Source organism: Streptomyces sp. NPDC048473, from assembly GCF_043200155.1.
Classification (GTDB): domain Bacteria; phylum Actinomycetota; class Actinomycetes; order Streptomycetales; family Streptomycetaceae; genus Streptomyces.
Window position 1 is genome coordinate 1 of the sequence record NZ_JBICXE010000043.1, and the last position, 52,598, is coordinate 52,598.

A 52,598-nucleotide genomic window follows, 5' to 3' on the forward strand; every position below is an offset into this window, starting at 1 on the left:
TCAGCCCCAACGAATACGAACGCCGACACCACGCCGCTAAGCTCACGCTCGCCGCGTGATCAACGAAGCGTGTCCACCATCACGGGGGAAGGCCCGCCGTCGTTGATCGTGAGCAGGTGCTTGCGCACGAACTCGCCGCTGCTGGCAGTGGTGACCTGCTCGCGGCCGGCACGGCTGGCCATGCCGAGGTCGTGCCATGCCCGGCGGCGCTCGCGCCATGGGCCTAGGTCGGTACGCAGAACAGAGAACGGATGGATGCCGGGCAGCGGGCCGAGCGTCGGCGGTGCGGGGGCGTCGTCGTCGAAGAGGGCTGGGCAGTGGATCGGCATGCGATCGCCTCCCGGGGGACATGACGAAGCCCCGCGACGACGGGGGATGCGTGGCGGGGCTCGTCTGTGAGGTTAGCGGGGTGCTTCCGTGCACGCCGGAAGCACCTCCGACTTCAGGTCACGGAAAGATAACTGTGCAAGGGGTGTTCTGCACGCCCTCAACCTTCTCCCGGATCTGGCTCGCTCTGGTGCGCCGTACACCGAGGGCTGCGCCCAGGTTGTTCTGGGTCGGCCGATTGCCGGTCTCCCGTTCCACCTGTTGGTGGACGTCGAGCCATTCCTGAGGCACCAGGGCCTCCGGCGCGGGGAGCCCTCCCGCAAGGGCCGTTCGTCTGCTCCGCTCAGATCCTCACGGCCTGGCGTCCGGACGTGCCCATCGACCGCCCCCCGGCGCACTTCACCCCGTTCCGCAAGGACAGCACAGCGGGTCGCACTTCCGCGTCCTTGAGGTGACTCCCCGAGTGGGGATACGGGGATTCATGCTGCGAGTGAGAGTCTCGCTGTCTTGTAGTACTGCTGTTCGAACTTTATCGGGGAGAGGTAGGACAGCGCGCTGTGCCGGCGGCCGGGGTTGTAGTAGGTGAGCCACTCGAATATCTCCAGCCGCGCCTGACGCATCGTCGCGAACAGCTCGACACGGCACTGCACCAACAGGGCCTCCCGCTGCCGGTCCTCAACCAGCTCGACCGGGCAGACCTCCGTCGACAGCCACTCCGTCAGCCGTTTCTCGTCCGCCACGGTCGACGACCGGAACCCCAATACCTCGCGGATCTGTTTCCGGTGCCGCTTCGCGCCAGCCAGGTCGTACTTCGCGAGTTCGGTCGTCGGCACCTTGACCAGACCAGCGACGTCCTCGACAGCGGGCTGCGGGAACTCCTCGATGAACTCCGGGAACCGGCCCATCCGAGGCTAGGAACCCGCTGACGTTATGGCCGCCGCCGTTCCCAGCTGGGAACGGGGTGTTTTCGCTCCGACCCTCTTGGGCTCGACGGTCCGCGGATCGACGGCTTCGCCCGGTGCCCCCTGACGGTAGACACCCTGGGGGACGGTGTCGCGGTCGTGGGGCAGAAGGAAGAACACCCTGCGGCGATAAAGACCACTGTCCGGGTCGGCGTCAGCTGTCTCGTCGAGTTCGGTGTAACCGATCATCCGGCCGTCACGAGCGTAGCGGGGTCTGTTACGGCGTCGTGGAGTCTTGTCGAGGGCCTGGCGGACGTAGTCGAGGTTGTCCGGGTCTTCCAGCCACACAATGCGGGCTTCGTCGGAGAGGTCGCTCTCGGTCAGTAGCGAGCTCATGGCCTCATTCCCTCCTGTGTGTGGCTGCGCCGGTGGTCTGTCCGGTGCCTGGGTTGTTTGCCTGCCTTCGGAGCGGCGGAACTGTCCGCGCTCGTCCGGACACCTTCATCGTAGAACGGTCCGAGACCTGGGCGCAGGGGCGCGTGAAGACGATGACTTGGCATCTACTCGGCTACCAGGGCAAGAACGGGATAGAACTTCCGGCCGTTTGATTTGATCATGTCGGATGGTGAAGCGAGGCCGAGTTCCTGACGGACCCGGGTGGCGAACGTACGAGCGGTGGCCGGGCGGATACCTTCTCCGGCTGTGCACCAGGAGCTGTAAGCGTTGTAGAGCAGGCCCTGCTCCACACGGAGGTCCGGGTGGGCCTCCGTGTCCCGAGTGCAGCATTCGGCAAGGAAACGGCCGATGTGATCCTCGGTGTTCGCGTAGGCGCTGGTGGCGATGCGCACCCGGTCGGGGCCTGTCAGGGGATCACGGGTGGCGAGGTAGCGCCGGGCGCCCTCGGTGAGCCAGTGCAGGATACCGGGGCCTTCGTCACGGACGAGTTCAACGGCCAGGTTATCGATCTTGTGCTCGTCGGGGACGATGCGTTCGAAGGGCAACAGACGGATACGGCGCCAGAAGGCGAAGCCACCGGTGGAGACCTCGGGACGGTGATTGCCGAGGAGCCACAGGTGGTGGGTGGGCGTGAAGGAGAAGTAGTCCTGCCTCATACGCCGGGCCTTGATCTTGTCTCCGCCCGTCAAGAGACGGACGCGTGCCTCGTCGAACTTGTCATTCGGCTTCAGCTCACTGCAGACGATGAGCCGGCGGCCGTGGAGCTCGGTGAGCTCGGTGGAGTGTTCGGAGAAGGCGCCACGGTCCATGAGGAAGCCGGGCGGTGCAGCGTCCGCGTAGTCACCGAGAATCTGGATCATCACATCCAGAAGGACGGATTTGCCGTTCTTGCCCTGGCCATGGAGAAAGGGCAGGACCTGGGCTCCGACGTCGCCGGTGACGGAGTAACCCAGGAGCAGGTGCAGGAAGTCGATCATCTCCCTGCCTTCGGCATCGCTGCCGAAGGTGTCGGTGAGGAAGCGGTCCCACCGAGGGGTTGGCATGGTCTGAGGGGCGACGCTGGTGGCACGGGAGTGGAAGTCCCTTGTCGCATCAGGCTTTCGAAGCCGTCCGGTGTTCAGGTCTACAACGCCTTCGGGGGTGCAAAGAGCGTAAGGATCCCCATCGAGGGTGTCCGGGTCCAGAGAAAGATCCGGAGAGGCTTTTGCCTGGACGAGGAGGGCCTTCATACCCGTGGTGGACAGGGTCCGCCGCTTGTGAAGGTGAAGCTCCCGGTCACTGAAGTACCCACGAGGATCGGTGTCCGGCATCTCCTCGGCGAGTTCTCCCGCCGCCCAGAGAGCGGCTTTTTCCCCACCGGTGCGCTTCCACCGGTAGCCGTCCCAGGAGAACCAGCCCAGGCCCTCCACGTGCCGGAACTGGTCACGGTAGACGCGGACAAACAGCTTGGCATTGCCCCGGTCGGTGAGAGTGGCGGGAAGCTGCCCGACGTAGTCTCCGCCGCCCTGCGGAACGGCGGAGACTGCCTGCCCGGACGTCTGCGAAGGAAGAATCGGTGCTTCTTCCTGGAGTTCGAGCATCTGCTGAGCGGCGGCAGCTGCGTCAAAGCGCTTGCTCTCGGCGCTGCTCATGAACGTCCTTCGAGGTAGAACGGCCGGACGGCCCCGGCGGCGAGACCGTCAAGGATGATCTTTTCATTGCGGGCCGACTGCCAGGGGCGAGCCGCTTCGGCTGCCCTGACCAGAAGGGCCTTGGCCTCGGATTCGTCCAGGTACCCGGCGCCGAGCAGGCCACCGGCCGTGAACGCAGCCCGGTTCAGCTTCTCCGTGAACCCTGCGCCCTCTGCCGTGGCGGCGCATTCGGAGACAGCGTCTACGAGCGGGGCCAGGACCCGCTGGGCCTTCGTCCCGCTGCGCGGAAGCCGTGCCGCCCGCGCAGCGGGTACGGCAGAGAGTTTCGGACGGTTGGGAGTGATGACGTGTCCGGTGCGGGTGAGCTCCCCCGCAAGCCATTCCGGCAGCGGGGCGGGCGCGCGGGTGGCACCGACGGCTTCGTAGGTGCCCTGCGAGGTTCGTGTGGTCGGCGCAATAATGTACCCGCCGTGCGCACGGACATCAACTTGCCAAGCAAGGGCCACTTTCGCACTGGAACCGGTCGACGAACGGTATCGGACGGCAGGCTTCGGGTTTTCGTACCAGACGTGAAGTCCTCCCGACGGAGTACGAACCCGCAGGGTCTCCGAGTCCTCCGCAGGAGACTGCTGCCCCCTCAGCGCAGCCAAGAGGGCCAGGGTGTCGAAGCCCGAGGCCAGTCCGTCGAGATTGACCGACTCGTGAATCGGAATACCTGGAAGAAGGAGGGCTCGGTCCGGAACAACGACGGAGTGGGCGTCGATGTCGATGACGACCAATGCCGCCGGACCACAGGCAACACCGACACCTGCACGGGAGCTGCCACCCCACCAACGCTCTATGCGCACCGGGTCCGTGGTACCGGCGTGGAAGCCGTGGCAGGGCCTGCCAGCGGGCAGGCAGGGGCATGTCGCGGCATCGTGGTGCCGGTCCCTGCAAGCCGGGCAGTTGGCAATCGGGGTCTTCCGGCCCACGGCAAGAGGATGGACCGGCCAGCCCTTGGCGGCGCACCATCGAGCGAGGGCAAGCCGAGCCACGGCCCTGGCAGGGGGAGCAGTTGAGCTCGTATCACCGTGGCGCTGCACTCAATCGTCCTCGTCGGGTCGGTCCTCGGCTTTCAGTCCCTGCCGGGAGTGCGCTGCTCACAGCGTTCTCCCCATGAGAACAGGGACCCAAGGGACTCACTTCCAGAAGAGAGTCTAAGGCGTGCACTCCCCGGGGTGCAGGATTCCCCCCGCGTGCCGTTGCATCAGATTCTCGGTCCCTTGAGTCCCTTGGAACCCTGCGGGGGGACAGGGGTCTGCACGGCTGAGCGTTCATAGCTGTCGCGACAGGGACTGACGGGTCTTCCAGCTGGAGCCTGCGGAGGCACTGTGCCCTGCAGGGGCGGGACATGAGAGGCCGGCAGAGAAGCCCCGGACAGGGTCTGGAGCGGTGAAGACAGGGCTGGAACTTTTGGGTCCCTGGCTCGGCCCCTCAGTAAAACACCAGGTCAGAGCTATTGATGCCCGCCGTCGAGGGACTGAAGGGACTGTAATCGCTAATTATGAGCCAGTCTTGACATGCAAGTCATACGCGCCCGCACATACGCGCTCACACGTTAGTGAAGTTATAACTCCGAAGTTGAGTCCCTTCAGTCCCTTTCCACTGTAGGAAAACGCCTCTGACCTGCAGCTTTATTCAGGGACTCAAGTCAGGGACCGACAGCGGCCCAGCTCTGGGGTGACACCTTCTCTCGGAAGCCGAGGCGCTCCTCCTCCTCCTCCTCCTCCTCCTCCTCCGCCGGTCGGGCTCTGCCGGCCGTTCTTTCGTCTTCGGTAGTGTCAGCGGCCGGCTGACGCGCCTGCCGTCGCTGTCGACGGCCACTGCGACATGAACGTGCTTGTGCGGGTCGATTCCCACTGTCACCCCTGGACCAGCCGCATAGCCCGTGTCCAGGATTCCGGGTCAAGTCCGGTCAAACCCCCTTCTCTTCTCTCCCCGCCTACGAATCACTCGTGACGGGGCTCACAGGGGTCGTAGGGCTTCGGGGTGAACCCTTGGCTAGCGGTGTCCGTTGATGTCAAAGAATTAGCAAGAACGAGCGGACCGAGACAGCCGGAGGCGATCGCACTGTTCAGCCTGGATCTACACCCCATCTTCCGTAACAACAAGGACATCGAGCTGGCTCTGAGAGAGTTCATCTTCAAGGCAGCAGCGACCGGGGTTCCGGTCGCTGAAGTCATCCCTGGCAAGGGATCAGGCCAGCTCAAGAAGCGCGTGCTTGCTTTCTTGGCACAGAAACACATCAAGAAGCTCTACACACGTCTGGAGGCCGATCCGACCAATGCAGGCCGGATCTTGGTCTACTTCAGGTAGTGCCTGAGCCGTCTTGGTCCGGCGAGCGGCGGGTTGCTACATCGCCCTCACGATCATCACCGGTGTGTCACCGGACGCCAAGGTCGCACAGGAGGAGATCTTCGGGCCCGTGCTGACGGTCCTGACCTACCGGGACGAGGAAGAGGCCATCCGCATCGCCAACCACACCGAGTTCGGCCTGTCCGGTGCCGTCTACAGCACCGACACCGAGCGCGCCCTGCGCGTGGCCCAGCAGATCCACGCCGGCACCGTAAACCTGAACAACGGCATCACCGTCGACATCGGCGTGCCGTTCGGCGCTGACCCTGGTCCTTCAAGGCGCCCTCACCGAAGCTGCAACAGCTCCCGGCGAGGCACGCATCGTCGCCGTGTCTGGCTCGGCGTCACCCGCCACGACCACTCGATAAACCAATCGTCCCATGCCCACGACAACGTCGCTGTCCACAGACCCCGGTTTTGCGTCCTGGGAAGTGGTGTACGGGTTGGACCGGATCCAGGGGTTTGCTCCGGCTTTGGGATGACGCCCGCATAGTTGAACGGCCACCGGCTGATCCAGGCTGGCCGACCTCACCCCCGACGAGTGCCACATCCTGCGGTCGGTGTCCCTGCTGAACGCCTTCGGTCTCCAGCTGGCCACCGCAGCAGCCGGCGCGGCAGCCGCGTACCTGGCCAACCCCTGACCGCGCACGCGCCGCCGCCGGCTCCGTGCCTGAAGTGGCCTGCCGATCCGGGGCCACGTGTGTCAGGCGGTGCCGCTCCCCCACATCCGAGTGATCCGCCGGGGCCTCCCTTCACCTTCATGTCTGCGGAGCGTTGGCGGTGTATGCGAAAGATCATCTGCCTGGCCGCCGGAGCAGCTGTCCTGCTCGTATCCGCTCCCCCGTCGGCACTCGCGGCCCCACACACTGCTGCCGCTCGGACAGTCGATACCCACCGCTGCACACCGCGGGGCAACTACTGCATCGTCCCGCAGTACACACCTCGTCTCGGCGGGTGCCGCTGATCACCGCCACAAGGTCTCCGGCAAAGAGGGCCATGCCTACTGGACGAGGTGGACTTACAAGAAACCGGGCCACGGAACGAAGACCAGCGGATGAAGCGGTCCTCGTGGACGGGCGATAACGGACGGGCGCCCGGCGTTGCGGTGGAAACCCTGTGGGGACACCGTTTCTCCAGCCCGTGCTGTGAATCCCCGTTGCTGGCTACCGCAGCTGGCGCCAGCGTTCCGGCTGTGGTTCGGGTGCGAGGCAGGGGGCCCGGAACGGGGCGGGTTGCAGGCCGCGGGGAGTCGGCGAGGCCGGCGGCCTGGTCGAGCATCCGCATCGGGATGCGGCCGCTGGTCCAGGTGTCGTTGAAGGAGGGCACCGAGTCGACGTCGCCGAACTTGCGACGGATGGCGTCCATCAGGACGTCCAGGCCGCGCGACTCCAGGCCATGGTCGGCTCCGGCTTCGGCGCGGATGGCGCTGTACAGGCAGGGGGCGCCTTGTTCGTCGATCTGGGCCGATGAGGCCCGGATCGGCCAACGGCCACGGTCGGCGGGATCGGTCACAACCCCGTCGGTCACCGGTCACCGCGATCGTTACGGGCCATCGGTCATCGGTCATGGACGCAGGTCCCGGACATGACGGTGGCCGATGACCAAACACGGTCACCGGCCACTCGTCCAACGCCGTGGGTCAGCTGCTGACCGACCAAAGGTGTGCGCGGCCCCGCTGCCGACGTTGCTCTTCGAGGTACTCGGCAGCGGCGTTCACACGCCGCTGCCCCGTCTTCGGGGACAGCCCGAGCCGACGAGCGACTTCCGCTCCGGAGAGCTTCTGCCCGACTTCCTCAGCCTCGGCCAACCATCCAGCGACGGTCGCGATCTGTCGCTGAACGGGGTCCACGTCCGGCTCGTCGGTCTGCTGCTCGGGCAGCCGCGCGGTGGCCGCTCCGGTGTACATGACCGACGCCTCCCACGTGTCTGGCTCGCTGACGGGAGTCTCTGGTGTCCTTGCCGACGGGACATTGAGCGCGGTCTGCTGCGGTACTCCCCTGCCGGTACCGAGGTCGCCCGCTACTGAGGCGGCAGGCACCGGAACCGGGTCGATCGCGTCCAGCTGCGAAGCAGCAGGCGGCTCGGTCAGGGCGGTCGAGGAGAAGGAGTGGCGGTCCGCCGAAGCGCCAGCACCTTCGGCTCGGGCCTCGGTTCCGTCGTCCTTGACGGGAGTCAGCGCGAGTTCCCCGGTCGGCTTCTCCTGATCATCTGCCGATACGGGCGGCTGCAGAATCTGCATCTTGAAGTCCTGCAGGATGGGCCGGAGCTGTCCTTCCGTAAGGACGCCGCCGGTGGCAGGGGCGACGACACCGTAGTGGGCGAGGAACAGGCCGAGCCGGCGAGCGTTCGGCATCTCTCCGAACTGAGTCACGTACCCCTGGACGGCCTCGTGGCAGGCGACGTCAGGCAGGACAAGCTCGTCCATCACGGAAGACTCGGCAGAATCGGCCGACGGCATCGGCTCGGCGTGGGGCGCTGCAGCTGGCCTTGGCTCCCCAGCTTCCAGAGCACGCTGGTGCTCACCCACCAGCTCGGACTGTGCCAGCCCCGCTTCCACAGCCGCTGGGCCAGGGCGGGGGGCAGCAGGGCCGGTTCGATGCCTGCGGCGGCGAGGCCGGCCGGACCGGTCTCGGCCAGCGGGACGCCGTACTTCGCCAGGCGCAGCGGCATCAGGGACTCGACGGGTGCCTTGCGGCGCCAGTTGCGGCCGAAGCGGGCCTGGAGGCGGGCCTGGTAGATGAGCCGGTCCTGTTCGAGCTTGATGACCTGCTCGTAGGACCGGAGCTCCCAGAGCTTCATCCGCCGCCACAGCCGGAACGTCGGTATGGGGGAGAGCAGCCAGGCCGTCTGGCGCAGCAGCGGGAACGGGATGCGCAGCCAGGTCAGCAGCAGGTCCAGGGCGAGCAGGACACAGATGCCCGCGTCGATGCCGATCGGGAAGACGTAGGCAAAGTCACCGAAGCCCTTGTCGATGGCGAGTTCGCGAACGGCTGCTTACGAACCGGCGAAGCCGATGGCCGCGATGATGACCGCGCCCGCGACCACGATCGAGATCAAGATGCGGTGCGCCCGGGTGAGATTTACTGGCGTCGTCCCTGTTCCCGCGGTCACGTGCTGGCGCCCCTCCTGCATCAGTACTCCAAAATCCGGAACGGGTTAACACTTTCACGATGCGCTGCGTGTTGGGTCTGTTCAGGCCGTGGGGAGCGCATCCGTCAACCAAAAGTGACCGCGAGGCATCCGCGGACAAGGGTTCAGCGGAACTGGTAGAGGCCGGCAGACGGACTTGGCGCGCGTCCTGTGCGCGCGATCGTGCAAGGCAACGGCCCCGCCCCCGCCGATAGGCTGGGTTGCGGGGCCGTGACGCAGATCCCTACTTCTTCCCGGCTGCTGAGGCTTGCTCAGCTCGCATCTTCTTTGTCTCTTCGATCTTGTAGTCCACCAGCAGCTCGGTGAGCTTCCGCCTTGTCGGGACATCGAGTTCAGCAATGATCAGCTCCGACAGAGCCTCCGGATCACGGGATGGCAGCCGGCCCACAGTGCCAGCTTCTTCTCGCGGCTTCGGTAGCTCGCTCCCGGTTGTCTCCTCAGACGCAGACTCATTTATTACGGCGTAATAATCGGGGGAAGGCGCGGGGTTCGCCGCTAGCCCGGACGGCTCGCTCGGGGGGTCCTCGGCGGGCGGAGACTGGGTCTGCTGCTTGCGACTGCTTGCGGCACGCTGTTCTGCCCGGGCCTTCTTGTCGGCGGCTTCCTGCGCTTCCTTCTCTTTGAGTAGCCGCAGGTGTTCCTCCTGCTCCTCGGCCTTCTTCTTCCCGACTCGCCGCAGCAAGGCTGCCGATTCCTCACCGGACTGGAGCCTCTGCTTCAGCTGCGGTGTCAGGGTGAGTAGCGCGAGCCTCTGGGAGACCCAGCCCTGTGAGCGGTGGAGACGGGCCGCGAGCGCCTCTTGTGTGCCGTGGACCTTCAGTAGTTGGTCGAGGGCTTTGGCTTCGTCGAGGTGATCGAGGTCCTGGCGGTGGATGTTGGCGACGAGGGCTGATTCCAGTATTTCGTCGGGGTTGCTGCCGAGGTCGTCGTCGAGCATCACCTTGATCTCGGTGAGGCCGGCCTCCCGGGATGCGGCGAGGCGGGAGTTGCCGTCGATAACGACGTACTTGGTGTCCTGTTCGAGGTCGTGCTCTCGCCCGGGGTTGCCTTCGAGGTAGGCGAACCGGCCCATGATGCTGATCGCGGTCTTCTGGCCGTGGTCGCGAAGGCTGGCGCTGAGGTCTGTCAGGTCACCGAGCTCGGACCGCGGGTTGTCCGGGTTCAGGCTGATCAGGTCAACGGGCAGTTTGACGGGGGGCGGTGCTCCGTCTGTCGGGGCGCTGGTGTTGGCGTTGATCGCGGCGCGGCGTGCGCTGATGGTCTGTGTCTGTCCGAACGACGCACCAGCGCCGAGCCTGTCTGCCTTGCTCATGAGATCTCCCGGGCCAGAGCCCGCATTCCGACGGACTGGTCACAGCGGGGCGAGTACGCCAGCAGGGGCTGCCTTACGCGCACGGCCTCCTTCTGTTCCTTCAGGTCTCCGATGACTCCGACTACTCGGGGATCCTTTATGTCCATCCATGACTCGAGGGATGAGGTGGCGATGTATCCGCGTCGGGCGTCGTAGTGGTTCACGACGATGCCGAGGTAGTCGAGTTCGAGGTGCATGTCGTTGCGCAGGTCCTCGATCTGTGAGGTGAGGAGTCCGTAAGCGTCGGCGGAACTGTCCTCGGCTTGGACAACGACGAGTACACCGGAGTTGCCGGGTGCCTCTTCGGGGCGGCGGCGCCCGTAGTACGCGGCGGCGTCCATGCTCAGGCCGAGGCTGGGTGGGCAGTCGATGATGACGGCGTCGTACTCGTCCTCGACAGCGGACAGTGCCCTTTCCAGTGCGGCCTCTCGGGCGCGGACACCGGAGAGCTTGACGTCCAGGAGGAACGCGTCGGTGCACGCGGGCAGGAGGTGCAGGCGTTCACCGAACCGGGCGTCTTCTATCGGCACGATGAGGTCACGCAGTTGGCCCTTGGACTCGCCTGCCATGTGCTTGGTGAGGCTGTCGCCCTCGAGTGGCAGAGGCTCCTGGCCAAGCTGCTTGGTGAGGTGGCACTGGGGGTCGAAGTCGACCAGGAGAACCCTCATGCCGAGGCCCGGCAGGTCCTCGTAGTCGAGGGGGGAGTCACTGTCGTCGTCGGACAGGGCGGCCGCGAAGTGCTTGGAGATCCGTACGGGGTGGAGCTGGTTGGCGTCTTCAGCCAGGGCCTCACCTGTGCCGGCGGTGATGGCGGTCTTGCCGACGCCGCCCTTCTGGTTGCAGACGATGACCCGCTTGGGGTGCTCGGGGCGCACCACGGTGGGAGCTGGGTTGGTCTCGAGCCACATCTGCACCGATTGCGCGAGGCCTTGGATGATGGAGACTCCGCGGGAGGCGCAGTCGCCACGGAAGCTGTCCCACTGGCCTGGGGGGAGAAAGGTGGCGAAGGACTTGGCGCCGGAAGTGTCGATGGGGGCGAGGTTGGACCCGAGCCCGCGCCAGGCCTCGATGCCGGCTTCGACGGCGTGCTGAATGTCGATGCCGTGCTGGGCGGCCCGGATCTTCAGGTCCAGCTGTAGTGCGACAGGGATCTTGGAGACGACCTTCTCGCGGTCGGCGCCTGGGGATGACAAACTCATGGTAGGTAGCTTACTAACGCACATGATCAGATGCAGCATCAACACGCTAGCTTCGCCAAGTATTACGCCGTAATACCGACCCGTTCCTTGGGCGTGCCCTCGTCGCGCAATGACGTGTGTCCCGTCCCCCGCGAAGTCTGAGCAATTCCGGCATTGCCCAGGCATCCATGAAGGGGCCCCGGTCATGTCTGGCAAGTGGTGCAGTACTCCGGTCTTCTCGGGGTGCGGCGGTGCAACACCCCTCCCCGGACACCTGACGAGACGGCCCTACCGGCCGCTGCACGGCTCCGGCCGATGCCAGAGGTCTGAGCGAGGATCTCGGCCATGACCGCAGCTGCTGCTGACTACGTGTGGTTCAAAGAACGATTCCCGGAACTCGCGAGGGCGTATTGCATCACCCTGGTCCACGACCTGCCCCCAGCCGAGTTGCTGCGCCGGCTTGTCGGCCGGGTCGAGCCTGCACTCACCGGAATACCGGCACTCGTCGACGCCGCCCACGAACTCCATGACAGGCACCGGGGCCTCCGGACACTGGTCGCTCTGACCACGAGCGGCTCATGGAATTTCATGATCGAACCCAACGGTTTCCTCGGCGTCACCGAGGAGGTGGCTCTGCCAACATCGAAAGGCACCCGCTGGGTTTCGCACTACGACAGCCATGACGGCAACACCGGCGGCACGTTCCTCTGGGCCCAGGACACGAACCAGCGCCTGCACTTCGAACTCGACGACCCCGGATGCCGAACCGGCTCCACCCCGGACGAACTCCTGGACCTCATCCGCCAGACCGGCTTCGAGTTTCCGGAAGAACCTGCCCCCTCGACGACTACCCGGCCGCATCGGCCGCCCTCGCCCTCGCAGAACACCTCACGCAAGTCCGACTCACACCCGAGCTGCTCCAGAACACCACCTTCTCCTGTGGCAGTTCCGAGATCTGGTGAATGAACCACGGCCCCGTCTCCGCAGAGGTTCACACGCATACGCCCCAAGAGCAGATGCCCAGGCCTACCCGTGACGGATTCTGCAACCACGTCCCAGACAACTCCAGCCATCGCAGGTGTCCTTCGACAGTGAAGTTAGTCGTGTGCAGCGTGCTGACCTGGAACGACTGGGTTGGATGTCAACGCCGCTGGGTGGAGCCGGGAGTTACGCCCATCGGTGATTGTCTTCGCAGGTCCTGGCACGGGCCGTCAGCGGTCGGGAGAGTCACGGGTATGAGCGATCACCGTGAGGACTACAGCGACGCCGGTGTGCCGACGCTGAAGGCCGAGATCGTGTTGCCGCATGGCCAGATGGGAAGCGTCCCCACCTCCGGTCCCTGCCGAATCGGTGGCATGAGCCGGTCAGGCGGGGTGGGTTCGGTCATACTGTGCGCGTGGAGCACATAGGCGGATACACCATTGAAGCCAAGCTCGGCGAGGGCGGGATGGGAACCGTCTACCTGGCATATTCGCGCGGCGGCCGTGCGGTCGCCGTGAAGGTGGTCAAGCCCGAGCTCGCGGCCGATCCGGCCTTCCGTGCCCGTTTCCGCGTCGAGGTGGAGGCGGCCCGCGCTGTGGGCGGTGTCCACACCGCACCGGTTGACGATGCGGACCCTGACGGCGAACCGCCGTGGCTGGCTACTGCTTACGTGCGCGGGCCCACTCTCTGAACTGCTGGCCGCCGATGGCCCGATGGACGAACCTCACCTTCGGCAACTGGGCGCCGCCCTGGCGGAGGCGCTGGCGGCTATCCATGCCTGCGGCCTGGTACACCGGGACCTCAAGCCTGGCAATATCATCATGGCTGAGGGCGGCCTCCGGGTCATCGACTTCGGCATCGCCCGGGCCATCGGGTCCACGCACCTGACGGCGACCGGAGCGGTATTCGGCACACCCGGCTATCTCGCGCCCGAACAGGCTCTGAACCGTGAAGTCACCGGCGCCGCTGATGTGTTCGCACTCGGCGTGGTTCTGGTTGCGGCGGCGGGCGGCGCTGCCTGGGGTGAGGGTCCAGCGATGTCCCTGATGCTCCAGGCGGCCCATGAGCCACCGAACCTTACGGCGCTCCCACCGGGGTTGCGCGAGGTGGCGGCGTCCTGCTTGGCGAAGGATCCGATGGCACGCCCGGCCCCCTCCTTACTCCTAGACCTCCTGGCGGGGCCGTTGCCGAAGGAGCCCGGTCATAAGCCAGACCCACCGGCCCCTCCGCCAGCGCCGCCAGACACCCGTCACGACCCCAGGCCGACGCCCCCGGCGCCCACCGTCCCTTCGGGGCCTGCCTACACGCTGCTCCGCACGTTGAAAGCGAAACGTGGTGGGGGGCGTGTGACCGCGATGGGGTTCAGCCCGAACGGCCACATCCTCGCGGCGAGCTACAGCAGATCGGGCGTCCGCATCTGGGACCCACGCACAGGCGCGCAGCTCCGCCTCCTGCCCGACCGTACCGACGGCCCCGACCGCATCCACTCCGTTGCGTTCAACCCCGACGGCTGCACCCTCGCCACAGGTGGCGACGGCAAAGTGATCTGCCTGTGGGATCCGCACGCGGGCACGCTACGCCGTCAGTTCACCGGACACACCGGGACCATTGACTCCGTGGTGTTCAACCCTGACGGCGGCACCCTCGCCATCGGTACCTACGCTGAGGCTCGCCTCTCGGATGCCCGCACGGGCGAGGGATTGACCGGCCTGCCCGGCGCCACGGGCCCGGTGGCGTTCAGCCCGGACGGGAACACTCTCGCCACAGGCGACGCCGAAGGGCGCGTCCTCATCTGGGACCCACCCACCGGCCGACGACCCCGTCATCGGCTAAAAACCGGGAAGCCTTCGCATATCAGCGCGCTGGCGATCACCCCCGACGGCCGCACCATTGCCGCAGCCGGCAATACCTTCGCCGAAGATGGCAAGGTGTTGGTCCACGTCTGGGACATGCACACCGGCAAGCGGCACCATCGGCTCACCGGGCACACCGACAACATCAGCGCGCTGGCGTTCAGCCCCGACGGCCGCGTGCTCGCGTCCGGCGACAACAGCGGCACGGTCATCGTCTGGGACACCCACGCTGGTGAACAGCTGCTGATCCTGACCAAGCAATCCGAGAAAGTCCAAGCGGTGGCATTCAGCCCGGACGGCGGCATCCTCGCCGTAGACGGCTACAGCCTCGCCGTAGGCTGCCTTGACGGGAGCGTCCGCATCTGGGCGATCCGTACGAGGTAGCGCCGAGGCAAGCCTGAAAGCCGCCGGAAGTTGATCTTCAGTGTCTGTGGCGGGCGGCCGGGATGCGAGGGGCGTCATGCTGTGCGGCCGCGCTGACCCCGGGCCGAGCGTACGGCTCCAGGGATCGTGCGGAGGCTGGCGGAAGTGGGCCAGCAGCATCGGCATCCACGCACGACACCTCGACATACGGCACGGCCCCGTCCGCCCCAGTAGGCACAGCCATGCAACACCCCCAGCGCGCTCACCCCGTGCGACTAGGTTCGCTGTCATAGAAGCCGAGACGGCTGGGTTCGCTGGCAAACGCCTCAATTGGATGACAGCGGAGAGCAGGCCAGACCTTGCCCTGCCCACGCTGATCTGGGATAGGACATCAAGTATTACGCCGTAATACCCGCCCACCCGTGAGCCCGCTTGGCCGCGCAATGACACGCGCTGGGGATCAGCAGGCCTACGTCACAAGGCCGTACGCAACGGGGGACGTACCCGCATGAGCCCTCCGGCGGCCTGGACTGGGCTCCACCTGCACGCTTCAGGGATAGCTAAGTGGCTTTACGTCACTCACCCTGCGCCGACGATGCGTTGACCGAACCCTTGGGGGAACTGGGATGTGCCTTGAGCTCCCCAATTGGGGAGTCCGCCCTCGATACCGCTTCGTGGGCGGATTCCGGTGTGCCAGGATGCGAATGCCGCGCCTGTCCGGACGCGGATCCGGGATACGCAAGGAGGCCGGTGCCGGTGCTCAACGATCCCTTGGAACTGATCGACCCACCAGCAAACAGCGTCGTTATCGGCACGGGCAAGGGCGGCGTCGGCAAGAGCACGATCGCCGCACATCTGGCCGGCGCCTCAGCAGCAGAGGGCCGGCGAACGCTGCTGATCTGCCTGACAAGCCAGGACGATGACGACCTCGGTATCAAGCGATACGGCAGAGGTATCCACCCTGCTGGTCCGCCCGTCATAAACGGGCAGGGCCTGTATCGCTCCGTCTACGACCGCACACCACTTCTGCCCGTCCGTGAAGTGCGCCCCAACCTGGATGTCGTGCCGGGCGGCGAAACAGTGGGCGAGCTGATCCAGCTGCTGATGCACCGGATGATGACCGAAGGCACCGGTGTCGCACTCTCCCTGGCTCGCTCACTGGCACCCATCGCCGGCTGGTACGACCAGATCGTCATCGACAGCGCTCCCGAGAACGACTCGCTCGAGCAACTGGCCGTCGCAGCGGCACGCGTCCTGGTGGTGCCCACCCGGTCCGACGACTCCTCCATCCAGGGCATAGAGCGCATCTCTCGGAACTTCAAGATGGTGCGCCGCCAGGTGAACCCGCACCTGCGCGTCGGAGGCGCCTTCCTCTATGCGTCCAACCCGACCGCGACGTCGATGCACGCAGAAGTGAAGGAGGACATCCGCACAGTCCTCGGAAGCGCAACCCCGATCCTCTCAACCGTGGTCGGCTATCGGGAAAAGCCGGCCCGCAACTCACGCAAGAAGGGCCTGCTGTTCTCCGAGTACGCCGAGCTCCTGCCAATGAGCGCACGAGGATACGACGTGGCCGCCGGCCGCGCGAAGGTCGCCGACGTTGTACCCGATGCCATCGTGGGCCTGGCAGACGACATGCGAGCCCTGACCACCGAAATCTTCGAGCACTGCAGGAAGGCAACAGGCTGATGGGCAGCGACCTGTTCAGCGAAGACGAGCCGGGAACGCCCCAGACCATGGGCACCGGCCTGATGGGGCGCGGCTACCCGGGCATCGTCCAAGACGCAAGCGTGGTCATCAAGGCACCGGTCGGCACGACGCTCGAGTCGATTCCACTCCCCCGCCACCCAGCAGGCGATGGGGAGCTCAGCTCCGATGAGGAGGAGACCTTCGAGGCGTGCAAGGCAGGGGTCGACAACCTCCACAAGGCATTCTGGATCGCCGGCAAGGCTCTGGAAACGATGAAAACCGGCAACCTGCACCGGAACTCCGGTGTGCCGAACTTCGCGGACTTCATCTGGATCAACTGGGAAATCTCCGAGTCGCACTCCCAACGGCTGATGGCCGAGTGGCGGATAGGAGAAGCGCTCGCCGGTCTCGGCTGGCGGCCCCGGGAATCTCAGGTGCGTGAACTGACGCCCGTCGCCAAGAGCCACGGCGAGGACGCAGCGGTGGCCGTCTACGACACCCTGGCACGCGACGGAGGGCGCGTGACAAGCAGCGCGCTGAAGGATGTGGTGAGGCAACTGCCGGCCATTCCCTCCGACGCTGCGCCCGCAGATGTCGTACGGGCGGTCCGCGGGATCCTCGAGGCTTCGGTGCCTGCCACAGCAAGCGGGACCGACAGTCTTAGTGAGGTCCCGGCCGGGGAGGCAGCTGCGGCCGTCTCCCCGGCGAATGAGTCCGCAGGTGAGGGAGGCAGCCAGAGGCCTGACCCGGCCGACTCCGAGGATGTACGCAGGCTCATGCGGGCCCTCGCCTCTGTGACGGATGCTGCGAAGGCGATCAGCCGCCCGGCAGTTCGGCGTGCCGTCGATGAGCATCCCGAGGCGGCGATGCTGGTTGTCGAGAAGATCGAGACACAGCTCGGCAGGATTGGGCGGGTGATCGCCGTGCGGAAGCCAGCGCGCTGACGGCTCCTGTCCAAGAACGGGGCGGCTCTGTTTTCATGGAGCCGCCCCATTCTCTCTATGCCTGCCCGGACGTTCTCCTGCGTGGGCCGGTATCGGACAACGGCGGAAGGAAGGCATCCAGAGCGCTGTTGAGGAAATCGGACCGGTTCGGGAACGCGTACGCCGAGGCGAGGGCGTCGATGACCGCCAGCTCGCGGCTGGAGGGACGGAAGCTCTGCTGACGGCTGTCCTTGACCGATCCCCGGGCCGTACGCCGGGCCGGCACCTCGCCGAACAGGCCATCCGGGTCGCTGTCCTCCTCCTGCACAGGCTGTCTCCGGTGGCGCAGAGCCTCCCGCAGGGAATCGAACAAGTCGTGCTTCTTGGCGTGGAGCACAGCGCGACGCACCACCACAGCGTTCGTCGGTTCATGACCGGTCGTCATCTTCTGCGTGAGCTGATAGTGCGCGAACCGCCTCCGCACGTCGGAACTCACCATAATCGTGCACTGGCCGGCCTCTTGCCCCCTCTCCCCCAGCCGCGGTACCTGCACCTCGACGACGACCGCCGGTTCCGTGGAGCGTGAACCTGGGTTGGCAACGGCGGTCAGGACGTGCTTGGGCTCAACAGCGTTTGCACTGGCCGGTGCCGGAGCGGGGGCTGCCTCAGGAGAGTGTGCATCCGGGGTGGGGGCCTGTCGCCGGATGGGAGGGGCTTGGAAGGCGCTGCTGGCCGCCGACGCGAAGGCCTTCAGGCCGTCGTCGTCGGGAAGCCCACCCCGCTTCCTGGGCGTTCTGGTGGAATCGGTCATGCCGCCTCATTCTCCGTTCCGGCACTGCGGTCAAGCGCGATCTTCGCCTGCATGATCTCGATGGCCAGCGACTGGTAGTCCCCCGCGAGCGCCTTTACCGAACGCCGAAGACTGGGTTCAATCGACTTGCTGACCCTCATCTCGTGGGCGACACGGCCGGCCATCCGGCACGCCACTGCCGCCGCCTCGACGTGGCGGATGGTCTGGCCAAAGACAGGGGCAGCCCCGTTGAGATCCTCCTCCAGTTGCTCCTTGATCTTGGCCTGGACATTGGTAGCGCTCGCGTTGGTGGCGAAAATGACGACACCGAGCAGGCGCAGCATCGGGTTGAGGACGCGAGCTTGACCGAAGCGTCTGGCCACGGTGCGCAGTCCCTTGCGCGAGGAAGGGTCGGACTTGGAGGGGACGAGGACCAAGTCGCCAGCTGCGAGTGCTTGGAGCTGCAGGGGTTCCGACCCGGGGGCTACGTCCAGGATGATCACGTCGTAGTCGTCGCGGACGGCGTCGATCGCTGCGGCGTACATGCCCATCCAGGCGTTCTGGTCCTCAGGACTGTCGCAGCGCGAGGCAAGGCGGCGCTGGCAGTACAGCTCTTCGATGACGTCCTCAAGAACAGCTCCGCCCGGCACGACAAACAGACCTGGTCGTGCCTCGCCGGTCGGAGTCAGTGGCTTACCGTCGAGGATTGCGGCGGCCTGAGCCTGGCCGTCGTCAGCGAGCACGGTTCCGGTAGTCCCGAGGTCCTCGCCGTTGTTGCCCTGCTCATCCATCTCCATGAGCAGGACCCGCAGCCCGATGCCGGACCAGGCCGCACCCAGGGCTGCAGACAGGGAACTCTTGCCGACGCCGCCCTTGCCATTGACAACCACGAATACCTTGGCCCGGTGCACACCCTCCGACATGAGCTGAAGGCGCCGCCGCACTGCACGTTTCACCTCGATCAGATCAATGGCCGGGAGCGAGTGGACAGCGAAGGGCACAGGGATCACCTCCAGTCATAAAATGGACATCATGTGATCATCGACGGTACGGGTGTCGCGAGTGCTCTCACGCAGGACACACGCGTCGTGAAGTGCTGCGGTGTCGGTGTCCACCCGGTTGGACGCAGAGGCTGACACCGCATCCGGCGCCATTGCGTGCACGACGCTGAAAGCCGCATATGAGGCAATACATAGTGGTACGGCTAGCACGCCATATAGGGCATGTATCGCCCCTCAATGGGGGAGTGACACTTGCGGTCGGGTTACCGGGTCCTGGCAATCCGGCCACAAGGGGAATCGCTTCACCCATATGCCGTGTTCAGCACCTTACTCAGGGGGCTAAACCGGCTGTGCGCCGCCCTGGCGGCCTGGGAGCGGCTTCGGTATCGCGTCATACCGGCTGCGCCGAGATAGGCCGCGTACGGCACCATTCTGCGAGTCGCTTTTCCGACGGGAAGTGAGGTTTTCCCGGTTCCGCACACCGGCTGTTGTCTGCCTCAACGAAGTTGGACCGATCTCAGCGAACCTTGACCAATTGATCACCGGACCGGCCGGGATGCGGACCCCGCTCGCGTTGGATCAGGCTTCCAGTCAGCACGACCACCGTCCAGCCCACCCCAGCGCTTCGCACACAGCACCGGATATGGGGCGGGGGAGTAGCGACCTTCAGGGACCACAGCTCAGCTCCGCTCACGCGGAGCGGACACCAGCCCCGTCCACGCCAGAAGTGCGGCCCCGGCCCACCTCCGCTCGCGCGGAGAGGACTCCTCGTCCGCAGTTTTCTTGGGCAGCTTCGGTCCACAGGACTGGCCACGGTGTCCCCACGCACGCATAGGATGCGTCCCATGATTCGCGCAGTGGTGTTCGATGTCGGTGAGTGCCTGGTGGACGAGACCCGCGAGTACGGTACCTGGGCCGACTGGCTCGGCGTACCGCGGCACACGTTCGCCGCTATGTTCGGCGCCGTCATTGCCCAGGGGCGGGACTACCGGGAGACGTTCCAGGAGTTCCAGCCCGGGTTCGATCTGTACGCCGAGCGGGAGAAGCGCGCGCAGGCCGGGCAGGCCGAGCACTTCGACGAGACCGACCTGTACGCGGACGTTCGGCCCGCTCTGGCGCAGCTTCGAGCCGCTGGGCTGTGGCTCGGCATCGCGGGCAATCAGACTGTCCGCGCCGGCCGGATCCTGCGGGACCTCTTCACCGACGATGTCGACCTGATCGGCACCTCGGACGACTGGGGCGCGTCGAAGCCGGATCCAGAGTTCTTCGTACGGGTCGCCGAGGTCGTCCCGCACGAGCCCGACGAGATTCTGTACGTCGGCGACCGCATCGACAACGACCTGCGCCCCGCAGTGGCCGCAGGGATGCACACTGCGCTCATCAACCGTGGGCCGTGGGGCACCATCCAGTGGAACACCGCCGAGGCTCGCGACCTGCCGACGTTCCGCGTCGAGTCGCTCCTCGAGCTACCGGAGCAGATCACGAAGTTCAACGAGCGAGGGCGCTGACCGTCGTCGACCACCCGTACAGCCGCTCGTCCAGGTCCCGCACACACTGCTTGTGCTGGTGGGGGGCCAGGACGCGCCGCACCTCCCGTACCCGGTCCATGCCCATCGCGTACCAGGTGACCTCCAGCTGATCCAGCGCCCGGCGACCGTACTCGCAGGCTGCTTCCGGGTTCCCGGCCGCCGCCTCGACTGCGGCGAGGTCGCCGTAGACGACGGTCCGCTGCTTGTCCTCAGTGGTCGGCAGGTCGTCGAGGACCCCGAGGAGTGTTGTCCGCGCCTGGGGCAGATGGCCCGCCTTCAGCTGGGTGTTCCCCTTGAACGCGGCCAGACGGACTGCGCTGAACCAGTCCATCCAGGCCGGACTTGGATGCTCGGTGCCTGAGGCCAGGATGTCCTCGGCGTGCCCGATCAGGTGCAGGGCCGTCCTCGTGTTCCCGCACCTCGTCTCGCACTCAGCCTCCACCGCATCCAGCCACGCCCACAGTTCGGCCGAGGCAGGACCGCGGCGGGCGTAGGTACGGGCGGCCACCATCCGCTCCACCGCCGCATCCCGCTCGCCAGCCCACGCCGGGATGAAGGCCGAGTGGGCAAGAATCGCGCTACCGAGCAGCGGATCATCTGCCTGGCCAGCAGCCTGAAGGGCAAGCAGGAGGGTCTTGCCTGCCTGGTCTCCGTCGCGCAGGTCGAAGAACTTAATGCGCGCGGCCAGCAGGTACGACTCGGCCAGCGCCGAGGCCACGGTGCGACGGGTCCGCCCGCTCGTCTCGGTCAGCAGCGCACACCCAAGAGCGGCGTGGGCGACAGCCGCAGGGTGCAGGGTGGCCGGAGCGACGGACCAGTACAGGCGCCGGTGCGACCGTGTCACGGCCTCGAAGTCCGCTGCAACGGAAGCGGGCTGCATGGCGGCTGCGGACTGCATCGGCACAGCCGCGAGGCCGACAGCAGCAACGGTCGCACCCACCAGAGTCCGCCGTACCGGGTCCGGTCGGTCGCGGCCAGCCGGAGGGGTAAACCCCAGCGCTTCCATGTCCTGCCCGAGCAACTCGGTGAGAGCCTGCTGCAAGTCCGGGTGCGGCCACGGCGGATTCTCGGACTCCCAGCGCCGGATCTGCCGGACCCCGACACCGAGCGCGGAGGCCAACTCCTGCTGGGAGCGGTAGCCCGCAGCGTGACGGGCTGACCTCAAACGTACGTTGCTTGCGGGCTGCGACATGCGGAACCTCCGTGACTGGATCTCAAGTCAGTGTCACAGCAAGCCCTTTCGCTGGCTAGTCATCACCCGTACGACGGTATGAAAGCCCTCTTTGGTGTCGCGAAAAGACCTCTGAAAGTCCTCGATGTGCACCCTGGCAAGGGTCAGTCTTGGCGCACCGCCCAACACGGTGCCCGAGGAGCCGCAGCAATGAGCCCACCCAGCATCCGCACCATAGGAAACTGCCGCCTCGAAGAGGCCGGCCACGCGTGGGATGCGATCCGAGTGCCGCGCAGCGTCGGCCTCGACGCCCTCGCCATTCTCGGGGCCCGATCCGGGGCCGTCCTCGAAGACCCGCTCTCGGCCGCGCTGTACTGGTTCATCCCCCCGGGCGACGCCACCGGGTGGGACGTGGCCGGCACCCGCGTTCTCGATGAAGAGGCCCATCTGGTCATCCCTCCGAACAGGCGCACTCAGGGCCCCGGTCCGCACTGGCGCGTCTGCCCGGCTGCCGAGGTGTGGACGACGGAAGCCGCGGCGTTACAGGCCGCGCTCGAAGACGCGGCCAGCCCGCGCTCGGAGGCAGGGCAATGAGCTGTTACGCACCGACGCGAACACCAGCGGTCGCCGACGATGCCGCGTACAAGGCGCTCCTCGGCCACACCACGACCTGCACCACCTGCCGCACTGGGGCTCCCTGTCCTACGAAGATGCAGCTCGACCGTGCCTGGCGAAAGGACCCGATGAAGACGGACTCGACGGATAAGGTCCCCTGCTACTGCTGGGACATGGAGCCGAAGACTCTGGCGCGCTGCACTCGGAAGCCTGGGCATGCGGGCGACCACTACACCCCGTACACCCGCCCGTCGTGGGACCATCCCCGCGGGTGCGCGGAGCAGACCAAGCGACCTGCGGCCTTAGCGTGGGGGCACGTAGTTTTCCCACACTTTCACCGAGTCCGGCAAAACTGGCATAACGCCCCGTACATCTCCAGAGCGACGGTTCCAGCAAGCGTGAGGACGACCGATGCAGCGGCGACCGGCCACGGCGTCATCCCAGTCCGAAAGGCCAAGCGCAGGTAGATTCCGCGCCCATCACGGGCCGGAAGCGGAAGGTGGGCCTACCCGTGAGCCAGGAACGCGCCAGTGGGCGGGCCAGGAATGCCCTGCTCCGTCATGCGGGCGAGGCAGGCCATCCACGGCACGAGCCAGCCACCGGTGTCCGCCGCGAGGATCTTGGGCACGTCGTCCAGTTCTCGGGCCCGGTCGATCAGCTGCCTGACGAAGGCGGGGAGTGCTACGTCCACAAGGTGTGTCCTTCAGGTAGTCGGATCAAGGGGAGACCCGGCGCCGAGCAACGGGGAGGGGAAGCTGCGCGGCCGGGACATTGGAGCCCGGCCTGCCCGCCGAACCCCTTGGGCGCCGGGGGAGGGCCGGAAATTGATCAGCCAGAACGGCGAGGCACCCGCTCGGCGGCGGTGATGATGAAGGCGATGGCAGCTAGGAAGACTGCCACCTGGTACACGCGACGGGACATGGCCCTTCCAGGACGTTCAAGCAATCGAGTCGAGCGTCGTGAGGTCGTCCAGGTCGACGACCGTGAAGTCCGTCAATGTGCGGACAAGTTGCGAGGCGAGGAACCACTTCAGGGTCGGGTCTCGATACGGCACGGGCACGTCGTCACCCGCCAGCGCTTTGATCCCCTGGGCGGTCCACTCGTACGCCGTCCCAATGACTCCGTAGAGGGGGGCGCTGCGCACCATCAGGGCGTTGTAGCCCCTCTGAAGATGCGGGCACTGCCTGAGCCGCACCTGTCGGTCCTCTGCCGTCGGGCCCGGGTCGGCGTGGACCCTCGCGTTGTCAACGAGGATTCCCACGACGGTTGTTGCGCCCTCGACATTCCCCGCCCACTTGAACATCGTCAGCAGCGTCCGCGTGTGCAGACGGGCCAACTGAGATGCTGAGGGTAAGAGATCAAACGTCCTCGACCACTCCACGGCGACCGGCAAATTCCCCGTGAGGGAAGAGACCGGCGTCGCCGGCTCAGCGTGTCTCGGATGCATGACTCTCACTCCTGCCACCTCGGGATGTGTTCGGATCAGCGCACTCAGCAGTGGTGGTGGGTGATCAGAGTCCTCCCGGCCGGGGTGGCTTCACCATGGCCTGCGGGTGGCTTCTCGGGACACTTCTGGGCGACAGACGTGGCCTCGGGGTAGCTTCTAAGTGCCTTTTGCCCACGACCTGTTGTCTTGTCGACGGCGCGCGGTATCCCCTTCTCATGAGGGTTCCGCCGACGACTGGTTGAGGACAACGCTCAGAGACCTGGGGGCCGAAGTGATCAAGCCGAGGACGCTACTCAAAGTCCTGATTGATCAGCGAAAGTGGACGTGGACGATCTTCGAGATCGAGTTCGCGAAGGCCGCGGACAAGGTTATCGGCCGAGGGCCGCATAACCCCACGGTCGGCAAGACGCAATACCGCCGGTGGACGAGTGGCCAGCTCAAGGGGCTCCCCAGCTCCGATGCCTGCCGGGTGCTGCAAAAGATGTTCCATGAGAATCTCTCATTTCGCAGATCCTGCAAACGCCCCCAGCCAGGTGGCACCGACCCCTGCGCTCACAGGGGGAGAGAGGCGCCTCCTGATCGGCGGATGGTCAGGGAGCGCGCCAGGACCTCAGACGATCGGAGATGCCGTATGAGTCCAGGCGCAGGGCTCGGATGTCGTTGATCAGGTCACGCCACGGCTCGTACGTGGTGTCGACGGGTTCGCCGGAGGCCTGCAGGTAGGCGATGGCGACGCCGTACCCGTAAGCCTCGTTGCGGGCGGGGAGGGGGCGCAGCAGTACGCACTCCTCCAGGAACACGGCGGCCCGCCAGAAGGCATCCGGGTGGTTTTGGTCAAGCCGCGGCGGGTCTACTCGGTGGCGAGCCGCCATGCCGACGAGGATGGACAGGTCGTTGACGGTGAGGTCGGTGCGGAGGATGTCTTCCTGGCGGGCCAGAAGCCATCGGTAGTCGACGAGCAATTCCACAGGTTCAGGCCGCCCGCGGGATCTCGTGCGCGGCCGCTTGCGGGAGCCCGCCGAAGTCGGCGTCGAAACGGTCCAGGACGCCGGGCTCGCCGATGGCGCGGCGGAACGCGGCCGTCGCGGTGTCGAGCAGCTTCTCGTGCTCCTTCTCCGCGGCCACCTTGGCGAGGTAGTCCTTCATGGACATACCCGCCCCGTCGGCCAGGGCTTTGAGCCTGTCCCTGGTGATGTCGTCGATCTTGACGCTGGTGTCTGCCATGGTTCGAGTATGCCGCTGGGCATACTGTTCTGGCTACCCGCTTCGAAGAATGGCTCTGACCTGGGCCTTTATGGTGAAGCGGGGTCCTCCTTGAACTTGCCGAAGAGCGGCACAGCGTCCAGTGGATCGGTCTCGGAGGCATCCACGGTGTCGTCCGGCCGGTTGTAGCGGGAGTCAGCCAGCGGAGACTTCTCGCCCCAGTCGCCCGCCTCGCGCCGGTCGGCGAGGGGCACCTTGGCGCGCTTCACGTCGGTGTTGGGCCGGCACGCAGGAAGTGGCTCGTCCCCTTCAGGCCATTGATGTACGTCACCCAGGCGGCGGCCGCGCGCTTCTTCACGATCTCGTCGATCTTGTCGAGTACCTGGACCAGGTAGAAGAGGGTGAGGCCCGCGGCCTGGTCCCGCTCTCCGCCGGCCGCGATGTACTCCTCCAGGCGCTAGTCCTCGATCATCTGCCGGACGAGTGAGCCGTCGGACCGCTCGCCCGCGGGGTACCAGGTCACGGTGCGGGAGAGGTAGGCGAGCAGCCTGTCCGGGCTGTACTGGCTTCCGTCCTTCTTGCTGCTCTCCATCAGGTGGTCGAAGCAGGCGACGACGTTCGCCGCCGTGGTGGTGGCCGGCCGGGCGATCCGCCCCTCTTGCACGCACCACTCCTCGAAGCGGTCTCGCGTGGTGTCACGGTTGACGCGGGTGTTCCGCGCGCTGCGCTCCTTGGCCCGGCGCTTGGCGGAGGCCGGCACGGTGAAGTCCCACTCGGTGAAGGCGGGTTGCACGTCAACGCGGCGGCAGCTCCCCTTCGATGAGCAGTGTGTGCCGGGTGATGCGGTACGCGGGAACGGCCTTGGCGACGGCGGCGGGCAGCAGGCGCACAGGCGCGTCGTCGTCGACCAGTTCGGCGTCGACCACCTCCCCGATTTCGGCCCCTTCAGGCCCTTCGGCCGCCTCGGTGGCCGCCGCAGTCATTCGACTCCCCTTCCTCTTCCTGCGCCATCAGAACCTGGCGATCCGGGAGGCGAGGCATTCTGTGCACATGCCGAGATCCCCGTCTCCTGGGGTGTACGGGGCCTCGCAGTCGCTGCACGCACGCAGTTCGTCGAACTCCATGCCGCAGTAGAAGCAGCGCTCCTGCGGTGCGGCGGCTACCCGAAGTCGAGGACCTTGGCCGCGCGTGCTTCGACAGCGCGGGAGTTGTCGGTGAGGCCGTAGTGCTGCAGGGCGTTGCGGGACTTGGCCAGGTCATCGAGGACCTTCACCGTCTTGTCGTCGACGGTTACGCCGGCGATGTCCTTCAGGCGGGCTATGGTGCCGCCGGTGGTGCAGCTCTCGGTAGCCAAACGCGACGACCGGGCCGAACTCGCCCTGGACGACAGCCGAGTGCTGACTGCTCAGACGATCATGGTTGCCACCGCAATGGCTTGTCCGAGCCATCTGAAGCTGCCTGGGTAACCGCCCCCAACGATGTCGCCGCGCCGCCGCGCCGCCGCGCCGGACAGCCTCACGGGCCGCACGTACGTACTCGGGGCGGATCGCCAGCTAGAGACCTGGCTGCGTGCCCAACCGAAGGCAACGACGACGCTGTACGTTCTCTGCCCGCCGACGGATGAGTACAAGACCGCCGAAGTCGCGGGCGATGACCGCGTACGCATGCTCCCCGTCTCCCACGTCACCGTCACCCGGCCCGCCCACGGTGACGGCTGGACGGTGGAAGTCAAAGACCGCGACGGGCTGCAAACGAGGTACGCAGCCACCACGGTGCTGAATAACCTGGGCAACAAGCCGGCTGCCCTGGAAGGGCTCACTTTGAGCGAGGACGGTTACTGTCCAACCGACCGCCAGCACCAGCGCATTCGGATCGCCGGGGACCTACGGTCGGCGCGCTATCAGCGCGCAGCCACCGCCCAGGGATCAGGTGCCGAGGCCGTGCTCGCCTGCTACTACGACACCGCACTCTGACGGAACAGGGCAGAACTCCGTGACCGGACGCCGACGCCCCTTCAGCGGATGTTGTCACATCGAGGAGGTGCAGCAGCGAACGGATGGGCAAGGTGCAGGAGAGCGCAATCGTTCGTCTTCTCCGTTTTGACTCCCTCGCCGGCTGGGGTGAGCGCGTTGAGCGCGGCCTTGAGCGTCGGAATGTCCCGTTGCCACCTCTTCGGCGCGATGAGCTTCAGGCGCGGAGCATCTTCCGGAGCAAGGATCTGGCTCCGGCAGTCGATGACTGGGATGAGCCCGAGGTTGTGTCCGTAGAGCAGCACGGGTTGTCGTGCGACGAGCGAGCGCAATTCGAGTCGGGCGATGGGCCCGAGAAGGTAGACGCGGCTACCAGCCCTCTTCTGCTTGCCCACGACCACAAGGCCGTCAATCCCTTCGACGACGCTGTCCCAGTCGTATGGGCGGTCGTCGGTGAAGACGCTGCGGTAGTGGAGGATTTCGACGCCGTCAGGCAGTTGCTCGGTGATCTGCGTAAGCCAGCTGTCCCACTTCGGGCTGTTCATCGTCCTGGGTGCTGCACTGATGTAGATACGCACGGGAGCGTCAGGTGCCCGGCCGGCAGCGATCCGTTCCATCGCTGTGGCGAAGCGGTGCTGCTGCACCGGCTTGGCAAAGGTCTCCACGTCCAGGGGATCAGTCAGCGTCGCGTGCATGCTGCCCATCATGACGGTCCGGACTCCCGGGCTGCGCCGAAGGGGCAGGGTGGGTCAGGGCGATTTCGAGCTGGCGATGCGTCAAGAACGTGCGGGGGAAGAGCGACACGGTTGGTAACAGGGAGTCGTTACATTCCGTGCGGGGAGTAGTGTGTCTGTGGATAAGATCAATACAGACATAGCTAAGCCCCGCGAGGCTGCACTCCGGGGCACGGCCGCAGACCCTTACTGACGAAGGTCTCGACATGACTCAGGGTACCCGTACCCTCTGCCAGACACACAAGGCACCCACTGCCGTAGTAGCGATGACCTGCGCGTCGCTCCGGCGAGCGGGTGCCTTTTCCATGCTTCCGCGCCGGTCCGGGCGCGGATACACCTCTCCCCCTGCGGGGGGCGAGATGACGTGAATCTGAGGGCGGCGCCTGCATCGCAGAACTTCTAGCCGCCCGGGGCCCGACCTCGCGGTGATGCCACTCACCTCGGCTCGGCGCCCCATCTGATCTCCGATTCCGGCCTGCCAGGGCCGTTCCGGAGGAGCTGTTCGACCCGGTGCCAGCCGGCCCGAACGGTTCAATCTCGGTTCTCCCAGAACCAGACGAAGACAACGAGGGCTTCGTCATGCCCTCCCTACGAGAAGGAGGCGATTGCCATTTTGCACTACCGATCTGTCTTTCGCCAGCCTGCACATGCCCGGATGATCCTGGTTTGCGGGCCCGTGGTGCCCCATGTGACGCAAGATGCACGTCCGGTACGTCGAGAATGCGCTGCTCGGCTGGAAGATTCCCGGAGTAGCGCTGTCACATTGCGGGCTTCGTTCGTACTTGGGGAAGGCATGTCCGTCCCCTTCCCGATTCCCTCTCGGCCCTCCCTCCTTCTCGCACCGCCGCCGGTTGCCACGGCCGACCCTGCCCGTCCCTTATCCACGAGCTGGCGCGCTCCGCAGCGCGGGATGCTTCGGAGTGTTCGATGAGCACCGTGGCGGCGTCGGCCGCTGTCGTGATCCCATCCCCACGCTCCGAGGCAGGAACTGTTTCGGAGCTGGGTTTCTCGCTGGTGCTCGGCGCGGGCCAGGACGTCCTGCACACACGATCGCGGCGTGCGGAGCCGAGGGCGTGGCTGCGGTCGGTGGTGTGGCTGGTGAGCGCCGGCCTGCATCCACGGTCGGGTCCGGCAACGGTGGCCGTCGCGAAGGACTTGGCGGGCCGGATGGATTACCGGCGGGGGGTCACTCTGTACGACCTGGATGGCACCGTGCGGCGTACGGGGCTGTCCAGGGCGACCGTGAAGCGGCATGTCGCAATCTTGCGGGAGTTGGGTGCGCTGGTCTGGCTGGTGCACGGCTCACGGCACAATCTTCGGCTGCCCGGTGAGGGCGGGTACACGGCGACGGCGACTGTGTACGGAGCGGTGATCCCGCGAGTCTTCGACACGGCGATGGGTCACCGGCTTGCTGGCGGCGGCTACGAGGCCCGGGTCTGCGGAGTCACCGAGGTCGGCCGTGAGCGTGCGATCGCTGAGGCAGCGAAGAGCACTGCGAAGCCTGTGGATAACCGAGCTGTGGATAACTCCTGCTCACAGGGCCGTGAGCCCCATTCTCTTGGTCTTTACCACCGATCTCCTCAAGCTGATGTCGAGAGTGGTAGTAAAGACACATCGCGTCGGCGCGCGAGCCGCTCCACCACGTCCGCCCGCCCCGCAAAATCCAGCAGTAATAGCGGCGGTGCCCGCCGGACGGCCCGTCAAGTGCAGCGCAGCATCTGGATCACCCGACAGGTCCGGGCCCGCGTCAACTGGACCCAGAGCGAGCGACTGCGCCGTCTGGAGTTCGTACTGCGCCCGCTGACCGACGCGGGCCTGGATGCCGACGCGATCGCGGCCGAGCTGCACTCCTGGATGCTGACCTGGCGCCCAGCCCGGCCCGCCGAATTCATCCGCGCCCGGCTGGCGAAGCAGGCCACCGACGAGCACGTTGCCACAGAGTTCGAGGCCGCCGAAGGGTGGGACCAGACCGACGCATCTGGCAGCTTCAGCGCTTCCAGCCCCAGTCTCGTCCGCTGCGTTCTTGCAGGACTCGCGGCAGGCATGGCCGCGTACTCCGCCACCCAGGCTGAACTCGGACTTGATGATCTGACCGGCGCGGACGCCGCAGCCGACATGGCAGTCTTCCTCGGAACAGGAGTACTCGCATGAGCGACAGCACGATGAGCGGCGCCGACCTGGCCCGTGTTGCCTTGCAGAACGCGCGCCGCTGGGAAAGCACAGCCGCAGTCGCCTCCGCGTACCCGTTCGTCCTGGGGCAGGCCGGGGACCAGCGGCCCGTGTACGAGTACCAGCCGGGCCGCGTGGTGTGCGTGTGGCGATCCAGCGGTGTGTGAGTGGAGAGCTTGTGGCACCCCGACCCGGCCACGGCCCCCACAGCCCGCCCTGCGCCTTCCGCGCCCCGTCCCCGCACGGCCACCCCCACCCCGTCGTGCTGGCGGATCGGTTTCCGGACGGGCAGCCCTCCGTAAACTTGAACGGGCGCACCTCGGGGCGGAGCCCGGTGCAGGCTGCCGACGGGGGTGCCCGCGCAGCGGATACCGGGGTCCGAGTAGGAACCGGACCAGGAAACCGGTGTTGCTGTCGGAAGTTTTGACAGGCCGTGATCCGGGCCGTCAGGGTGTGCGAATGAGCGATGACCCGACGATCGGTTTCCTGAAGGCGGACGTGGCGCGGTTCTGCGCCGGTCTTGATGAGCTGGCGCCCGCGATCCGGCTGCGGCGGGTCGTCCAGTTGCGGCAGGCGCTGGGCGAGGTGACGGACGCGGCGCTGGACGGCGGGATGGCCGCGGCGAAGGCGGAGGGCTGGGGTCTGCGGCAGATCGGCGCCCAGGCGGGCCTGTCGCACGAGAAGGTCCGCTACCGGCTCGCCCAGGCGTCGGACGAGCCGTCCGGGCCTTCCTAGATCGTGGTGCTGGCCGTTTCGGGCTTGCGGGTGGGGCGGAGCTGTCCGCCCTGGACCTCGGCGGGCAGGGCGAAGCTGTAGCGGTCGTGGATGATGTGGGCGAACTTCAGCGGCGACAGGCGGGCGATGTCCTCGTCGCGTACGTGGATGCCCTCGGCGCGCATCTCCCCGTCCCTGACCGTCCTGCGCGACTGGCTGAGGCCGTGGGAAGAGGCCGACCGCCCCGCCCCCGCCACGTACATCCCCGCCCTGGTCCGCACCGGCGACGGCTGGGACCTGCGTCTCTCCCGGTAGCCCTGCCGCTGCCGCTCAGCACGCTGCCCGGGACGCCTCAGCGTCCCGGGCAGCGTCGTCTTCGTTCCGGCAGGGGGGACCGGATCACGGGGTGTCAAAACGTCTGACAGTAACACCGGTTTCCTGGTCAGTTCCTACTCGGACCCCGATACCCGACGGGGACGACGCAGGGGTGATCACACAGGCGCGGGTTGCCAGCGAAGAGCGTCGGCGGGTTCGCTTCTACCGGCAACACTGTCCGGCGGCTGGACGGAGCGGATCACCCGCCGTACGCCTCCCCGCTGTTCGTCTTCCATGGCAGTTCAGGCATCCGGATCGCGCGCAACCACTACGACAAGGGCCTGAGCACCTCGGTGGTCACGGATTGACTTGATCACTCGGTTCGGTAACCGCCGTACGCCAAAGCGGCCTTCGTCTGAACATGTGCACTGTCGTTGGTGGGCGAACACCGCCGCGGCCATGGCGGCCTCTACGCCGCGGTGGCCCGTGGACGGATTGATGCCAGCAGGCTGCGGAGGGTACTGGCCGAGGTGCCGCTCCCGCGGGCTGCCGACGGCCGGCTCGTCCTCGCCGTCGATGTCACCTGCCGGCTACGTCAAGAACTGGTTCCCGGCAACTGTCCCACCCGCCGTGGCCCCCGGGTCTTCGGACTGGTGGCGCGAGCGGTGGAGTCGCCGACGATCAACTCGGTGGCGATGCGGAGCCGTCGGGCGCGCTTGGGAGGGTTCGCCTCCTGGAGCAGGCGGACCGCCGCGATGCCCGACTCTTCGAGCGGGACCCGGAGCGCCGTGGTGTCGGGCCGGTCCGTGCTGATCGCGGTCAGGTCGTCCGACGCAGCCAGACTGATGTCCTCGGGGACCCGCACACCGGCTTCGCGCAGCCCCAGATGCAGGCCGAGCAGCAGGTAACTGCTGTACGCCACCACCGCGGTGACGCTCCGTTCGGCGGCGATGCGCTCGGCGACTGCCAGCCCCGCGTCGATCCGGGGGGCGACGGGACCGAGCACGGTGAGGTCGACACCGCTGCGGCGGGCGGCCTCTTCGACCGCGCTGTTACGCCGTTCGGCCATCCATGAGCCATCCGGGCCGCCCACGTAGGCGATGGCCCGGTGACCGAGGCCTGCCAGGTGCGTGATGATGTCTGCGACGCCGCCGGGGGTGTCGATCAGAACGCCGGGCACCGCGGGCACGGTGCGGTCCACGGTGACGACCGGCAGCTTCGAAGTGAACCCCCTGATCGCCGAGTCCGGGCTCACCGGCGCTATGAAGACGAGTCCGTCGACGCGTGAGGCGAGCTTCCCCGCCAGCTCGTGCTCACTGCTCTGTGAACCCTCGGAGACGGCGAGCAGGATGTTGTCGCCGTGCTGGGACAGAGCACGCTGTACGCCGGTCACGATCGGGGCGAAGTAGGGGTTGGCGAGGCTGGGGACCAGAACGCCGATCAGGCCGGTCCGGCCGGTGGTCAGCGCCCGGGCGCTCGCGTTGAACTCGAAACCCATGGTTCCGGCGGCGGCCAGCACCCGCTCGCGCGTATCCGCCGCGACCATGTCGGGCCTGCTCAGCGCGCGTGACGCGGTCGCCTTGGACACCCCCGCCGCGCGTGCGACGTCTGCCAGCGTCACCATCTCGCCCCCCACTGTGTGCGTAACAGGATCTTTACACGAGTGCGTTGACGCCTCGATCCGGACGAAAGTATTGTCCACGTCGACCGGTTGCTGCAACCGGTTGCAGCAACCGGTTGTAGGAATCTACGAGAGGAGGCGTGGCTGTGTCCCGGAAGGCCACCTTGGGGCTGCTGCTCGCGCCCGGCCTGGCCCTGCTGGCCTTCGGCTTCGCGTTCCCCTTCGTCGTGACGCTCTTCGCGCCGCCCGCCGCCGACCACCCCGATGTGCTCGGCAAGCTGGGCGCCATGCTCACCGACAGCTACGTACTGGGCGTGCTCGCCCGGACCGTACGCGTGGCCGTCATCGTCACCCTCGTCTGTCTGGTCTTCGGCTTCCCGACGGCCTATCTCATCGCGCGTGCTCCCAAGAGCCGCCAGGGCCTGCTGCTCGCGCTCGCAGTCTTCCCGCTGCTGCTCAGCACGGTGGTGCGGACCTTCTCGTGGCTGGTCATCCTCGGCCGCAACGGCCTCATCAGCGATGTCGTCCTGGCGACCGGACTCACCGACCGTCCGCCTGAGCTGCTCTACACGGAGTTCGCCCTGGTCGCCGGTCTCACCCAGCTGTTCATGCCGCTGATGATCCTCACCTCGTACAGCTCGCTGTCGCACATCGACGTCGGCCTCGAGGACGCCGCCCGCGGCCTCGGCGCGAGCCGCGGCCGGGCCTTCCGGCACATCGTGCTGCCGCTCGCCCTGCCCGGCGTACTGGTCGGAGCGACCCTGGTGTTCGCCGGAGCGGTCACTGCCTTCACCACACCGCTGCTGCTCGGCGGCTCCCGCAACCGCACCCTGGCGACGCTGCTCTACGACTACGCGAACGTGAAGCTGGACTGGGGCGGGGCGAGCGCCGTCGCACTGATCATGACCGTACTGGTGCTCGTGGTCGGCTGGGCCTCGGGCAAGATATCGGCGAAGGTGGCCACGTCGTGATACGCCGACGCCCCGTTCTCTCCCTCCTGTCCGCCCTGGCGATGATCTTTCTGCTCGGGCCCATCCTCCTGGTCGTCGCCATCGGTTTCTCCTCCGGCGACACCGTCGAGTTCCCGCCGCCCGGCTTCTCGCTGCGCTGGTTCGACCAGGCGCTGTCCAACGCCTCGTTCCAGCAGGGCCTGTTGACCAGTCTGCTGGTGGCCGCGGGGGCGACGCTGTTCGCGCTGGTGCTGGGCATCCCCGTGGCCCTGGCCGTGCAGCGCCACACGTTCCGCGGCCACAAGGCGGTCGAGACGCTCTTCCTCTCACCCGCGATCGTCCCCGAACTGGTCGTGGGCTTCGCCCTCTTCCAGCAGCTCATGGTGACCATGCGGATCACCGCGCTCGGCGCGCTGCTGATCGGCCACACTGTCCTGCTGCTGCCCTACGCGGTACGTGTCACGGGCGCCTCGCTCGCCCTGTCGGACCCCGCGCTGGAAGAGGCCGCCCGGGGCCTCGGCGCCGGACCCCTGCGGACGTTCTTCGCGATCACGCTGCCGGTGATGGCGCCCGGCATCGTATCGGCGGCCGTGCTGTCCTTCCTGACCTCCTTCAACAACGTCCCGCTGTCACTGCTGCTCAAGGGGCCTGGGATCTCCACGCTGCCCGTCGAGATGCTCAATTACGTCCAGTTCTCCTACGACCCCATGGTGGCCGCGGTGAGCACACTCCTGCTCGCCGCCACGGTCGGCGCGGCCCTGCTGACGGAGCGCCTCGTCGGATTCAACAAGGTTTTCAGCCGGTGAGCACAGTACGCAACGACAGGAACACGACGATGACGCCAGTGGTTCAACTCGACGCCGTCTCGCGGGAGTTCGCGGGCACGGCAGCGGTACGCGAGCTCTATCTGACCGTACGCCGCGGGGAGTTCACCGCGCTGCTCGGCCCCAGCGGCTGCGGCAAGACCACCACCTTGCGCATGATCGCCGGATTCCTGGAGCCCACCGCGGGCCGCATTCTGCTGGAGGGTGAGGACGCCACCAGGCTCCCCCCGGAGCGCCGCAACATCGGCATGGTCTTCCAGTCGTACGCGCTCTTCCCGCACATGACCGTGGAGAAGAACGTCGCCTTCGGACTGAAGATGCGGGGCATCCCGGACGGCGAGCTGCGCACCCGGACGGGCGAGGCGCTGGAGCTGGTCGGCCTGTCCCACCTCGCCGGCCGCAAGCCCAAGCAGCTGTCCGGCGGCCAGCAGCAGCGCATCGCACTGGCCCGCGCCATCGCCGTACGCCCATCGGTACTCCTCCTCGACGAGCCCCTGTCCAACCTCGACGCGCGGCTGCGCATCCAGATGCGCCAGGAACTCGCCCGTATCCAGAAGGAGACCGGGCTCACCGCGATCCTGGTCACCCACGACCAGGAGGAGGCCCTGGAGCTCGCCGACAACATGGTCATCCTCGATCAGGGCACGGTCGCCCAACAGGGCGCCCCGCGGAAGGTGTTCCGCGCCCCTGCCAACCGCTTCGTCGCCGAATTCCTCGGTTACGAGAACTTCGTCGAGCTGCCGGACGGCCGTACGGTCACCATCCGGCCGGAGCACGTCGAGGTACTCACCCCCGAGTCCCCCACACCCTCCGGCGGCACCACGGTCGACGCCGTGCTCACCGCCGTACGGTTCCGCGGCACCGACTGCGTCGTCACCGCCGTATCCCAGGGCCGCACCGTCCTGGCCACCAGCAGCGACTTCGAGCTGCACACCGGCCGGCAGGTGCGTCTCCATCTCCCCGCCGCGCACACCATCGACCTCCCCCGGACGAAGCAGGAGCTGCCCACCTCATGAGACGACTCGCCACCACCACCGCCGCCACCCTGCTGGTCCTCCCGCTGGCCGGCTGCGCCGGATCGGCCGCGGGGGAGCAGAACCCCAAGAAGCTGACCGTCTCCACCTTCGGCTTCGGCGCCGACCTGTTCGAGAAGAACATCGTCAAGCCGTTCGAGAAGGAGACCGGCATCGACGTCCAGGTCGAGAGCGGCGACAACGCCGAGCGGCTCACCAAGCTCAAGATCAACCGCAGCAGCCCGACGGTCGACGTCGCCATGATCTCCGACCTGTTCGCCCAGCGGGGCCGTGAGCAGGGACTGTTCGACAAGATCGACCCGTCGGCCGTCCCCAACCTCAAGAAGATCCACGACTTCGCCAAGGACAAGGACGGCTACGCACCCGCGTACACGTACCAGCTGCTCGGCATGCTCTACCGCACCGACAAGGTCCACAAGGCGCCCGGCATCAAGGACCTCTGGAAGGCCGAGTACAAGGGCAAGATCGCCATCCCCGACATCTCGACCAGCGCCGGAGTGCCCTTCCTCTACGCCACCGCGGCCACCTACGGCTCGGGCCCCGAGGACACCGACACGGCGTTCAAGCAGCTCGCCGCCAACTCCCCGAACGTACTGAAGTACTTCAGCCGCAGCACCGAACTCGTCAGCCTGCTCGACCGCGGCGAGGTGGAGATGGCCCCGGCGCTCGACCTGTTCGCCATCGACCCGGTCAAGGCGGGCAAGCCGATCGCCTGGGCGCCCCTCGACAAGGGCCGGTACGTGGTCTCCAACACCGCGCAGCTGGTGAAGGGCGCGCACAACAAGGCGGGCGCGGAGAAGTTCATCAACTACCTGCTGTCGGCGAAGGTCCAGGAGAAGGCCGCAGCGACTTTCCACGACAAGCCCGTCAACAAGGACGCCAAGATTCCCGCGGAGATCACCGACGTGGTGGGCGACGCGGCGACCGACCCCACGGCGGCCGGCTTCACCATCCCCGATCTGACGCTGGCCGTGAAGAACAACGACGAGTGGGTCGACCGCTTCCAGCGCGAGGTGTCCGGGTGACACGCCCGCAGCCGGTCGTCATCGACTGCGACCCCGGTATCGACGACGCCGTCGCACTGCTGCTGGCCTTCGCATCGCCCGAGCTCGATGTCACCGGCATCACCACCGTCGCCGGGAACGTCGGGATCGGGCAGGTCGTCGACAACGCGCTGCGGCTGTGCGATCTGATCGGTGTGGACACGCAGGTGCCCGTGGTACGCGGGCATGCGGGGCCGATCGCCCGTGCCGTTCGCATCCCGGACGAGCCCGTGCACGGCGCGGGCGGGCTCGGTGGCGTACATCTCCCTCCGTCGGCGCGTACGCCGCACCCGGCGCACGCCGTCGCATGGCTGGCCGCGCAGCTGCGGGACCGAGGGCCCGCGGGAACCACCGTGATCGCCACAGCGCCGCTCACCAACATCGCCGCGCTGCTGCACGCCCACCCGGAGGCCGCCTCGTCGATCAAGGAGATCGTGCTGATGGGCGGAGCGGCCTTCGCACCGGGCAATGTCACGCCGTCGGCCGAGTTCAACTTCTTCGCCGACCCCGAGGCCGCCCGGTTCGTGACCGAGGCCGGGGTGCCGCTGCGGATCGTCGGGCTCGACGTGACCCGCAAGGCGCTGACGACCCGGTCCGACATCGAACAGCTGCTGGCCGACGGCGCGCCTGCCACCGGTGCGGCAGGCCGGATGCTCGACCACCTCGCCACCCGGTACGAGCAGCGCCACGGCGTCGCCGCCTGCGCGGTCCACGACGCTCTGGCAGTGGCCGCCACGGTACGCGCCGACCTGATCGAGTGGACCGACGCCTGGGTGACGGTGGAGTGCGGCGGCGAGTTCTCCCGCGGCAAGTTGATCGCCGATGTGCACGGACGCACCGGGCTGCCGCACAACGCCAAGGTGGCCACCGGCGTCGACACCGATGCCTTCCGTGCCTTCCTCGTCTCCCGCCTGCTGCGCCACTACGGCGCCGACGCCCACGAGCCCATTCGCTGAGGCTGATATCGGGCCTCCTCCGCGATCCGCTGACACTGACACGTCTGCTGACCCTGCTGAACCGAACCCGACGACCGACGCTCACCACCGAAGCCGACGACCGAACGAGAGAACCGTCGATGCCTGCGCCCAGCCACTGCGACCTGCTCATCCGCGGAGCCCGCGTGGTCTCCGTACACACCGGGGAACAGACCGCTGCCGATGTCGCCATCACCGGCGACCTGATCCGCGCCCTGTTGCGCCCCGGCACACAGATCGACGCCGGCCAAGTCATCGACGCCGATGGCCTCTTGGTGGCGCCCGGTTATGTCGACGCGCACATGCACATCGAGAGCTCGCTGCTCGCACCGCGCGAGTTCGCGCGGATCACGCTGCCCCGCGGCACCACGACGGTGCTCGCCGACCCACACGAGATCGTCAACGTCGCCGGGCGCGAGGCCATGGCCTGGATGATCGAACAGGGCCGCGGCGCCCAGCAGTCCATGTACTGGGCTGTGCCCTCGTGCGTACCGGCCCTGGAGGGCTTCGAGACGGCGGGTGCCGCGCTCAGCGCCGCCGACATCGCCGACATGCTGGACTGGGAGGGTGTCACCACGCTCGGCGAGGTGATGGACTACAGGGCCGTCGTCGACGGCAGCCGCCGGATGCGCGAGATCGTCGCAGCGGCGCGTGCCAAAGGCGTACGGCTGGACGGGCACTGCCCCAATCTCTCCGGCGACGACCTGGGCGAGTACCTGTGGGCGGGCATCGACTCCGACCACACCAAGAACTCCCCGGAGGTCGCGGTCGAGAAGGCCCGGCTCGGCATGCTGCTGATGCTGCAGGAGAAGTGCCTCACCCCGGAGTTGGTGAGCAGACTCGCCACGCTGCCGGTGCAGCCGGACTTCTGCCTGGTCACCGATGACCTCGCGGCGGACGCCATCGTCGAGCGCGGCCACCTCGACCACATCGCGCGGGTCGCCGTCGGTGCCGGTATGGACCCGTTGACGGTGCTCCGCGCGCTGACCCTGCACCCGGCCCGCCGCCTCGGCCTGGACGACCGCGGAGTGGTGGCCCCCGGACGGCGCGCGGATCTGGTGCTGCTGCGCGACCTGGCCGACTTCACGCCGGTCATGGTCGTCTGCGGGGGCGAGCCGGTCAAGGAGAGCGCACCCGCGCACCTGTCCGGCAACCCCTTCGCCGACTCCGTCCACCTCGACCCGCTGGACGCGGACGGCTGCGCCTGGACGGTGGACCTGCCGGACGGCGAGCACGTCTTCCGGGCCCTGCGGGTCAATCCGGTGGACACGTTCACCGAGCCCGCCGAGGTCGTCCTTCCGGTGCGGGACGGCGTCGTGCAATGGGAGGGTCGCACCGCAGTACTGGCGGTGTTCGAACGCCACCACCGCAGCGGGCGGCGCACGATGGCTCCGGTGGTCGGCTTCGAGCTGTCCGACGGAGCGGTTGCCACCACGTACGCGCACGACAGCCACAACCTGACGGTGACCGCCACTACGTCCGCAGCGCTGCAAGAGGCCGCCAACCGTGTCATCGCCTCACACGGTGGGATCTGCGTGATCGCCACGGGCGATCAGCCGGTGCACCTGCCGCTGCCGGTGGCCGGGGTCCTGTCCGACCGTCCCGCTGAGGAGGTGTCCCACGGCGCGGCCGCGATCCGCGACGCCCTGCACCGCTGGGGCTGGGTGCACCGGAACGCATTCATGTCCATTTCGACCATGACTCTCCCGGTCTCCCCGCAGGTGAAGCTGACCGACCTGGGGCTGGTGCGGGTGGTCGACCGGGCCTGGGAGCCCGCCGTCCTGACATGAGCACCGCGCCGCTGGTCCATGGCGGACCCGGTCGAAGAACCCGAACGTCGGTCCGTCGACCTGACCGGGCCTCGTTCGCCGGGAAGGGTGCGCGAGGAAGGGCGGCGTCCGCCAAGGGCTCCCTGGATCCGTGGTCAGTGCCCGGTGTGCGTCCAGCACCGTGGTCCACCAGGGGCCGAATTCCTCCTCGTCGAAGTGAAGGCAGCGACCGAGGCCGTGCCCGTCGGAGAACTCCTCCCAGGAGGTGTACGCGGACTGTGCGGCCCGGAAGGCGACGGCCACGGACTCGTACGTCTGCGACTCGGTCGCATACCGCGCACCTCTGCCCCAGCGGGCCATCTTGGACTCAGAGCCAATCTCGGCGCTTGAAGATGACGTACAAACTGGCACGAACAACGCATTCCGTCGGCAGCCGGGCATCACGACGTGACGGTGAAGGCGGTCAGGGCGGCGGAGCCTCCGGCCGAGGAGATGACCCGGAGCGCCACGTAGCGCGCCGTGCGGTCGGTGCGCAGGGCTCCGCCCGCCGGCAGCCGTGCCGCGTCGATGTATGTACGGCCGTCCAGGCTGAACTCCACCTGTGAGGCCGGGATGCGGCTGCCTCGCCACTGGGCGCGGATCTCGCTGATGCGCTGTGCGGCGCCCAGGTCGACGACCATGCGGCCGTCGGGACCGGCGGTCCATGTGTCGCCTCGTCTCCGTCGACCGCGGCCTGTGGGTCCGTCATGCCGGGCGGAAGCGGCGCGGTCGGGAAGGCGGTGCGGCCGAGTGCCAGGTCGGCGAGGGGGTACGCCCTGGCACGAGGCACGGTGACCGTGGTCGCGCGGCCCGCGCGGACTGTGGCGTCGACGCTCCTGCCCTGCGCCGAGACGGTGACGCGGCATGAAGGCCCGCTCAGCCGAACGATGCTCCCGTCGACGACCTCGGCCCGTAGACCGACGGGAATGCGGCTCGCGGGCAGGACCGTGCGGGGCGGCGCCAAACCGGCCCTGTCTGGAGATCCTCGCGGGTGCGAGGAGCGGCTTACCGGGATCGAAGCCGCGGAGCCTCCTTAAATGAGAGAGGCCATCCCCGCGGGTGCGGGGAGCAGAGCATGCACTGACGGCTCATCGGGGCCATCCCCGCGGGTGCGGGGAGATGTTCGGACATCACTTGCCAGAGCTGAGTATGCCTTGGGTGATGGTTCGAACGAGACGACTCCTGCGCCCGCCACCCAACGGCACCACTGTGCCCAGAAGGATGCACAGGCTGAGCAGTTGGGCCACCTTGAGCAGAGGCAGTCCTGCGAGTATGAGGAGCGACCCGAGCGTGGCGATGGAGCTAACGGTGACGGCGCGGGCTAGATGCAGGCGGCAGTGCGCCGATCTGCCCGAAGCGCATAAATCTTGAACGGTAGTTGGTTGCTCTGCTCTCACTTGCGCTCCAAACAGTTGGAGACCATGTGGATCCATGGTGTGGTCGACGAGCAGAGACTAGCGCGAGAGCCACACTGACGGATCATCGTTCGCGAAATTTGGGCAGTTCATCGGTTGGGCGCGTCCATCACTTTGGGCGCGGGGAGCAGAACGAGCAGGGACCATCCCCGCGGGTGCGGGGAGCAGGACACGAGTTTGACGTACCCGACCTCGACCGCGGGACCATCCCCGCGGGTGCGGGGAGCAGGACATTCGCGCGAGCGTGCGACTCCCGAAGTCGGGACCATCCCCGCGGGTGCGGGGAGCAGAGACGAGGGCTTGGCCGATGCCGGTCGCGGCGGGGACCATCCCCGCGGGTGCGGGGAGCAGACGGTCAGCCCGTACGCGGCGACGTCCGCCACGGGACCATCCCCGCGGGTGCGGGGAGCAGGATCCTTTGATGAAGTCCGGTGACGCCGCCAAGGGACCATCCCCGCGGGTGCGGGGAGCAGACCAAACCGTTCAGGTTGGTCGCCTTGGGGTGAGGACCATCCCCGCGGGTGCGGGGAGCAGGGCGCGGGCGGTGTCGCCCTGGGCGAGCTGGAGGGACCATCCCCGCGGGTGCGGGGAGCAGCTCGTAGCCGAGCGGCGCGAGGTCCTGCGCCAGGGACCATCCCCGCGGGTGCGGGGAGCAGCGGGCGAGCCCGGCCGCGACGGACGGGCCGTCGGGACCATCCCCGCGGGTGCGGGGAGCAGCAGGGCGGCAAGTCGGAGCTCGCTTCTGCTGCGGGACCATCCCCGCGGGTGCGGGGAGCAGCCCTTGTACGTGAATGGGCAGGCTAGCCAGGAGGGACCATCCCCGCGGGTGCGGGGAGCAGCCCTGTCCACAGGGCCAGTGTCCGAACCTCCTGGGACCATCCCCGCGGGTGCGGGGAGCAGCCCTGTCCACAGGGCCAGTGTCCGAACCTCCTGGGACCATCCCCGCGGGTGCGGGGAGCAGGACTTCGCCTCGGGCGACCGCGTCACGGAGCAGGGACCATCCCCGCGGGTGCGGGGAGCAGAGGTTGCCGCCGGGCAGGGTGTCGGCGCCCCAGGGACCATCCCCGCGGGTGCGGGGAGCAGAGCCAGAGGATCTGTGCGGCGACGTCCTGGCCGGGACCATCCCCGCGGGTGCGGGGAGCAGTCGCACTCGTACCCGTCGCGATGATGGCCGACGGGACCATCCCCGCGGGTGCGGGGAGCAGCCCCTGCTCACCAGGTCCGTGTAGCCGTGTGCGGGACCATCCCCGCGGGTGCGGGGAGCAGAAAGTACCCACGCCGACAGCGGACAGGAGGATGGGACCATCCCCGCGGGTGCGGGGAGCAGTGTGCCGCCTGGCCCTGGTGCATACCGAGCGGGGGACCATCCCCGCGGGTGCGGGGAGCAGAAGGGACTGCGGATCGTCGACGGACACCGCCGGGGACCATCCCCGCGGGTGCGGGGAGCAGTAGACGAGGTGGTGCCACACATCGTTGGCCAGGGGACCATCCCCGCGGGTGCGGGGAGCAGATCACCGCGTATCAGTTCATCCGGGCAACCCCGGGACCATCCCCGCGGGTGCGGGGAGCAGGGGTGACTGGGCGCGGATCATCATCCGGACCCGGGACCATCCCCGCGGGTGCGGGGAGCAGCATGACGTCGGCGCCCCAGACCAGATCCCACGAGGACCATCCCCGCGGGTGCGGGGAGCAGCTCGCACCACCACGCATTCACCCGATCGAAGGGGGACCATCCCCGCGGGTGCGGGGAGCAGCGCGTGGGCGGCGAGTTCCTTGACGCGTGCGCGGGACCATCCCCGCGGGTGCGGGGAGCAGCGCTCCTGCCGCTCCCTGTTGATCCGGTCGATGGGACCATCCCCGCGGGTGCGGGGAGCAGGAAATCCAGTACAAGATCCTGACGCGCTCGACGGGACCATCCCCGCGGGTGCGGGGAGCAGACTGCGCGACCTGCGGCTTTATCGCGGGGGCACGTAGTTTTCCCATACTTTCACCGAGTCTGGCAAAACAGGCATAACGGCCTCGGCTTATCCGCTCGGCGTCAGGCGATGGCAGTGCAAAGCGATCATTCTAGAGCCTGCTCGCCTGCTTTCACGGAACTACGCAGGGATCAGAAGGCGATTTCTTGAATCTTCGCCATATAGGCACCCTGCAGCACTAATTGCCTGTATTCATCTTTCATGACGGGTAAGGGAGAACCCCGCTCGGGCCTGCGGGGCAGGCTTGACGGGCCGGTTCTGACGGTGTGGGCGAAGCACGACAGGGATTCCGATGGGTGGCTGCCGCTGTGGCGGCACATGGAGGACAGCGCCGCTGTCGCCGGCCTGTTGTGGGACGCGTGGCTGCCCGCGAGCGTACGGAGGTTGATTGCCTCGGCGCTGCCCGGCGGTGAGCAGGACGCGCGGCGGCTCGGTGTGTGGCTGGCGGGGGTGCACGACATCGGGAAGGCGACGCCCGCGTTCGCCTGTCAGGTCGACCAGCTTGCGAACGTTATGCATGCGCAGGGGCTGGAGATGCGCTCGGCGCGAGCTATCGGACCGGACCGCAGGATCGCGCCGCATGGGCTGGCCGGGCAGGCGTTGCTGGGGGAGTGGCTGCAGGAGCGGCACGGCTGGACGGTGAAGCAGACCGGGCAGTTCACGGTCGTTGTGGGAGGGCACCACGGGGTGCCTCCGGAGCACGGGCAGATCGCCGCCCTGCACAAGCATGGGCACCTGCTGCGTTCCCCGGGGCCGAGCCGAGCCGAGTGGCGGCGGGTGCAGGACGTGCTGCTCGATGCGTGCGCCGACGAGTACGGCGTACGGGACCGGCTGGATGAGTGGCGGTCGGTGAAACTGCCGCAGCCGGTGCAGGTGCTGCTCACGGCACTGGTGATCGTCGCCGACTGGGTCGCCAGCAACGCCGACCTCTTCCCCTACTTCCCGCAGGACGTCGCCCGCAGCAGCGAGGAGCGTGTGGCCGCGGCCTGGCGCGGGCTGGACCTTCCGGCGCCCTGGTGCCCGGAGGAGCCCGCAGGCGACGCTCAGGAACTGTTCGAGTCCCGCTTTGGTCTGCCGGCAGGCGCGAAGGTTCGGCCGGTGCAGGAAGCTGCCGTCGAACTGGCCCGGGCGATGGACGAGCCGGGGTTGATGGTGATTGAGGCGCCGATGGGGGAGGGGAAGACCGAGGCCGCCCTCGCGGTCGCCGAGATCTTCGCTGCCCGCTCGGGTGCGGGCGGTGTGTTCTTCGCGTTGCCGACCATGGCCACCGGCAATGCGATGTTCCCCCGCCTCTTGGACTGGCTCAAGCGGCTGCCCGGAGCCGAAGACGCCCGGTACTCGGTCCTGCTCGCCCACTCGAAGGCCGCGTTGAACGAGGACTTCGCCGACCTGATGCGGGAGAGCGGCCATCGGATTGTCGCTGTCGACGTGGACGCGTCCGAGGAGGCGCAGTGGCGTCCCTCGGACACGACACGGGCCGCTCCCGCCGAGCTCGTCGCACACGCCTGGCTGCGTGGCCGCAAGAAGGCGATGCTGTCCTCGTTCGTTGCGGGAACCGTCGATCAGTTGCTGTTCGCCGGGCTCAAGAGCCGCCATCTGGCGATGCGTCACCTTGCGGTTGCTGGCAAAGTCGTCGTCATCGACGAGGCGCATGCCTACGACACGTACATGAGCGTCTACCTCGACCGTGTGCTGTCGTGGCTCGGCGCGTACCGGGTGCCTGTGGTGGTGCTGTCCGCGACCCTGCCCGCCGGCAGGCGCCGCGAGCTCGTTGAGGCGTACGCGGGCGGCAAAGCCGAAGCAGCCCGCAGTGCCACGGACTTCGAGGCTGTGGGCAAGGCCCGCGCCTATCCTCTGCTGACCGCCGTGGCACATGGCGGGAAGCCGGTCCTGAGGAGTCCTGAAGCCTCTGCCCGGGGCACGGACGTCGTCCTGGAGCGGATCGATGACGACCTGGAAGTCCTCGTCGGCCGGCTCACCGACGAGCTGGACGGCGGCGGCTGCGTACTGGTCGTACGCAACACGGTCAAGCGGGTGCTGGAGACCGCGCAAGCGCTCAGGGCCAGGTTCGGCGACGAGAACGTTACGGTTGCCCACTCTTGTTTCATCGACGTCGACAGGGCAGCGAAGGACGCAGATCTCCTCAAACGCTTCGGACCACCCGGCAAAGCGAAAGACCGCCCCGCAGGGCCGCACATCGTCGTGGCCAGCCAGGTGGCCGAGCAGTCCCTCGACGTCGACTTCGACGTGCTCGTCACCGACCTCTGCCCGGTCGACCTGCTGCTCCAGCGCATGGGTCGTCTCCACCGGCATCAGCGGGGCGAGGGGCAGCACGAACGTCCCAAGCGGCTGCGCCAGGCGCGCTGTCTGGTCACCGGTGTCGACTGGAAGGCCGACGTGCCGGCGCCGGTGCGGGGTTCGGTCGCCGTGTACGGGGCGTACGCGCTCCTGCGGTCCGCGGCCGCGCTCCTGCCCCACTTCGAGGAAGGGCCGAGCCGACCGGTACGGCTGCCCGGCGACATCAGTCCGCTCGTGCAGACGGCATACGCCGACGTCCCTGCAGGCCCGGAGAGCTGGATACCAGCGATCACCGAGGCCTTCGAACGGTACGAGCGGCACCGCGCCGACCAGGCCGAGCGGGCCGCTGTATTCCGGCTGGAGGAGGCCGGGAGGCACGGCAGGCCGCTGTTCGGGTGGGTGGCGGCGGGGGTGGGCGACGCGGACGACACCAGGACCGGGCGGGCCCAGGTCCGCGACAGCAGGGAAAGTCTGGAAGTTGTCGTCGTGCAGCAGCGCGCCGACGGATCGCTGGCGACGGTGCCCTGGCTGGCACAGGACCGCCACGGCCACCGGCTCGCGGGACTGGAACTGCCCCGGGACCAGGTGCCGCCGCCGAGAACGGCACGGGCCGCGGCAAGCTGCGGACTGAGGCTGCCGATCCAATTCTCGTACGCCGAAGTCATGGACCGCGCGATCGAGGAGCTTGAGGAACTCTACGTGCCCGCCTGGCAGGTGAAGGACAGTCACTGGCTCTCTGGCCAGCTGATTCTTGCGCTCGATGAGGATTGTCAGACCCGTCTGGCAGGGTTTTCACTCCGGTACAGCGAGCGCGACGGTCTTGAGGTAACCAGTGCCTGAAACAAGTGAAGAGACAGCGGGTGTGCTGTCGTTCGACCTGACCACTCAGCCCTGGGTTCCGGTGCTGAGACTGAACGGCGCCCAGGACGAGCTCTCGCTGCGTGAAGTGTTCGAGCAGGCCGGCGCCCTGCGCCGGCTCGTCGGGGACCTGCCCACTCAGGAATTCGCCCTGGTACGCCTGCTGCTCGCCCTGGCCCACGACGCGCTCGACGGACCGCGAGACGCCGAGCACTGGGCAGACTTATGGGCGGACGAGGACTGCTTCGCGCCCCTGGCCGCCTATCTCGACGACCACCGCGGCCGGTTCGACCTGCTCGATGCCCATGCACCGTTCTTCCAGGTCGCCGGGCTGCACACGGCGAAGAACGAGGTCTTCCCGCTCAATCGCATCGTGGCCGATGTCCCCAACGGCGAGCCCTTCTTCAGCTCGAGGATGCCCGCCGTCGACCGGCTCACGTTCGCCGAGGCCGCCCGCTGGGTCGTCCACACACACGCCTACGACACCTCCGGCATCAAGACCGGCGTCGCGGGCGACAGCCGGGTCAAGGGCGGCAAGGTGTACCCGCTCGGAGTCGGCTGGGCCGGCAACCTCGGAGGAGTCTTCGCAGAGGGGCACACACTGCGGGAAACCCTCCTGCTCAACCTCGTGGCTCCTGCCGACACCCCCGGCCTGAGTTCCGACGGCCACGACGACCTTCCTGCCTGGCGGCGCGAGGCGTGCGGGCCGGGCGAAAGTCCGAAGCGTCCACCCACGGGCGTACGTGACCTGTACACCTGGCAGTCGCGGCGCCTGCTCCTGCACGCCGACGCCGACGGCGTACACGGCGTGGTCCTCGGCTACGGCGACCCGCTCCCCGCGCGCAACAAGCACGGCTTCGAGCCGATGACCGCCTGGCGGCGCAGTACGGCGCAGGAGAAGAAACATGGCGAACCCCTGGTCTACATGCCCCGCGAACACGACCCGGCCCGTTTGGCGTGGCGGGGGATCGCCTCTCTGATCGCCGACCGGGCCGAGGCGTCCCAGAGCGCGGAAGCCGCGAACCATCTGCGGCCCAGGGTCCTCGAATGGATCGCGCGTCTGGTAACGGATCGCGAGCTGGAGCAGGGCTTCCTCGTCCGGGCCCGGATCGTCGGCGCCCAGTACGGCACGCAGCAGTCCGTCATCGACGAAGTCGTCGACGACCACATCTCCATCGCGGTGGTCCTGCTCCACCAGCACAACCGCGAGTTCGCCGAACAGGCCGTCGGAGCCGTCACCGACGCCGACGACGCCGTCAAGGCACTCGGCGACCTCGCCACGGACCTCGCCCGCGCTGCCGGCACCCAGACCGAAGGACCCGGTGCCACGGCACGCGATCTCGGTTTCGCCGCGCTCGACACTCCGTACCGCACGTGGCTGGCCGGCCTGGACGGACACGGGGACCCGTACGAGCAGCGCGCCGAATGGCAGCGCCGGGTGCACCGGATCGTGCGCAGGCTCGGCGACCAGCTCATCACCGAGGCCGGAGACGCCGCCTGGCAAGGCCGGACCATCCCGGTCAAGAACGGCACCGAATGGCTCAACTCCGCTCTCGCGGGCAAGTGGTTCCGATCCCGCCTGGACAGGTGCCTGGGCCACCCGAATCTTCCCGACCAGCCGCCGGGCGCGGGCAGCGCCCCGGTGACCGAGACCGCCACGAAGGTGCACGCATGACGACCGCCACCGCTCCGCCCACCGTCCGCCAGCGCGTCGAACAGCTCGCCGGCGACCGCATCACCGCGCTCCAGCGCGGATATCAGGCTGACGAAGCGAAGGCCGTGGCAGCCCTCGCCAGGCTCCGCAGAGGTGCGGGCCGTGAAGCCGGACAACTCCCCGACCTGTGGAATCTCGTCGACGTCACACCGCTGCACGAACCGCACAACGGTGCCCAGACGTTGAGCGAGAGGGAACTGGTCTGCGCCGAAGACGCCCTGCACGTGGCCCTCACCTTGTGGGCCCTGCACCAGCAGTCCCGACGCGAAGCCAAGATGCACCAGAGCGGCAGCCGCGGAAAGCCACGCGGAGTAGGCGCCGCCGTGCGCCGCATGATGAAGCCGGGCGAGATCGACGAACCCCTGCGCAAACGCCTGGTCCGCGCCGGCACAGCTCCGGATCTGACCGCCCTCGCCCAGCGCCTGCGAGACATCGTCCTGTTGCTGCGCCGCGACCAGTTCCCGCTCGACTACGCGCTGCTCGCCGGACAGCTCTACCGCTGGCAACAGCCCGGCGGTCCGGACGACGTACGCAGGGAATGGGGCCGGTCGTTCCACGCCTGGCACGAAGAGGACCAGAACGCCGAGGGACAGACGCCCGCCGACGCCCCGGCCACGAACACAGACACCGCTGTTGCCCCTGACACGACCCACACCGACAAGGACGCCTCGTGAACCGCTTCTACCTCGACGTGCACGCCCTGCAGACCGTCCCGCCCAGCAACCTGAACCGGGACGACACCGGTGTTCCGAAAACCGCAGTGTACGGCGGAGTGCCGCGGGCCCGTGTCTCCAGCCAGGCGTGGAAGAAGGCCACCCGGGACTACTTCAAGGCCGAGAGTCTCCTGGACCCGAGCGAACTGGGCGTGCGGACCAAGAAGGTCGTCGAGGTCCTGGCCGACCACATCTGCGACGTCGACCCCTCACTGGCGGAGGCCGACGCGCTGAAGCTGGCAGCCGAGGTCATCGTCGCCACGGGCTTGAAGATCGAGGTACCCAAGCGCAAGAGCTCTGCGAAGGAGGGAGCCGGCGAGGACGGTGCGGCAGAGGTGGCGCCCCAGTCCAAGTACCTCATGTTCCTCAGCGCCCGCCAGCTCGACGGACTCGCCCGTCTCGCCGTCGAGGGCGCCGCCGACATCAAGGCGTTCTTGAAGGACAAGGACAACAAGGCCCGGGCCAAGCAGATCGCCGACACCCGCCACTCCGTGGATATCGCACTGTTCGGCCGTATGGTCGCGGACTCCGCCGACATCAACGTCGATGCCGCGGTCCAGGTTGCCCATGCCATCAGCGTCCACCGCGTCGAGAACGAGTCCGACTACTACACGGCCGTCGACGACCGCAACAACGATGCGGAACCGGGCGCCGGAATGATCGGCACTGTCGACTTCAACTCAGCAACCCTCTACCGCTACGCAGCCCTCGGCGTCCATCAGCTTGCCGCCAACCTCGGCGAGGGACTGCGCGACGACGAGTCATGCACCACCCCGGTGCGCCGCGCCGTCGAAGCCTTCGTCCAGGGCTTCACCGAGTCGCTGCCGACCGGAAAGATCAACACCTTCGGTCACCACACACTGCCTGACGCCGTGATCGTCAAGCTCCGCACCACCCGCCCCATCAGTTTCGTCGCCGCGTTCGAAGAGCCCGTCCGCGGCGACCAGGGCGGCCATGTATCCGAGGCGTCCGCGCGCCTGGCGGAGTACATCCCCGACATCGAGCGGGCGTACGGAGACGAGGACTCCACACTCACGTGGGTGCTCCGTGTCGGCCCGAACACACAGAAGCTCGCCGGCATCGGAACCGAATCGGCGAACATCACCGAGCTCGTCACCTCGATCGGCCAGGCCGTCGCCGAGCGCCTGGAGAAGCCCGCATGAGTTCCCTGAGTCAACCTCTATGCCGCCAAGAGGGTGTCGTCGGCTGTGTTGATCTTCCCGTTGGTCTGATGAATCCCGGGGTCGTAGCAGGCTCCGTCACGCCAGCAGGCCCAGATCACGCGGAGCCAGGCGCGGGCGAGGATACGGGTGGCGTGGGGGTGGCGCTTCTTGCGGGCCCGCGCGTCGGTGTAGATCTTCGCGGCCCACTGGCTGCCGTGGCGGCTGTTGTCCGCGAAGGTCGTGATCGCGACACGGGCTCTCCGGTTCGTCGCAAAACGGAAGGTCACGGCGTGGGACTTCCCGGAGGCCCGGGTGACGGGGACGACTCCGGTCTCGGCGATGAACTGCTCGCAGGACTCGGCGCGTTCGAGGATCGGGCCGATCTCACCGATGATCTGGCCGAGGTTGACCTTCCCGATGCGGGGCATGGAGACCAGCAGCGGCGCGTAGGGGTGTACTTCGACGGCGGTGGTGATCTCGCGGTCCAACTCGCGGATCGTGGCGCGCATGGCCCGCACGAGCTGGACCTGGACGCGGATGAGCGTGGCGACGGTGGCCTCGCTGAGCCGGGTGGCGGCGGCCGGGGCGGCGCGCAGGCGCTCGATGAGCTGCTTGCCGGTGCGCTTGCCGGAGTAACCGCGCCGTTTGCACCACGCTTCCAGCCTGGCGGGGGTGAGTTTGGCGGCAGCCTGCGGGCTCGGGTAGCGGTCGAGGAAGTCCAGGGCGATGTCGCTGTCGCGGTCGGCGAAGACCGCCTTGCCGCCCGGCCACAGCTGGTCGAGCTGGGCGTCGAGCTGGTTGACGGCGGCAATCTTGGCCTCGACGTGGTCGGCGCGCTGGCGGGTGAGGGCCTGCAGTTCCAGGGTCCTGGGGTCGGTCGGGGTCAGCCGTCGCAGCTGGTGGCCGTCGGCGCGCAGGTAGTCGGCGAGCTTGTGGCTGTCCCCGGCGTCGGTCTTGGCCTTGGAGGCTCCCCAGCGCGGGCGCATGGCGTGGAAGGCGTTCGGGTGCACAGGCACCACCGGGTGGCCGGCGGCCAGCAGCCGGTCCACGACCAGGCCTCGGGTCGTCTCGATCGCCACCGGCAAGTCGGCCGGACTCCCGTGCCGGGCAAGGCGTTTGAGGGTCGCCTCGATGCCTTGCTCGGTGTGTGTCAGTTCCCAGCGGTCCACGCGGGTGCCGGAGTTGTCCATGACGCTGACGTCGTGGGTCTCGGTCGCCCAGTCCCATCCGATGAACACGAAAGAAGTACTCCTGTGACGTCGACGGAGCACCTGCCCGGTGGTGAGGACGTCTGCCGGAAGCTCATTAATCGGCCCTCTGCGGGGCGTGTCCCTGAAGCCGATCAGACGGCCTCGGTCCGGCGGGGCCGGCGTAACTCATGCTGGCCGTCGAACGGCTCGCGCACTTGGCCGTGCACCCACCGGGACCGAGAGGTCACAACCCTACTGAAGAGGGCTGCAGAAGGGATGGTCCTCTAATGAGCGTGCTCACCCTGCGGCTGGCAGGCCCCCTGCAATCCTGGGGGGCCTCCGCCCGTTTCACCCGCCGCACCACCGAGTCCGCGCCGACCAAGAGCGGCGTGATCGGCATGCTCGCCGCGGCCTCCGGCATCGAACGCGGCGACGACGAGGCCCTGGCCGACCTGGGCGCACTGCGGTTCGGCGTACGCATCGACCAGCCGGGCACCCGGGTACGGGACTTCCAGACCGCACACCACGGCGTCACCGGTACCTCCTTGCCACTGTCCGAGCGCTTCTACCTCGCCGACGCAGTCTTCGTCGCAGCCCTCGAGGGCGACAGGGCACTCCTCGCCGCCCTGCACGCCGCCCTGCGCGCACCGGTGTACCCGCCGTTCCTGGGCCGCCGCTCCTGCCCACCGGCCCTCCCGGTGGAACTCGGGCTCTACGACGGAGTCTCACTCGGCCAGGCACTGACGGACGAGGAATGGCAGGCGGCTTCCTGGTACCGCCGGCAAGGCGAGGCCACGGTGACCCTCATGGTCCTGCGCGAGGCCAACGAGGACGAGCACGACACGGACTTCCAGCGCGACCAGCCTCTCAGTTTCGCCGCCGAACACCGTCGGCACGCTCTGCGCACCGTGGTCAGCAGGACGGTGGACATCCCCAACCCGGATGCCGCGCCCCGGCATCCCCGGCATGATCCGTTCGATGCCCTGAAGGAAAGCGCCTGATGCTCCTGACCCGCTTCCGTCTCAATACCGCGCGCCCCGGCGCCCGCCGCCTGCTCTCCTCCCCCCAGGTACTCCACGCGGCAGTCATGGCGTCGTTTCCCGGTCTGCTCCCCACGGACACGGCCGGCCCCGAAGGACCGCGGGTGCTGTGGCGCCTGGACCAGAACGCGCGGGCCGAGGTGCTGCTGTACATCGTCAGCCCCGCCCGGCCCGACCTGACCCACCTCGTCGAGCAGGCCGGCTGGCCCGCAGCGGCCACCGACCCGGAGACCCCCGGCTGGCAGACCAGGTCGTACGCTCCGTTCCTCGACCGTCTGGCCGCGGGGGAGAAGTGGGCGTTCCGGCTGACCGCCAACCCCGTCCACCACATCCGCCGCAAGGCGGACGAGCCGCGAAAGCGCACCGCCCACTTGAATCCCGTACATCAGATGGCCTGGCTCCTCGACCGCCAGGAGCGCGGAGGCTTCCGCATCCTCGAGAAGCCGGACAACAAACGCCTACTGCCCGGCGGAACGACGTTCAAGAAGCACGAGCACCCCGGAGACCGGTACGAACTGACCGTCCGTGACAAGCGCGGCCTGTCCTTCGACAAGTCCCGCAGCAACGACGGCACCCGCGGGAAGCCCGTCAGCCTCGTGTCGGTCACCTTCGACGGCCGCCTCGAAGTGACCGACCCCGCCGCGCTGCGCCACACCCTCACACAGGGGATCGGCAAGGCGAAGGCCTACGGCTGCGGCCTCCTCACCCTGGCACCGCTCACCGGCACGGGGTGAAACGGTGACAACGGTCTCCCAGCGCACCGCCCTCACCCCGCGCCACCTCACCCGCACCGGCGAACGGCTCTCCTTCATCTACCTGGAGCGCTGCACGGTGCACCGGGACGCCAACGCCATCACCGCTGAGGATGCCGACGGCACCACCCACATTCCGTCGGCGACCATCGGCACCCTGCTCCTGGGCCCCGGTACCCGCATCACGCACCAGGCGATGAGCGTCCTCGGCGAGACCGGCGCCGCCGTCGCCTGGGTGGGAGAGCAAGGCGTGCGCTACTACGCAGGCGGACGCGCCCTGACCCGCTCCTCCGCGCTCGCCGAGGCCCAGGCGGTCCAGTGGGCGAACGTCCGCAGCCGTCTGGCCGTCGCCCGAGCCATGTACCG

Annotated in this window: 52 protein-coding genes, 5 pseudogenes and 1 CRISPR repeat array; of the genes and pseudogenes, 30 read left to right on the plus strand and 27 right to left on the minus strand. The window is 67.7% G+C overall.

The features are described from left to right. Positions 1-59: 59 nt before the first annotated feature. The 6 genes and pseudogenes from ACGFU7_RS39135 to ACGFU7_RS39160 all read right to left on the minus strand — a co-directional run bounded on the left by ACGFU7_RS39135 (position 60) and on the right by ACGFU7_RS39160 (position 4,353). Complete coding sequence (locus ACGFU7_RS39135) at positions 60-329, minus strand: hypothetical protein (RefSeq protein WP_393702601.1); 270 nt, start codon at positions 327-329, stop codon at positions 60-62. 477 nt (positions 330-806) lie between these two features. Next, on the minus strand, positions 807-977 hold the full coding sequence (locus ACGFU7_RS39140; RefSeq protein WP_393702686.1) for an IS3 family transposase: 171 nt from the start codon (positions 975-977) through the stop codon (positions 807-809). A 60-nt stretch (positions 978-1,037) separates the two neighbouring features. After that, a pseudogene (locus tag ACGFU7_RS39145) lies at positions 1,038-1,232 on the minus strand (DUF4158 domain-containing protein); the annotation flags it as partial. A 6-nt stretch (positions 1,233-1,238) separates the two neighbouring features. Then, on the minus strand, positions 1,239-1,625 hold the full coding sequence (locus ACGFU7_RS39150; RefSeq protein ID WP_393702602.1) for a DUF6009 family protein: 387 nt from the start codon (positions 1,623-1,625) through the stop codon (positions 1,239-1,241). 164 nt (positions 1,626-1,789) lie between these two features. Further along, a complete protein-coding gene (locus ACGFU7_RS39155; RefSeq protein WP_393702604.1) occupies positions 1,790-3,316 on the minus strand; it encodes a phage/plasmid primase, P4 family in 1,527 nt (508 codons plus the stop codon). Next, a complete protein-coding gene (locus tag ACGFU7_RS39160; RefSeq protein WP_393702606.1) occupies positions 3,313-4,353 on the minus strand; it encodes a bifunctional DNA primase/polymerase in 1,041 nt (346 codons plus the stop codon). The genes ACGFU7_RS39155 and ACGFU7_RS39160 overlap by 4 nt, the downstream gene beginning before the upstream one ends. A gap of 1,012 nt (positions 4,354-5,365) precedes the next feature. Between ACGFU7_RS39160 and ACGFU7_RS39165 the strand changes: the two genes are divergently transcribed. Both ACGFU7_RS39165 and ACGFU7_RS39170 read left to right on the plus strand, forming a co-directional pair. Continuing rightward, entirely contained in the window at positions 5,366-5,674 is a 309-nt protein-coding gene (locus ACGFU7_RS39165) for a Smr/MutS family protein (RefSeq protein ID WP_393702608.1), read from the plus strand. A gap of 13 nt (positions 5,675-5,687) precedes the next feature. Beyond that, complete coding sequence (locus ACGFU7_RS39170; protein WP_393702610.1) at positions 5,688-6,206, plus strand: aldehyde dehydrogenase family protein; 519 nt, start codon at positions 5,688-5,690, stop codon at positions 6,204-6,206. Between the two features lie 1,146 nt (positions 6,207-7,352). Here ACGFU7_RS39170 and ACGFU7_RS39175 read toward each other — a convergent pair. The 4 genes and pseudogenes from ACGFU7_RS39175 to ACGFU7_RS39190 form a co-directional block, all read right to left on the minus strand. Further along, positions 7,353-8,138 carry a hypothetical protein gene (locus ACGFU7_RS39175; RefSeq protein WP_393702690.1) on the minus strand — a complete coding sequence of 262 codons (786 nt, stop codon included), beginning with the start codon at positions 8,136-8,138 and terminating at the stop codon, positions 7,353-7,355. Positions 8,139-8,284: 146 nt separating this feature from the next. Beyond that, positions 8,285-8,845: pseudogene (locus tag ACGFU7_RS39180) on the minus strand (DUF2637 domain-containing protein); the annotation flags it as partial. A 241-nt stretch (positions 8,846-9,086) separates the two neighbouring features. Beyond that, positions 9,087-10,175, minus strand: a complete 1,089-nt coding sequence (locus ACGFU7_RS39185; protein ID WP_393702612.1) for a ParB/RepB/Spo0J family partition protein — start codon at positions 10,173-10,175, stop codon at positions 9,087-9,089. After that, on the minus strand, positions 10,172-11,413 hold the full coding sequence (locus ACGFU7_RS39190) for a ParA family protein (RefSeq protein ID WP_393702614.1): 1,242 nt from the start codon (positions 11,411-11,413) through the stop codon (positions 10,172-10,174). Before ACGFU7_RS39190 ends, ACGFU7_RS39185 begins: the two co-directional genes overlap by 4 nt. A gap of 324 nt (positions 11,414-11,737) precedes the next feature. Here ACGFU7_RS39190 and ACGFU7_RS39195 point away from each other — a divergent pair. The 6 genes and pseudogenes from ACGFU7_RS39195 to ACGFU7_RS39220 form a co-directional block, all read left to right on the plus strand. Continuing rightward, positions 11,738-12,175 (plus strand): annotated as a pseudogene (locus ACGFU7_RS39195) (DUF6461 domain-containing protein); the annotation flags it as partial. Then, positions 12,151-12,354, plus strand: coding sequence for a DUF6461 domain-containing protein (locus ACGFU7_RS39200; RefSeq protein ID WP_393702688.1), 204 nt, complete (start codon positions 12,151-12,153; stop codon positions 12,352-12,354). The pseudogene ACGFU7_RS39195 and the gene ACGFU7_RS39200, both read left to right, overlap by 25 nt. A 434-nt stretch (positions 12,355-12,788) precedes the next feature. Beyond that, on the plus strand, positions 12,789-13,064 hold the full coding sequence (locus ACGFU7_RS39205; RefSeq protein ID WP_393702616.1) for a hypothetical protein: 276 nt from the start codon (positions 12,789-12,791) through the stop codon (positions 13,062-13,064). A gap of 22 nt (positions 13,065-13,086) precedes the next feature. Beyond that, on the plus strand, positions 13,087-14,610 hold the full coding sequence (locus ACGFU7_RS39210; RefSeq protein ID WP_393702618.1) for a protein kinase family protein: 1,524 nt from the start codon (positions 13,087-13,089) through the stop codon (positions 14,608-14,610). A gap of 729 nt (positions 14,611-15,339) precedes the next feature. Beyond that, positions 15,340-16,278, plus strand: coding sequence for a ParA family protein (locus tag ACGFU7_RS39215; protein WP_393702620.1), 939 nt, complete (start codon positions 15,340-15,342; stop codon positions 16,276-16,278). Further along, entirely contained in the window at positions 16,278-17,222 is a 945-nt protein-coding gene (locus ACGFU7_RS39220) for a hypothetical protein (protein WP_393702622.1), read from the plus strand. Before ACGFU7_RS39215 ends, ACGFU7_RS39220 begins: the two co-directional genes overlap by 1 nt. Before the next feature lie 55 nt (positions 17,223-17,277). Here the strand turns inward: ACGFU7_RS39220 and ACGFU7_RS39225 are convergent, their stop codons facing one another. Continuing rightward, positions 17,278-18,012, minus strand: coding sequence for a hypothetical protein (locus tag ACGFU7_RS39225; RefSeq protein ID WP_393702624.1), 735 nt, complete (start codon positions 18,010-18,012; stop codon positions 17,278-17,280). After that, the gene (locus ACGFU7_RS39230; RefSeq protein ID WP_393702626.1) at positions 18,009-18,992 is read right to left on the minus strand and encodes a ParA family protein; all 984 of its coding nucleotides are present in this window, start codon (positions 18,990-18,992) and stop codon (positions 18,009-18,011) included. Before ACGFU7_RS39230 ends, ACGFU7_RS39225 begins: the two co-directional genes overlap by 4 nt. A gap of 845 nt (positions 18,993-19,837) precedes the next feature. Between ACGFU7_RS39230 and ACGFU7_RS39235 the strand changes: the two genes are divergently transcribed. Then, entirely contained in the window at positions 19,838-20,500 is a 663-nt protein-coding gene (locus ACGFU7_RS39235) for an HAD family hydrolase (RefSeq protein WP_393702628.1), read from the plus strand. Here ACGFU7_RS39235 and ACGFU7_RS39240 read toward each other — a convergent pair. Next, on the minus strand, positions 20,481-21,713 hold the full coding sequence (locus tag ACGFU7_RS39240; protein ID WP_393702629.1) for a helix-turn-helix transcriptional regulator: 1,233 nt from the start codon (positions 21,711-21,713) through the stop codon (positions 20,481-20,483). The two genes, ACGFU7_RS39235 and ACGFU7_RS39240, sit on opposite strands and share 20 nt — an antisense overlap. Positions 21,714-21,902: 189 nt before the next feature. Here ACGFU7_RS39240 and ACGFU7_RS39245 point away from each other — a divergent pair, with 189 nt between their 5' ends. Continuing rightward, complete coding sequence (locus ACGFU7_RS39245; protein ID WP_393702630.1) at positions 21,903-22,286, plus strand: hypothetical protein; 384 nt, start codon at positions 21,903-21,905, stop codon at positions 22,284-22,286. Positions 22,287-22,812: 526 nt separating this feature from the next. Here ACGFU7_RS39245 and ACGFU7_RS39250 read toward each other — a convergent pair. From ACGFU7_RS39250 to ACGFU7_RS39285, 8 genes are all read right to left on the minus strand, one after another. After that, positions 22,813-22,998 carry a hypothetical protein gene (locus tag ACGFU7_RS39250; protein WP_393702632.1) on the minus strand — a complete coding sequence of 62 codons (186 nt, stop codon included), beginning with the start codon at positions 22,996-22,998 and terminating at the stop codon, positions 22,813-22,815. A 246-nt stretch (positions 22,999-23,244) separates the two neighbouring features. Further along, complete coding sequence (locus ACGFU7_RS39255) at positions 23,245-23,754, minus strand: hypothetical protein (protein ID WP_393702634.1); 510 nt, start codon at positions 23,752-23,754, stop codon at positions 23,245-23,247. Between the two features lie 590 nt (positions 23,755-24,344). Next, positions 24,345-24,722, minus strand: coding sequence for a toxin Doc (locus tag ACGFU7_RS39260; RefSeq protein ID WP_393702636.1), 378 nt, complete (start codon positions 24,720-24,722; stop codon positions 24,345-24,347). Positions 24,723-24,726: 4 nt separating this feature from the next. Beyond that, positions 24,727-24,978 carry an antitoxin MazE7 gene (locus ACGFU7_RS39265; RefSeq protein WP_393702638.1) on the minus strand — a complete coding sequence of 84 codons (252 nt, stop codon included), beginning with the start codon at positions 24,976-24,978 and terminating at the stop codon, positions 24,727-24,729. 68 nt (positions 24,979-25,046) lie between these two features. Beyond that, entirely contained in the window at positions 25,047-25,226 is a 180-nt protein-coding gene (locus ACGFU7_RS39270) for a hypothetical protein (RefSeq protein ID WP_393702640.1), read from the minus strand. A 188-nt stretch (positions 25,227-25,414) separates the two neighbouring features. After that, positions 25,415-25,750 carry a hypothetical protein gene (locus tag ACGFU7_RS39275; RefSeq protein ID WP_393702642.1) on the minus strand — a complete coding sequence of 112 codons (336 nt, stop codon included), beginning with the start codon at positions 25,748-25,750 and terminating at the stop codon, positions 25,415-25,417. 1 nt (position 25,751) lies between these two features. Next, positions 25,752-25,940 (minus strand): hypothetical protein, encoded by a 189-nt coding sequence (locus tag ACGFU7_RS39280; protein ID WP_393702643.1) that lies wholly within the window; start codon positions 25,938-25,940, stop codon positions 25,752-25,754. Positions 25,941-26,116: 176 nt separating this feature from the next. Beyond that, positions 26,117-26,311, minus strand: coding sequence for a hypothetical protein (locus ACGFU7_RS39285; RefSeq protein ID WP_393702645.1), 195 nt, complete (start codon positions 26,309-26,311; stop codon positions 26,117-26,119). Positions 26,312-26,435: 124 nt separating this feature from the next. On the opposite strand from ACGFU7_RS39285, the gene ACGFU7_RS39290 reads away from it, so the two are divergent. Beyond that, a complete protein-coding gene (locus ACGFU7_RS39290) occupies positions 26,436-26,930 on the plus strand; it encodes a hypothetical protein (protein WP_393702647.1) in 495 nt (164 codons plus the stop codon). Positions 26,931-26,971: 41 nt separating this feature from the next. On the opposite strand, the gene ACGFU7_RS39295 is transcribed toward ACGFU7_RS39290, so the two are convergent. Further along, entirely contained in the window at positions 26,972-27,622 is a 651-nt protein-coding gene (locus tag ACGFU7_RS39295) for a hypothetical protein (RefSeq protein ID WP_393702649.1), read from the minus strand. A gap of 966 nt (positions 27,623-28,588) precedes the next feature. Here ACGFU7_RS39295 and ACGFU7_RS39300 point away from each other — a divergent pair. The 3 genes from ACGFU7_RS39300 to ACGFU7_RS39310 all read left to right on the plus strand — a co-directional run bounded on the left by ACGFU7_RS39300 (position 28,589) and on the right by ACGFU7_RS39310 (position 30,565). Beyond that, positions 28,589-29,812 carry a cell wall protein gene (locus tag ACGFU7_RS39300; protein ID WP_393702651.1) on the plus strand — a complete coding sequence of 408 codons (1,224 nt, stop codon included), beginning with the start codon at positions 28,589-28,591 and terminating at the stop codon, positions 29,810-29,812. Beyond that, entirely contained in the window at positions 29,809-29,997 is a 189-nt protein-coding gene (locus tag ACGFU7_RS39305; protein WP_393702652.1) for a hypothetical protein, read from the plus strand. The genes ACGFU7_RS39300 and ACGFU7_RS39305 overlap by 4 nt, the downstream gene beginning before the upstream one ends. A 292-nt stretch (positions 29,998-30,289) precedes the next feature. After that, complete coding sequence (locus ACGFU7_RS39310) at positions 30,290-30,565, plus strand: hypothetical protein (protein ID WP_393702654.1); 276 nt, start codon at positions 30,290-30,292, stop codon at positions 30,563-30,565. Here the strand turns inward: ACGFU7_RS39310 and ACGFU7_RS39315 are convergent. Beyond that, a complete protein-coding gene (locus ACGFU7_RS39315) occupies positions 30,562-30,729 on the minus strand; it encodes a hypothetical protein (RefSeq protein WP_393702656.1) in 168 nt (55 codons plus the stop codon). The two genes, ACGFU7_RS39310 and ACGFU7_RS39315, sit on opposite strands and share 4 nt — an antisense overlap. Between ACGFU7_RS39315 and ACGFU7_RS39320 the strand changes: the two genes are divergently transcribed. From ACGFU7_RS39320 to ACGFU7_RS39330, 3 genes and pseudogenes are all read left to right on the plus strand, one after another. Then, complete coding sequence (locus ACGFU7_RS39320; protein WP_393702657.1) at positions 30,713-30,859, plus strand: hypothetical protein; 147 nt, start codon at positions 30,713-30,715, stop codon at positions 30,857-30,859. The genes ACGFU7_RS39315 and ACGFU7_RS39320 overlap by 17 nt on opposite strands. A 191-nt stretch (positions 30,860-31,050) precedes the next feature. Further along, positions 31,051-31,227 (plus strand): hypothetical protein, encoded by a 177-nt coding sequence (locus ACGFU7_RS39325; RefSeq protein WP_393702659.1) that lies wholly within the window; start codon positions 31,051-31,053, stop codon positions 31,225-31,227. 60 nt (positions 31,228-31,287) lie between these two features. Further along, positions 31,288-31,461: pseudogene (locus tag ACGFU7_RS39330) on the plus strand (transposase); the annotation flags it as partial. Here the strand turns inward: ACGFU7_RS39330 and ACGFU7_RS39335 are convergent. After that, the gene (locus ACGFU7_RS39335) at positions 31,455-32,483 is read right to left on the minus strand and encodes a LacI family DNA-binding transcriptional regulator (protein ID WP_393702661.1); all 1,029 of its coding nucleotides are present in this window, start codon (positions 32,481-32,483) and stop codon (positions 31,455-31,457) included. The pseudogene ACGFU7_RS39330 and the gene ACGFU7_RS39335 overlap by 7 nt on opposite strands. A 137-nt stretch (positions 32,484-32,620) precedes the next feature. On the opposite strand from ACGFU7_RS39335, the gene ACGFU7_RS39340 reads away from it, so the two are divergent. The 6 genes from ACGFU7_RS39340 (at position 32,621) to ACGFU7_RS39365 (ending at position 39,095) form a co-directional block, all read left to right on the plus strand. Continuing rightward, positions 32,621-33,451 carry an ABC transporter permease gene (locus ACGFU7_RS39340; protein ID WP_393702663.1) on the plus strand — a complete coding sequence of 277 codons (831 nt, stop codon included), beginning with the start codon at positions 32,621-32,623 and terminating at the stop codon, positions 33,449-33,451. Then, positions 33,448-34,236, plus strand: coding sequence for an ABC transporter permease (locus ACGFU7_RS39345; RefSeq protein ID WP_393702665.1), 789 nt, complete (start codon positions 33,448-33,450; stop codon positions 34,234-34,236). The genes ACGFU7_RS39340 and ACGFU7_RS39345 overlap by 4 nt, the downstream gene beginning before the upstream one ends. Positions 34,237-34,265: 29 nt before the next feature. Further along, positions 34,266-35,270, plus strand: coding sequence for an ABC transporter ATP-binding protein (locus tag ACGFU7_RS39350; protein WP_393702667.1), 1,005 nt, complete (start codon positions 34,266-34,268; stop codon positions 35,268-35,270). Next, positions 35,267-36,313, plus strand: coding sequence for an ABC transporter substrate-binding protein (locus tag ACGFU7_RS39355; protein ID WP_393702668.1), 1,047 nt, complete (start codon positions 35,267-35,269; stop codon positions 36,311-36,313). Before ACGFU7_RS39350 ends, ACGFU7_RS39355 begins: the two co-directional genes overlap by 4 nt. Continuing rightward, entirely contained in the window at positions 36,310-37,287 is a 978-nt protein-coding gene (locus tag ACGFU7_RS39360; RefSeq protein ID WP_393702670.1) for a nucleoside hydrolase, read from the plus strand. Before ACGFU7_RS39355 ends, ACGFU7_RS39360 begins: the two co-directional genes overlap by 4 nt. Positions 37,288-37,406: 119 nt before the next feature. Further along, positions 37,407-39,095: an adenine deaminase gene (locus ACGFU7_RS39365; RefSeq protein ID WP_393702671.1), complete on the plus strand. Its 1,689-nt coding sequence runs from the start codon at positions 37,407-37,409 to the stop codon at positions 39,093-39,095. A 108-nt stretch (positions 39,096-39,203) separates the two neighbouring features. Here the strand turns inward: ACGFU7_RS39365 and ACGFU7_RS39370 are convergent. Both ACGFU7_RS39370 and ACGFU7_RS39375 read right to left on the minus strand, forming a co-directional pair. Further along, positions 39,204-39,515: pseudogene (locus ACGFU7_RS39370) on the minus strand (DUF1266 domain-containing protein); the annotation flags it as partial. Continuing rightward, positions 39,515-39,754 carry a discoidin domain-containing protein gene (locus ACGFU7_RS39375; protein ID WP_393702672.1) on the minus strand — a complete coding sequence of 80 codons (240 nt, stop codon included), beginning with the start codon at positions 39,752-39,754 and terminating at the stop codon, positions 39,515-39,517. The gene ACGFU7_RS39375 and the pseudogene ACGFU7_RS39370, both read right to left, overlap by 1 nt. Positions 39,755-40,667: 913 nt before the next feature. Further along, positions 40,668-42,465: direct repeats of the CRISPR family, unit length 29 nt; unit sequence GGGACCATCCCCGCGGGTGCGGGGAGCAG. Between the two features lie 240 nt (positions 42,466-42,705). Between ACGFU7_RS39375 and cas3 the strand changes: the two genes are divergently transcribed. The 4 genes from cas3 to cas7e are packed head-to-tail and all read left to right on the plus strand — an operon-like array spanning position 42,706 to position 49,250. After that, the gene (gene cas3, locus ACGFU7_RS39380) at positions 42,706-45,642 is read left to right on the plus strand and encodes a CRISPR-associated helicase Cas3' (protein WP_393702674.1); all 2,937 of its coding nucleotides are present in this window, start codon (positions 42,706-42,708) and stop codon (positions 45,640-45,642) included. Then, a complete protein-coding gene (gene casA, locus ACGFU7_RS39385; RefSeq protein WP_393702676.1) occupies positions 45,635-47,335 on the plus strand; it encodes a type I-E CRISPR-associated protein Cse1/CasA in 1,701 nt (566 codons plus the stop codon). The genes cas3 and casA overlap by 8 nt, the downstream gene beginning before the upstream one ends. Beyond that, positions 47,332-48,048, plus strand: a complete 717-nt coding sequence (gene casB, locus ACGFU7_RS39390; RefSeq protein WP_393702677.1) for a type I-E CRISPR-associated protein Cse2/CasB — start codon at positions 47,332-47,334, stop codon at positions 48,046-48,048. The genes casA and casB overlap by 4 nt, the downstream gene beginning before the upstream one ends. After that, the gene (gene cas7e, locus ACGFU7_RS39395; RefSeq protein WP_393702678.1) at positions 48,045-49,250 is read left to right on the plus strand and encodes a type I-E CRISPR-associated protein Cas7/Cse4/CasC; all 1,206 of its coding nucleotides are present in this window, start codon (positions 48,045-48,047) and stop codon (positions 49,248-49,250) included. The genes casB and cas7e overlap by 4 nt, the downstream gene beginning before the upstream one ends. A 17-nt stretch (positions 49,251-49,267) precedes the next feature. Here cas7e and ACGFU7_RS39400 read toward each other — a convergent pair whose 3' ends face one another. After that, positions 49,268-50,488, minus strand: coding sequence for an IS110 family transposase (locus tag ACGFU7_RS39400; RefSeq protein ID WP_393702680.1), 1,221 nt, complete (start codon positions 50,486-50,488; stop codon positions 49,268-49,270). A 239-nt stretch (positions 50,489-50,727) separates the two neighbouring features. Between ACGFU7_RS39400 and cas5e the strand changes: the two genes are divergently transcribed. From cas5e to ACGFU7_RS39415, 3 genes are all read left to right on the plus strand, one after another. Then, positions 50,728-51,441, plus strand: a complete 714-nt coding sequence (gene cas5e / locus ACGFU7_RS39405; protein ID WP_393702682.1) for a type I-E CRISPR-associated protein Cas5/CasD — start codon at positions 50,728-50,730, stop codon at positions 51,439-51,441. After that, the gene (cas6e, locus tag ACGFU7_RS39410) at positions 51,441-52,214 is read left to right on the plus strand and encodes a type I-E CRISPR-associated protein Cas6/Cse3/CasE (RefSeq protein WP_393702683.1); all 774 of its coding nucleotides are present in this window, start codon (positions 51,441-51,443) and stop codon (positions 52,212-52,214) included. Before cas5e ends, cas6e begins: the two co-directional genes overlap by 1 nt. 4 nt (positions 52,215-52,218) lie before the next feature. Next, positions 52,219-52,598: CRISPR-associated endonuclease Cas1 (locus ACGFU7_RS39415; RefSeq protein ID WP_393702685.1), on the plus strand; the 380-nt coding region annotated here is incomplete at its 3' end.

Bases quoted from the DNA above. Each gene is read 5' to 3' on its own strand.
- ACGFU7_RS39155 (WP_393702604.1), bottom strand. From the start codon at position 3,316: ATGAGCAGCGCCGAGAGCAAGCGCTTTGACGCAGCTGCCGCCGCTCAG.
- ACGFU7_RS39220 (WP_393702622.1), top strand. From the start codon at position 16,278: ATGGGCAGCGACCTGTTCAGCGAAGACGAGCCGGGAACGCCCCAGACC.
- ACGFU7_RS39280 (WP_393702643.1), bottom strand. From the start codon at position 25,940: ATGACTGCGGCGGCCACCGAGGCGGCCGAAGGGCCTGAAGGGGCCGAA.
- ACGFU7_RS39295 (WP_393702649.1), bottom strand. From the start codon at position 27,622: ATGCACGCGACGCTGACTGATCCCCTGGACGTGGAGACCTTTGCCAAG.
- ACGFU7_RS39365 (WP_393702671.1), top strand. From the start codon at position 37,407: ATGCCTGCGCCCAGCCACTGCGACCTGCTCATCCGCGGAGCCCGCGTG.
- casB (WP_393702677.1), top strand. From the start codon at position 47,332: ATGACGACCGCCACCGCTCCGCCCACCGTCCGCCAGCGCGTCGAACAG.
- ACGFU7_RS39320 (WP_393702657.1), top strand. From the start codon at position 30,713: ATGCCCTCGGCGCGCATCTCCCCGTCCCTGACCGTCCTGCGCGACTGG.
- ACGFU7_RS39175 (WP_393702690.1), bottom strand. From the start codon at position 8,138: ATGGACGAGCTTGTCCTGCCTGACGTCGCCTGCCACGAGGCCGTCCAG.
- cas3 (WP_393702674.1), top strand. From the start codon at position 42,706: ATGACGGGTAAGGGAGAACCCCGCTCGGGCCTGCGGGGCAGGCTTGAC.
- ACGFU7_RS39200 (WP_393702688.1), top strand. From the start codon at position 12,151: ATGCCGAACCGGCTCCACCCCGGACGAACTCCTGGACCTCATCCGCCA.
- ACGFU7_RS39235 (WP_393702628.1), top strand. From the start codon at position 19,838: ATGATTCGCGCAGTGGTGTTCGATGTCGGTGAGTGCCTGGTGGACGAG.
- cas6e (WP_393702683.1), top strand. From the start codon at position 51,441: ATGCTCCTGACCCGCTTCCGTCTCAATACCGCGCGCCCCGGCGCCCGC.
- ACGFU7_RS39375 (WP_393702672.1), bottom strand. From the start codon at position 39,754: ATGGTCGTCGACCTGGGCGCCGCACAGCGCATCAGCGAGATCCGCGCC.
- ACGFU7_RS39255 (WP_393702634.1), bottom strand. From the start codon at position 23,754: ATGCATCCGAGACACGCTGAGCCGGCGACGCCGGTCTCTTCCCTCACG.
- ACGFU7_RS39310 (WP_393702654.1), top strand. From the start codon at position 30,290: ATGAGCGATGACCCGACGATCGGTTTCCTGAAGGCGGACGTGGCGCGG.
- ACGFU7_RS39225 (WP_393702624.1), bottom strand. From the start codon at position 18,012: ATGACCGATTCCACCAGAACGCCCAGGAAGCGGGGTGGGCTTCCCGAC.
- ACGFU7_RS39150 (WP_393702602.1), bottom strand. From the start codon at position 1,625: ATGAGCTCGCTACTGACCGAGAGCGACCTCTCCGACGAAGCCCGCATT.
- ACGFU7_RS39265 (WP_393702638.1), bottom strand. From the start codon at position 24,978: ATGGCAGACACCAGCGTCAAGATCGACGACATCACCAGGGACAGGCTC.
- ACGFU7_RS39190 (WP_393702614.1), bottom strand. From the start codon at position 11,413: ATGAGTTTGTCATCCCCAGGCGCCGACCGCGAGAAGGTCGTCTCCAAG.
- ACGFU7_RS39355 (WP_393702668.1), top strand. From the start codon at position 35,267: ATGAGACGACTCGCCACCACCACCGCCGCCACCCTGCTGGTCCTCCCG.
- ACGFU7_RS39135 (WP_393702601.1), bottom strand. From the start codon at position 329: ATGCCGATCCACTGCCCAGCCCTCTTCGACGACGACGCCCCCGCACCG.
- ACGFU7_RS39290 (WP_393702647.1), top strand. From the start codon at position 26,436: ATGTCGCCGCGCCGCCGCGCCGCCGCGCCGGACAGCCTCACGGGCCGC.
- ACGFU7_RS39300 (WP_393702651.1), top strand. From the start codon at position 28,589: ATGAGCACCGTGGCGGCGTCGGCCGCTGTCGTGATCCCATCCCCACGC.
- cas5e (WP_393702682.1), top strand. From the start codon at position 50,728: ATGAGCGTGCTCACCCTGCGGCTGGCAGGCCCCCTGCAATCCTGGGGG.
- ACGFU7_RS39350 (WP_393702667.1), top strand. From the start codon at position 34,266: ATGACGCCAGTGGTTCAACTCGACGCCGTCTCGCGGGAGTTCGCGGGC.
- ACGFU7_RS39305 (WP_393702652.1), top strand. From the start codon at position 29,809: ATGAGCGACAGCACGATGAGCGGCGCCGACCTGGCCCGTGTTGCCTTG.
- ACGFU7_RS39315 (WP_393702656.1), bottom strand. From the start codon at position 30,729: ATGCGCGCCGAGGGCATCCACGTACGCGACGAGGACATCGCCCGCCTG.
- ACGFU7_RS39245 (WP_393702630.1), top strand. From the start codon at position 21,903: ATGAGCCCACCCAGCATCCGCACCATAGGAAACTGCCGCCTCGAAGAG.
- ACGFU7_RS39335 (WP_393702661.1), bottom strand. From the start codon at position 32,483: ATGGTGACGCTGGCAGACGTCGCACGCGCGGCGGGGGTGTCCAAGGCG.
- ACGFU7_RS39210 (WP_393702618.1), top strand. From the start codon at position 13,087: ATGGACGAACCTCACCTTCGGCAACTGGGCGCCGCCCTGGCGGAGGCG.
- ACGFU7_RS39240 (WP_393702629.1), bottom strand. From the start codon at position 21,713: ATGTCGCAGCCCGCAAGCAACGTACGTTTGAGGTCAGCCCGTCACGCT.
- ACGFU7_RS39185 (WP_393702612.1), bottom strand. From the start codon at position 10,175: ATGAGCAAGGCAGACAGGCTCGGCGCTGGTGCGTCGTTCGGACAGACA.